Genomic DNA, 56,503 nt, shown 5'->3' on the forward strand with positions numbered 1-56,503 from the left:
CCAAGGCCTTGTCGGAGAAGAATTCGAAGGCGGTCAGGTCCAGCTTGCCCTGGAAGGCGTGCAGCACCGGCATGATCGAGTCGAAATCGGTGGTGCCGAGCACCATCGCGGTGAGGTTTTTCGGCGCACGGTCCAGGCGCATGGTGGCTTCGACCACAAAGCCCAGGGTGCCTTCGGCGCCGATAAACAGTTGGCGCATGTCATAGCCGGTGGCGTTCTTGATCAGGTCGCGGTTCAGCTCCAGCACATCGCCCTTGCCGGTGACGACTTTCATGCCGGCCACCCAGTTGCGAGTCATACCGTAGCGAATGACCTTGATCCCGCCGGCATTGGTGCCGATATTGCCGCCAATCTGGCTGGAACCGGACGACGCGAAGTCCACCGGGTAGTACAGGCCATTTTCTTCGGCGACGTTCTGCAATTGCTTGGTGACCACGCCCGGCTGGCACACGGCGGTGCGGTCGGTGAGGTTCACGTCGAGGATCTGGTTCATATAGTCGAACGAGACGACCACTTCGCCATTGGCCGCCACGGCAGCAGCCGACAGGCCGGTACGACCACCGGATGGCACCAGCGCCACCTTGTGCGCATTGGCCCAACGGACAATGGCCTGCACCTGCTCGGTGGTCTTGGGGAACACGATGGCGGTCGGCGCGGGCGCGAAGTGCTTGGTCCAATCCTTGCCGTAAGCCTCCAGGGAGTCGGCGTCGGTCAGCACTTTGCCGGGCTCAACCAGGGTCTTTAGCTCATCAATCAGGGCAGGATGGGTCATCGACAGAACTCTCGAACAATTCATGGTCATCCTGAGAACGCTTCACGTCGCAGGAATAGGTGTTTAGCGGGGCGCGTATGCTAGCATACCGCCCCCGCAGGACAGAGCCCAAGGGCGTTTCTGCGGTGACGGCTTTCCTGCCGTCCGGGTCAGCTTAAGCGATCCGATTCCCTGCCATTTTTCTCCGGGATACAGGTTTACGCAGATGAGCAAGACTTCTCTCGATAAGAGCAAGATCAAGTTCCTTCTTCTGGAAGGCGTCCACCCATCGGCCGTCGACGTACTGAAGGCCGCCGGGTACTCCAGCATTGAGTACATCACCAGTTCTCTGCCGGAAGCCCAGCTCAAGGAAAAGATCGCCGACGCGCACTTTATCGGCATTCGCTCCCGTACTCAGCTGACCGAAGAGATCTTCGATCACGCCAAGAAACTCGTGGCGGTCGGCTGTTTCTGCATCGGCACCAACCAGGTCGACCTCGACGCAGCGCGCGAGCGCGGCATTGCAGTGTTCAACGCCCCGTACTCCAACACCCGTTCCGTGGCGGAGCTGGTGCTGGCCGAGGCCATCCTGCTGCTGCGCGGTATCCCTGAGAAGAACGCTTCCTGCCACCGTGGCGGCTGGATCAAGAGCGCGGCCAACTCCTTCGAAATCCGGGGCAAGAAGCTGGGTATCGTCGGTTACGGCTCGATCGGCACGCAACTGTCGGTACTGGCCGAAGGCCTCGGCATGCAGGTGTTCTTCTACGACACCCTGACCAAGCTGCCATTGGGCAACGCCACCCAGGTGTCGAGCCTGACCGAGCTGCTGGGCATGTCCGACATCGTCACCCTGCACGTTCCGGAAACCGCCGAGACCCAGTGGATGATCGGCGAGAAGGAAATCCGCGCCATCAAGAAAGGCGGCATCCTGATCAACGCTGCACGGGGCACCGTGGTCGAGCTGGACGCCCTGGCCGACGCGATCAAGGACAAGCACCTGATCGGCGCCGCAATCGACGTGTTCCCGGTGGAGCCACGCTCCAACGACGACATCTTCGAAAGCCCGCTGCGTGGCCTGGACAACGTGATCCTGACCCCGCACATCGGTGGTTCCACTGCCGAAGCCCAAGCCAACATTGGCCTGGAAGTGTCGGAGAAGCTGGTCAAGTACAGCGACAACGGTACCTCGGTCTCGTCCGTCAACTTCCCGGAAGTGGCCCTGCCGGCTCACCCTGGCAAGCACCGCCTGCTGCACATCCACCAGAACATCCCTGGGGTGATGATGGAAATCAACAAGGTCTTCGCGGAAAACGGCATCAACATCTCCGGTCAGTTCCTGCAGACCAACGAGAAGGTCGGCTACGTGGTGATCGACGTCGACGCCGAGTACTCGGACCTGGCGCAAGAGAAGCTGCAACACATCAACGGCACTATCCGTAGCCGCGTGTTGTTCTAACGCTGCAAACGCTGCATAAAAAATGGGAGACCCGCAGGGGCCTCCCATTTTTTTGTCTGAACAAATCTTACTTGACGTTAACCGTGATCACTTTCGAGGCTACAGTGGGCTCGAATTGGCGATGCACGTTGTCGCCTGCGACCAGTTGCAGGGTGTGCTTGCCTGGAGCCAGGGTCAGTTCGGTTTCAGTCTGCGCCTTACCGAAGTGAATCGACGTGGCGGTGGCTGGGATGGCCTCATCAGCCTTCAGCGACTGTACATCCTGGTCTACCAGCAGATGATGGTGGCCGGCGTTTGGTACTTGCTTGTCGATCGGCTCAAGGTCCAGGCCCTTGACGCCGAATTTGACGGTGAAGGTTTTGTCGACGGTCGCGCCATCCTTGGGCGAGACGATAAACACCTCAGCTCCCTTGGGCGCGGGGGTACGCGGAACATCGGCGGCATTCGCCAACATCGAGGCACCCAGCAACAGGCTGGCAATGGTTGCACGGGACAATAGGGCTTTCATTCGCTTCTCCAGTTTTTCCATGAAATCTGTAGGGTTCTGACAACTTCGCGACAAATTGCTGTCCAAGGCACTCACCACCATAGCAAAGCGATGCTGAACGGCGCCTCGCACATTCGAATTCTTTAGGAGTGACCATGCGCTTTTCGCCTGGCCTGTTACTGTTGCTGCCCCTTCTGAGCCCTCTGGCTCATGCCGAACTGATCGACGATGTAAACGATCGCGGCGAACTCCGCATCGCCCTTGAAGCCAACACACCACCGTACAATTTCAAGGAAGGCGACAAACTCACCGGCTTTGAAGTCGAGCTGGGTGAATTGCTGGCAAAGGAAATGGACGTGCGCCCCTCGTTTATCACCACCGATGACGCCGACATGCTGCCGGGGGTCTCAACCGGCAAATACGATGTGGCCATCAACCATGTCGCTATGACTGCCGAGCTTAAGGATCAGTTCGATTTCAGCGAGGCTTATCACGACAAGCCTGAGCTGGCGATCCCGTTCCAGAAGGGCAACCCGGCCTTCAAGACCAGCCTGGACGGTGCGCTGAAGCGGGTGAAGGGCGATGGCCGTTTAAAGGCGCTCTCCCAGAAGTGGTTCGAGGACCAGGCCCCTACAGGCGCGCCAACGCCAGTGCCGCCGCAGGCAACTCCAGCTCACTGAACACCTGCACGCCATGGCGCTTGAGCAGCGCCGCCGTTACGCCTTCGCCACTGACCTTGACACCGGTGAAAGTGCCGTCATAGGTCAGCAGGTTGCCGCAGGACGGACTATTGGCCTTGAGAATGGCGATGCGGATGTGATGGCGCTGCACCAACGCCAAGGCTTGCCGGGCGCCGTCGAGGAAGGCGGCGCTGAAGTCTTCGCCCTCGGCCGTCAGCACCTGGGCGCGGCCTTCCCAGACATCGATGCCCTGCCCACCTGGAATCTCGGCGGAGGGCCTGGGCGTCGGCAGACCGCCCGACACTTCCGGGCAGATCGCAACCACGCGCCCTTCAGCCTGCCACGCCGCCAGTTGATCGAACGGCCCGCTGGCCCCACCGTCGTAGCGCACCTTGTGGCCAAGCAGGCAGCGGCTGATCAGAATCTTTTGCATGGTTAGAACGGCTCGTTACCGCGCCGACGGAACCACCCGGTGAGGGACAGGCGCTCGCGCGTAGCCGGCAAGACTTCGTGGGGCACCTCGCCCGACAGGAACACCACCAGGCATCCACCGCTGGGCACCACGTCGTATTCGACGCCGTCCTTGAGGTACATGCGCAGCTGGCCACCGTGCTCGGGCAACCAGGCGTCGTTCAAGTAGATCACCGCCGAAACCATGCGCCGATCATCGTCGCGGAACCGGTCCAGGTGCCTGAGGTAAAACGCGCCGGGGGGATACATGGCGAAGTGGCTTTCGAAATCCTCAAGGCCGAGGAACAAACCACGGTTCATCGCCAGGCGCAGCGTGTCCATCAACGCCATATAGCTGTCGCAGACCGCCGCGTCGCCCTCCTCCAGCCACTGGATATGGTCACCACGAATGCCCTCGCGAATCTCCTGGGCCGGCCCACGTCCCACGGCCGCCGGGGCCAGTTCACCCTCGGCCGCACGTTTACGGCACTCAGCCGCCAGTTCCAGGGTCAGAGCCTGGGGCAGGAAGCCGTTCTGCTGCGACCAGCCTTTTTCGGCCAGGTCATCGACGATGCGTTGCAGCAGGGGGTGATCGAGGGGTATTTGCATGGCGCGCATAGTATCCATACGCCTGTGAATCCGACAGAGCCGCCGAGCGTCTGAATACACTTTAGTCAGCTGACTGATAGGACTTCTCGACAAATCCTACGCCCGACACGGACAATAGTGGCCGACTGACAGGAGTCCATATGCGTCGTTTGTTTTTTTCCTTGCTGATGTTCTGCGTTTTGCCCGCCTGGGCAGACGGCCATGACCAGTTGTACAAGGTCGCCGGCTGGGCCGAACAACGTGCGCATTTCAATGACGCCCTCAATGCTGCCCAGCAACGCTACCGTAACAGCCTGCCGCCGGCGGTGTACCAGGCGCTGGTGGACAACAGCAACAAGCGCTTTGCCGCCCAGGCCATGGACCAGCGCGCCGAAGCCCAGCTACGCAAGCACCTGGCCGACCCTGCGCCGGCCCTAGCGTTTTTCCAATCGCCCCTGGGCCGCAAGGTCGTTGCGGCCGAGTTACTGGCCACGCGCCGCGACCAGTTGGCAAAAAACGCCCAAGGCCTGCCGCACATCGAGGCTGACGCCACTCGCAGCCTGATCATCGGCCACCTGGCCCAGGCCCTGCCCGCCCGCGAAGCCGGGGCGGAGGTCAGCCTGGCGATCGCCGGCGTGGCCGCCGACAGCTTGAGCCAGATGATCCCCGGCCTGCTGGGTGGCGGCCAGGCCCAAGGCATGTTGAATGGCCAGCGTGAGCGGCTGATGCAACAGATTGGCAATGACCTGAACAACACTCTGCTGTACGTCTATCGGGATCTGTCCGACCCGGAGCTGGAGGAGTTCGCGACGTTTGCGGAGTCACCGGAAGGTAAGGCGTATTACCAGGCAGCGCTGGCGGCGATTCGCGCAGGTCTGGCAGTCGGCCAGAGCACTTCAAGCCTGACACAGTAATAAAATGTGGGAGGGGGCTTGCCCCCGATGGCAGTGGGTCAGCTACAGATAAGCTGACTGATGCACCGCTATCGGGGGCAAGCCCCCTCCCACATTTGGATTGTGTTATTTCAAATGGTCTGTCAAATACCGGAAGTACTCTTCACGAATCTCAGGAATCTCATTCGCCAAGTGATGCCGGCCGCGCGGCAGCATCAACACCTCGGGCTGGTCGAACTTGCTCCGCAGCACCTGCAAGTTGTGCTGCCAATCCACCGTCATGTCTTCCTCACCCTGCACAATCACCGGCCGCCGAGGGCTGCGTGGCGCGGCTTCAATGCGTTTGATCCAGCGCGCCAGGGCGCCTACCCAGGCGGTGGGCAGTTGCCGGGGTTGCAGCGGGTCGGCTTCCAGGAACGGCTTGAACGCCGGGTCGTGAGTGTTATCGCTGAAACGCCGGGCGATGCCTTTGACGAACGGGCGCAGCAGGTAATAGCTGACCTGTGACCATCCCCACGCGCGCGGCCGCACCAGCGGTGATAGCAGGAAGGTCTTGCCCTGGGCGGGGCTGTCGGCCCCCCGGTTGAGCAAGTGATCCACCACCACCGCGCCGCCGGTGCTTTGCCCGAACAAGTGCCAGGGCTGCGGCAATTGCAGCGCTTGGGCCTGGGCGAACAGTGCCTGCACCACATCCTGGTACACGGCAAAATCATCGATGCTGGCGCGCGCGCCGCTGGACAAGCCATGGCCCGGCAAATCGCAGGCGATTACCACAAAGCCCTGGTCCAGGGCCCAGTCCACCACGTGGCGATACAGGCCCATATGGTCGTAGAAGCCGTGGAACATAAACATCGTCGCCACCGGCACGGGCGGCCACCACACCTGGGCGACCACCTCGAACCCAGCCACCTCGAAACGCCCCAGCCGACTCACCGCCGGCACTTTGCGTGCACTCAGGTCCAGCCCATAGAAACGCTGGTAGACCCGCGCTTCGGCTGAAAGCGGTTGCGCATCCACCAGGGGCCGCAGGCTTTCGCGAAGGTGATCAGGGTCAAAGGTCACAGGCATAAAGGGTTCCAGACTTGCGGCGAAGATGAATATCGAGCTGCGATATTCATCTGTCAGGACAAGCATGGCAAGCTACGCGACCTGCGAGGATAGATCCGAATGCGACAGCCTTACCGTAACGCCCTGTTCGCCAGCCTGATCCTGATCATCTGCGCCGGTGTGCTGTGGGCGGCGTATGACTGGTTCCAGGGCCGCTACCTGCGTGCCTTCAGCGAACACACCGCGGTATTCTCCGGCGACCCTCTGCGCCTGCCCGCCGAACTCAGCGGCCCCGGGCCGATCCGCCTGGTGCATTTCTGGGATCCGGCGTGCCCGTGCAACGTCGGCAACCAGCAGCACCTGGGCGAGTTGATCGAGCAATACGCGCCCCAGGGCGTCGAGTTCTATGCCCTGCAAAAAGCCGGCAGCCACGGCCAGTTGCCCGATAACCTGCGCAAGATGAAAACCCTCACCGCCCTGCCCGGCGCCGACCAGGTGCCGGCCAGCCCCGCCGTGGGCATCTGGGACCGCACCGGCAAGCTCGCGTATTTCGGGCCCTACAGCGAAGGGCTGACGTGTAACGCCAGTAACAGTTTTATCGAGCCGATCCTGAAAGCCCTTGAAGCCGGCCGAGACGTGAACGCCACGCACACCCTGGCGGTGGGCTGCTATTGTTCGTGGTCGAAAGATGAGTAGCCCGCCACCCCACTCTTGGTAAGGAATGTTCATGAAGCGCGTCCTGCAGGTTCTTGCGGTTCTGCTGGTGCTGATCGGCCTCGGTGCGGGCTGGTACGTCTACAGCAAGCAACCCACCCGCCAGGGCACGGTTGAACTGGCCAACCTGCAAGGCTCGGTCACCGTGCGCTACGACGACCGTGGCGTGCCGCATATTCGCGCCGAGAACGAGACCGACCTGTACCGCGCCCTGGGCTACGTGCATGCCCAGGACCGCCTGTTCCAGATGGAGATCATGCGCCGCCTGGCCCGTGGCGAACTGGCCGAGGTGCTCGGGCCGAAGCTGCTGGAGACCGACAAGCTGTTCCGCAGCCTGCGCATTCGCGACCGCGCCGCCACCTACGTGGCCCAGCAGGACCATGAGTCGGCGCACTGGAAGGCCCTGCAGGCCTATCTGGACGGGATCAACCAGTATCAGGACAGCCACGCCCGCCCGATGGAGTTCGACGTGCTGGGCATCCCCAGGCGCGCGTTTACCGCCGAGGACACCATCAGCGTCGCCGGGTACATGGCCTACAGCTTTGCCGCTGCATTTCGTACCGAGCCCTTGCTGACTTACGTCCGCGACCAACTGGGCAGCGACTACCTGAACGTCTTCGACCTCGACTGGCAACCCAAGGGCGCCCTCAACCTGGCCGACAGTGACTGGAACACCCTCGGCGCCCTCGCCGCGCTGAGTGAGCAGGCCCTGGCCGACAACGGCTTGCCGCAATTCGAGGGCAGCAACGCCTGGGCCATCAGTGGCAGTCGCACCAAGAGCGGCAAACCGCTGCTGGCGGGTGACCCGCATATTCGCTTCTCGGTGCCGTCGGTGTGGTACGAGGCGCAGCTGTCGGCGCCGGGCTTCGAGCTGTATGGCTATCACAACGCGCTGGTACCCGTAGCGTTCCTGGGGCACAACCTGGATTTCGGCTGGAGCCTGACCATGTTCCAGAACGACGACCTCGACCTGATCGCCGAAAAGGTCAACCCGGACAACCCCAACCAGGTCTGGTACCACGGCCAGTGGGTCGACATGACCCGCAGCGAGCAACAGATCGCCGTCAAAGGCCAGGCACCGGTCAGCCTCACCCTGCGCCAGTCACCCCACGGCCCGATCGTCAATGACGTGCTTGGCGAGAACGGCGGCAAGACGCCGATTGCCATGTGGTGGGCGTTCATCGACACCCAGAACCCGATCCTCGAAGGTTTCTACCAGCTCAACCGCGCCGACACGTTGGCCAAGGCCCGTACGGCGGCGGCAAAGGTGTCCGCACCGGGGCTGAATATCGTGTGGGCCAATGCCAGGGGCGATATCGGCTGGTGGGCGGCGGCACAGTTGCCGATTCGCCCGGCAGGTACCCACCCAGGGTTTATCCTCGACGGCAGCACCGCCGAGGCCGACAAGCTGGGCTTCTACCCCTTCAGCGCCAACCCCCAGGAAGAAAACCCGGCGCGGGGCTATGTGGTGTCGGCCAATGCCCAGCCGGTGTCGCCCACCGGCATGGAAATCCCCGGCTATTACAACCTCGCCGACCGGGGCCAGCAGTTGAACGCGCAGTTGAGCGACAAGAGCGTGAAGTGGGATGTGACCAACAGCCAGGCCCTGCAACTGGGCACCACCACCGCCTTCGGCCCGCGCCTGCTGGCGCCGCTGTTGCCGGTGCTGCGCGAGGCGGTCACGGACCCGGCGCAGTTGAAGCTGGTGGAACAGCTGGCCGGCTGGAAGGGTGACTACCCGCTGGATTCCACCAGCGCCACGCTGTTCAACCAGTTCCTGTTCAACCTCGCCGACGCGGCCTTCCACCCGAAGCTGGGTGACGGGATGTTCAAGACCCTGCTCACCACCCGCGTGATCGACGCCGCCCTGCCCCGCCTGGCTGCCGACCCGGCCTCGCCCTGGTGGGACGGCAAGCGCACCGCCACCGTCAAACGGGCCTGGGACAACAGCCTCGCGCACCTCAAGGCCACCTTCGGCGATGACCCGACGCAATGGCAGTGGGGCAAGGCCCATACCCTGACCCACGGCCATCCGCTGGGCTCGCAGAAACCCTTGGACCTGATCGTCAACGTCGGGCCGTTCCCGGCCCCCGGCACCCATGAAGTGCCGAACAACCAGTCGGCCGTCATCGGCCCCGCGCCCTGGCCGGTGACCTACGGCCCGTCAACCCGCCGCCTGATCGACTTTGCCGACGTGGCCCACGCCCTCACCATCAACCCGGTGGGGCAAAGCGGCGTGCCGTTCGACAAGCACTATGGCGACCAGGCCGAGACCTATATCGAAGGGGGTTACGAGCAGGCGCATTTCAGTGATGAGGAAGTCACGGCCAATACCCGCGGCACGCTGAAACTGCTGCCGGCGCGATAGCCCCTTGGAAATCGGTCAACCTGTGGAAGGGGCTTAGACCGGTGCCGCAAAATTGAGCCGGAACTGTTGCGGCGTCACACCCAGCCGGCGGTTGAACACGCTGCGCATGTGCTGGGCATCGCGAAACCCGCATTGATAGGCCACGGTTTTCAGCGGCGCATGCGTACTTTCGAGCATCACCCGCGCAGCATCCACCCGCGCCCGTTCGACAAACTCCGCTGGCGTAATCCGCGCCTCACGGGCAAACACCCGGGAGAAGTTGCGCGCGCTCATGTTGGCGGCCTTGGCCAGGTCGGCGATGGTCAGGTCGCCGGTCAGGTTCGCCAATACGTATAACTGCACCAGCGCCACCGCCGAGGTGGTTTCGGCGTGGGGCGTGAGAAACGGGCTGAACTGCGACTGCCCGCCCGAGCGCTGGGTGAACACCACCAGGCGCTTGGCCACGCTCAACGCCACTTCCGGGCCGTGGTCCTGGGCCAGCAGGTACAGCGACAGGTCGATGCCTGCCGTGACGCCCGCCGAGGTGTAGAGGTTGCCGTCCTGTACGTAGAGGCGGTCGGCTTCGATCTGGGCCGAGGGGCACAGACGCGCCAGGTCGGCGGCGTCGTTCCAATGAGTGGTGACGGTTTTTCCGTCCAGCAATCCGGCGCGCGCCAGCATGAAGGCCCCGTTGCAGATTGAGCCAAACCGTCGCGCCCGGGCGGTGGCGCCACGCAGCCAATCATCGAACGGAGCGCCGAAGTCCTCGAAGGGTAACTGCGGGCCGCCCGCGACCAGCAGCAGGTCATAGGCCTGCAGGGCTTCGCTGTAATGATTATGGGCCTGGAGTGACAGGCCATTGGAAGCCGCCATCGTGCCGTGGCCTAAACCTATCACTTCCAACTGGTAATGATCTTCAGGCACCAGAAAGCGGTTGGCCTCGTAGAACACGTCCATGGGACCGGTCACATCCAGTGACTGGACGCCGGGGAAGATCAGGATCGCGACGGTCTTGTGCATGCTCACAGACACCTTTTTCTAGCGGAATAAAATGCAAACCCTGTGGGAGGGGGCTTGCTCCCGATGGCGCTGTATCAGTCAGCAGATGCAGTGCCTGGTACTCAGCAATCGGGAGCAAGCCCCCTCCCACACTGGGATTTTCGCAGGCTTCCAGAGTGATATCGCCCGCTACACCCTAGTCGATTTCTGCTTGGCACGATGTGTCGGCACATTGGCCGGGATCGCGCTCTCACCGCGATGGTCGCTGCACCGACCAGCGACCAAACTGACTGCTTTCCAGAGGAGAACCACCATGACCACCACCATCGCCGGTATCAAGATCCCGGACAGCGCCCTGGCCAGGGCCACCACCGAATACATCCGCGACATTGAGTCCGACCTGCTCTACCACCACTCCCGCCGGGTGTTTCTGTTCGGCGCATTGAGCGGTGAGCGCAAGCAACTGGCCTACAACCCGGAACTGCTCTACGTCGGCGCCATGTTCCATGACCTGGGCCTGGTGGCAGGCCATCGCAGTGATGACCAGCGTTTCGAAGTGGACGGCGCCAACGCCGCCGCGGCCTTCCTCAAGCCTTACGGGCTGAGCGACGACGATATCGAACAGGTGTGGCTGTCTATCGCCCTGCACACCACGCCGGGCGTGCCGCAGCACCTGCGCCCGACCGTGGCATTGGTGACCGCCGGTGTGGAAATGGACGTGCTGGGCATGGACTACGCCGCGTTCAGCAGCGTGCAGCGCGAAGCCGTGGTGCATGCGCATCCACGCGGTGAAGGGTTCAAGGAGTGCATCATCTGCGCGTTTGCCGACGGCTTGCGCCATCGCCCGCAGACCACGTTCGGCAACGTGAAGACCGATGTGCTGGTGGATCAGGAACCGGGGTTCAAGCCGATGAATTTTGTCGAGGTGATTCGCACGTCGCCGTGGGCTGCATAGCCAATCTGGAATGCGGTCAAAACTGTGGGAGGGGGCTTGCCCCCGATTGCTGAGTGTCAGTCACTGCATCTATTGACTGACCCACCGCCATCGGGAGCAAGCCCCCTCCCACATTTGGACCGCACAGACCTTTAGACCGGCGCTGGAGCCCGACGCTTGTCCGGCTGCTGCCAGCCATCGGCAGCAGCTTCTTCAATCGCCTGCTGGATCGCTTTCTTGCGCATTTCTTCGGCACGCCGGCTGAAGAACCACACCAGGAAGGTCACCAGCGACACTGCCAGCAGAATCAGGCTGGCCACGGCGTTGATCTCGGGTTTAACCCCCAGGCGTACCGCCGAGAACACTTCCATCGGCAATGTCGTCGAACCCGGCCCCGACACGAAGCTGGCCAGTACCAGGTCATCCAGGGACAGTGCGAACGACATCATGCCGCCCGCCGCCAGCGACGGCGCGATCATCGGGATGGTGATCAGGAAGAACACCTTCCACGGCCGTGCACCCAGGTCCATCGCCGCCTCTTCGATCGACAGGTCCAGCTCACGCAGGCGCGCCGATACCACCACCGCCACATAAGCGGCACAGAACGTGGTGTGGGCGATCCAGATGGTGACGATGCCACGCTCCTGAGGCCAGCCGATCATCTGCGCCATGGCCACGAACAGCAGCAGCAGCGACAGACCGGTGATCACTTCCGGCATCACCAACGGCGCGGTCACCAGGCCGCCGAACAGCGTGCGGCCCTTGAACTGGCTGATGCGCGTCAGCACAAACGCCGCCAACGTACCCAGGGCCACGGCGGCCACCGCCGTGTAGCAGGCGATTTCCAGGGAACGTGCCACCGAGCCCATCAACTGGGTATTGTCCAACAGGCCCACGTACCACTTGATCGACCAACCGCCCCACACCGTCACCAGCTTGGATTCGTTGAACGAGTAGATCACCAGGATCAGCATCGGCAGGTAGATGAACAACAACCCCGCCACCAGCATGAAGCTTGAGAAACTGACGCGCTTCATATCTTGCCCTCCATCTCTTTGGCTTGGCTGCGGTTAAACAGAATGATGGGCACGATCAGGATCGCCAGCATCACTACCGCCAGGGCAGACGCCACCGGCCAGTCACGGTTGTTGAAGAATTCTTGCCACAACACTTTACCGATCATCAGGGTTTCCGGGCCGCCGAGCAGTTCCGGGATCACGAACTCGCCCACCACCGGGATAAACACCAGCATGCAGCCGGCGATGATGCCGTTCTTGGACAGCGGCACGGTGATTTTCCAGAAGCTGTTGAAGGTGCTCGAACCCAGGTCCGATGCGGCTTCCAGCAGGCTCTGGTCATGCTTCACCAGGTTGGCGTACAGCGGCAGGATCATGAACGGCAGGTACGAATACACCACGCCGATATACACCGCGATGTTGGTGTTGAGGATCTGCAGCGGTTCGTTGATCAACCCCATGGACATCAGGAAGCCATTGAGCAGGCCGTTGTTGCTGAGGATGCCCATCCACGCATACACGCGGATCAGGATCGCGGTCCAGGTCGGCATCATGATCAGCAGCACCAGCACGGTCTGCATCTCTTTGCGCGCGGTGGCAATGGCATAGGCCATCGGGTAGCCGATCAGCAGGCACAGCAGCGTGCTGAAGAACGCCATCTTCAGCGAGCCCAGGTACGCCGCGATGTACAGCTCATCACCTGCCAGCAAACTGTAGTTGGCCAGGTTCAGCACCACCTGCAGCTTCTGCTCGACGTAGGTGTAGATCTCGGTGTACGGCGGGATCGCCACGTCGGCTTCGGCGAAGCTGATTTTCAGGACGATGAAAAACGGCAAGGCGAAAAACAGGAACAGCCACAGGAACGGAATCCCGATGACCACCTGCTTGCCGCTGGGGACGATGCGGTGCAAGCGCCGCTTGAGCTTCTTCATGTTCATGTGCGCAGTACCACGCCGCTATCGTCTTCCCACCACACGTAGACCTGGTCACCCCAGGTTGGGCGCTGGCCACGGCGTTCGGCGTTGGCGACGAAGGACTGCACCAGCTTGCCGCTTGGCAGCTCGACGTAGAACACCGAGTGGCCGCCCAGGTAGGCGATGTCGTGCACCTTGCCGCTGGACCAGTTGTGCTCGCAGGTCGGCATTTCGGTGGTGACCAGCAGTTTTTCCGGGCGGATGGCATAGGTCACCGACTTGTCTTCCACCGAGGTGGCGATGCCGTAGCCCACGTAGATGTCGCGGTCCAGGTCCGGGCACTTGAGCACCGCGTGACCTTCGGCGTCATCCACCACTTGGGTGTCGAAGATGTTGACGTTACCGATGAATTCGCACACCAGGCGGCTGGTCGGCGTCTCGTAGATGTCGATCGGGCTGCCGATCTGGGCGATCCAGCCCAGGTGCATGATCGCGATGCGCTCGGCCATGGTCATGGCCTCTTCCTGATCGTGCGTCACCATCACGCAGGTCACGCCGACGCGCTCGATGATCTCCACCAGTTCCAGTTGCATCTGCGAGCGCAGCTTCTTGTCGAGGGCGCCCATGGGCTCATCGAGCAGCAGCAGTTTCGGGCGCTTGGCCAGGGAGCGGGCCAGCGCCACCCGCTGACGCTGGCCACCAGACAACTGGTGCGGCTTGCGCTTGGCGTACTGGCTCATCTGGACCAGCTTGAGCATTTCGGCCACGCGGGCATCGACCTCGGCCTTGGGGATCTTGTCCTGTTGCAGGCCGAACGCAATGTTCTGCGCCACGGTCATGTGGGGGAACAAGGCGTAGGACTGGAACATCATGTTGATCGGCCGCTCGTAGGGCGGCATGTCGGTGATGTCCACGCCGTCGAGGTAAATCCGACCTTCTGTCGGGCGCTCGAAGCCTGCGAGCATGCGCAGCAGGGTGGACTTGCCCGAACCCGAACCGCCGAGCAAGGCGAAGATCTCGCCTTTCTTGATTTCCAGGGACACATCGTCCACGGCAATCGTCTCGTCGAACTTCTTCGTGACCCGGTCGATTTTGACCAGCACCTTTTTCGGTGTCTGGTCGCCCTCGAGGGCTTTCTTATAGGCGCCGGAGGCAACTGCCATTTACGAAACTCCCAAAAAAAAGAGTACAGTTCGCCCGAAGCGGGCGAACCTTGGATAGTTTGAGCCTTACTTGCCCGTCTTGACCTTGGTCCAGCTACGGGTCATTAGACGTTGCACTTTCGGGGGTAGCTCGAAGTTGACGAATGTCCGGTCGAGAACCGCCTGCGGTGGGTAAACCGCTTCGTCGGTGCGTATCGATTGCTCCATCAGTTTGTCCGCCCCTGGGTTAGGGTTGGCGTAACCGACGGTGTCACTGACCTGGGCGATCACCTCAGATTGCAGTAAATAGTTGATGAAGGCGTGGGCTTCCTTGATGTTGGTGGCGTCCTTGGGGATCGCCAGCACGTCAAACCACAGGTTGCCGCCTTCCTTCGGAATTGCGTAGGCGATGTTCACGCCTTTGCCCGCTTCGCTTGCACGAGCCTTGGCCTGGAATACATCGCCGGAGAACCCGGCGGCCACGCAGATGTTGCCGTTGGCCAGGTCGGAGATATATTTGGAAGAATGGAAGTAGGTCACGTAGGGCCGCACTTTGAGCAGCTTTTCCTCGGCCTTCTTGTAGTCTTCAGGGTTGGTGCTGTTAGGGTCCAGGCCCATGTAGTTGAGCACCGCCGGCAGCATTTCATCCGCCGAGTCCATGAACGACACACCGCAGGTGGCCAGTTTCTTCATGTTTTCCGGTTCGAACAGCACGGCCCAGGAGTCGATCTTGTCGACACCCAGCACTTCCTTCACTTTGTCGACGTTGTAACCGATTCCGTTGGTACCCCACAGGTACGGCACGGCGTACTGGTTGCCCGGGTCGTTCTTCTCCAGGCGCTTGAGCAGCACAGGGTCCAGGTTGGCGTAATGAGTCAGCAGCGACTTATCGAGTTTCTGGAACGCCCCGGCCTTGATCTGCTTGCCAAGGAAATGGTTGGACGGCACGACCACGTCATAGCCGGTACGCCCGGCCAGTAACTTGCCTTCCAGGGTTTCGTTGGAATCAAACACGTCATACACGGGCTTGATGCCGGTGGCTTTTTCGAAGTTGGCCAGGGTGTCGGGACCGATGTAATCCGACCAGTTATAAATATGCACGGTCGGTGCGGCCTGCACGCTGACAGCCAGCGTGAGACCTGCACCTACCAGCAAGGCTTGGCGAAACAAAGAAATTGGCAAGTGGAGGTCCTCTTAAATAGTTGGGCCCAAAGTTGTTGCCCGGCAACAAAACCGGCGCGCAACTTACCCTCGATAAACCGATCCGGCAAAACTTTCTGTCATTTATTTGTTTCATTAACCACCGCGGGCTGCGCGGTGGTTAACGAAGGCCGGTTTATTTACCGGATTTGATCTTGGTCCAGCTGCGTGTCATTTCACGCTGGGTCGCAGCCGGCAAGTCCGCAATGGCGTAGAGCTTGGCTTGCACATCCGCTGGCGGGTAGATGCCCGGGTCATTGGTGATGTCTTTGTCGACCAGTGCGGTGGCCTTCTCGTTACCGTTCGGGAAACGCACGCTGTTGGTGATCGAAGCCATGACTTCCGGCTTGAGCAGGTAGTTCATGAACTTATAAGCGGCATCGACGTTTTCGGCATCTTTAGGGATGGCGACCATGTCGAAGAAGCTACCGGCACCTTCTTTCGGAATGTCGTAGGCCACCTTGACCTTGCCACCGGCTTCAGCCGCGCGGGACTTGGCCTGCTGGATGTCACCCGAGTAACCCACGGCTACGCAGATGTTGCCGTTGGCCAGGTCGGAGATGTACTTGGACGAGTGGAAGTAGCCGATCGAAGGACGGATTTTCAGGAACAGGTCTTCGGCTTGCTTGAGGTCGGTCTTCTTCTGGCTGTCGGTTGGCAGGCCCAGGTAATGCAGCGCGATCGGCAGCATTTCGGTCGGCGAATCGAGGAAGCTCACGCCGCAGCTTTTGAGCTTGGCGATGTTTTCCGGCTTGAGCAGCACGTCCCACGAATCGATCTTGTCCACGCCCAGCGCGGCCTTGACCTTGTCCGGGTTGTAGCCGATGCCGATCGAACCCCACATGTACGGGAAAGCGTGCTTGTTGTCCGGGTCGCTGACCGACACGGCTTTAAGCAGGGAGGTGTTCAGGTTGCCATAGTTGGACAGCTTGGACTTGTCCAGCTCCTGGTAGACACCGGCCTTGATCTGCTTGGCGAGGAAGTTGTTCGACGGTACGACGATGTCGTAGCCGGACTTGCCTGCCAGCAACTTGGCTTCGAGTGTCTCGTTGCTGTCAAAAACGTCGTACACCACTTTAATGCCCGACTCTTTTTCAAAGTTGGCGATGGTGTCCGGTGCAATGTAGTCGGACCAGTTGTAGACGTGCAGCACTTTATCGTCGGCCTGGACCGCGCCCGCCATTGCGCCCATCAGGGACAAGGCGAGGAGGGTCTTGCCAGCGTTCTTCAAACCTAATGCCTTCATTTGGTGATGCTCCAATTTTTCTTTTTTGGGCCACGTTCTTTTATGTTCAGCGACCCTTCCAGAGGGCAGCAAAACAGGGCGACAGTCTGGCAAGTTCAGGGGCCGGCTTTCAACCAAAGCCCCTGCATTTATAACTGCCCGGTGCGCTGCGCACTGAGCCTAGCACTTAGCCCTGCAATGCCGCCAAAGTCAGGTCCAGGCACTGACGAGCCTTGGTCACCAGTTCGTCGATTTCAGCCTTGCTGATCACCAGAGGCGGCGAAATGATCATGGTGTCGCCCACGGCGCGCATGATCAGGCCATTCTCGAAGCAGAAGGTTCGGCAGATCATGCCTACGCCCCGGCCCTCGTAACGCTTGCGCGTCGCCTTGTCCTGAACCAGCTCAATTGCACCGAGCATGCCGACACCGCGCACTTCACCCACCAACGGGTGATCCGCCAGCTCCCGCAGACGTTTCTGCAAATACGGTGCCGTTTCGTCGTGGACGCGGTTAACGATTTTTTCATCGCGCATGATGCGGATGTTTTCCAGGGCCACGGCCGCAGCCACCGGGTGACCGGAGTAGGTGAAACCGTGGTTGAAATCACCGCCTTCGTTGAGCACGGCCACCACGTCGTCGCGCACGATCAGGCCGCCCATGGGGATGTAGCCCGAGGTCAGGCCCTTGGCGATGGTCATCATATGGGGCTTGAGGTCGTAGAAATCGCTACCGAACCACTCACCGGTACGGCCGAAACCGCAAATCACTTCGTCGGCCACAAACAGGATGTCGTACTTGGCAAGGATTTCCTTGATGCGCGGCCAGTAGCTGTCCGGCGGCACGATCACGCCACCGGCGCCCTGGATCGGCTCGGCAATAAAAGCACCGACATTGTCCACGCCCAGCTCGAGGATCTTCTCTTCCAGTTGGTTGGCGGCCCAGATCCCGAACTCTTCAGGACTCATGTCGCCGCCTTCGCCGAACCAGTACGGCTGGGCGATATGGACGATGCCCGGGATCGGCAAGTCGCCCTGTTCATGCATATAGGTCATGCCGCCCAGGCTGGCGCCAGCCACAGTGGAGCCGTGGTAGCCATTCTTGCGGCTGATGATGGTTTTCTTGTTCGGCTGGCCCTTGATCGCCCAATAGTGGCGGACCATGCGCAACATGGTGTCGTTGCCTTCGGAGCCGGAACCGGTGAAGAACACATGGTTCATGCCGGCAGGCGCGATGTCGGCAATCGCCTTGGCCAGCTCCAGTACAGGTGGGTGAGCGGTCTGGAAGAACAGGTTGTAGTACGGCAGTTCTTTCATCTGCCTGGCGGCGGCGTCGGCCAGTTCATCGCGACCGTAACCGATCGCCACGCACCAAAGGCCGGCCATGCCGTCGAGGATCTTGTTGCCTTCGCTGTCCCACAGGTAAACGCCGTGGGCTTTGGTGATGATCCGTGGGCCTTTCTCTTTCAATTGCTTGAAGTCGCTGAACGGCGCCAGGTGGTGATCACTGCTCAAGGCTTGCCATTCACGGGTTTGCGGGTTGTTGCTGGACATACCAATCTCCTAGACTTTTCAGTGAAGGGCGCACGGGTTGCCCCGTGCGCCCGGCGCATCAGACGGCGAAGAGCAGGAATTCCCGCTCCCACGAACTGATCACGCGCTTGAAGTTTTCATGCTCGGCCCGCTTGACCGCGACGTAGCCTGTGATGAATTTCTGACCCAGGTATTTCTCGATGGTCTTGCTGTTTTCCATGCGTTCCAGGGCGTCTTCGATGGTCAACGGCAGGCGCAGGTTGCGGCGCTCGTAACCACGCCCCACCACCGGGGCGCTGGGGTTATGGCCTTCGACCATGCCGATGTAGCCACACAGCAGGCTGGCGGCAATCGCCAGGTACGGGTTGGCGTCGGCGCCCGGCAGGCGGTTTTCCACGCGACGGTTCTGCGGGCCGGCATCCGGTACGCGCAGGCCGACGGTGCGGTTTTCTTCGCCCCACTCCACGTTCACCGGCGCCGAGGTGTCGGGCAGGAAGCGGCGGAACGAGTTCACGTTGGGGGCAAACAGCGGCAGCAACTCAGGGATGAACTTCTGCAGGCCGCCAATGTGGTTGAGGAACAGCTGGCTCATGGTCCCGTCTTCATTGGAGAAGACGTTCTTGCCGGTGGCGATGTCGATGATGCTCTGGTGCAGGTGCATGGCGCTGCCCGGCTCGCCGGTCATCGGCTTGGCCATGAAGGTGGCCGCCACGTCGTGCTTGAGCGCGGCTTCACGCATGGTGCGCTTGAACACCAGGATCTGGTCCGCCAGGGACAGGGCATCGCCGTGACGGAAGTTGATTTCCATCTGCGCCGTGCCGTCTTCATGGATCAGGGTGTCGAGGTCCAGCTCCTGCAGCTCGCACCAGTCGTAGACGTCTTCGAACAGCGGGTCGAATTCGTTGGCGGCTTCTATAGAGAAGGACTGGCGGCCGGTCTCCGGGCGCCCGGACCGACCGATCGGCGGTTGCAGCGGGAAGTCCGGGTCTTCGCAGCGTTTGGTCAGGTAGAACTCCATCTCCGGCGCCACGATGGGCTGCCAGCCTTTGTCGGCGTAGAGCTTGAGGACTTTCTTGAGCACGTTGCGCGGCGACAGCTCGATCGGGTTGCCTTGCTTGTCGTAGGTGTCGTGGATCACCTGGGCGGTCGGCTCGATGGCCCAGGGCACCAGGAACACCGCGTTCTGGTCGGGGCGGCAGATCATGTCGATGTCTGCCGGGTCGAGCAATTCGTAATAGATGTCGTCTTCGACATAGTCGCCGGTCACGGTCTGCAACAGAACGCTCTCGGGCAGGCGCATGCCTTTTTCGGCGATGAACTTGTTGGTCGGCGAGATCTTGCCCCGGGTGATACCGGTCAGGTCGCCAATCATGCATTCGACTTCTGTGATCTTGTGGTCTTTCAACCAATCGGTGAGCTGGTCGAGGTTGTTACTCATAAATGCCTCTGGGCTGGGTTTCCTGGCATCCATTAAAGGCCAGGCGTTGGTTGACGCAGCATCCGCGTCGTTTTTTCGTTCAGGGTAGGAGCTTACCTGCCATTTGCTGCAGCGTTGCATTCCTCAAGCCAAAGTCGTGCAGAATCATGAGCGGTCGCGCGGATGGCAGCCGGTCAGTGGCAGTCGAGGAGGCAAAAAAGAGAGCGGATGGGCCGTCAAGAATATTGGCCGGTGCGTGGGCATTCACGCGGGACGAACGGACTGCGGACAAAGCCTGGCTGAAGCAGGCTGAGACGCCGATTGGCGGCAGGCGAGACATGAAGCACCCCGGTATTATTGCTGTTATGGGTTTGAATCGAGCTTAGCCTTGTTCATTTTTTTACACAACACCCCCGTAAAAAATACAACACGGCCCGCTCAAGCCTGCGAGTCCCAAGCCGGTCAAACCGAAAAAACCGCCCCAAAAAGCCCCAAAAGTGCGGTCACGGCGCTTTTTTAGGGCAAAAAAGGCCTCGCTTGACTTCGGCATGCCGTTCAGGTTGACTGAAACCAGAAAAGATCAATGATTGATATTTTTAACAACAAAGGTGTTGCATCATGTCGGTACCCCCGCGTGCCGTTCAGCTTAACGAAGCGAACGCGTTCCTTAAGGATCATCCTGAGGTTCTGTACGTAGACCTTCTAATTGCGGATATGAATGGTGTGGTGCGCGGTAAGCGCATCGAACGCACCAGCCTCCACAAGGTTTACGAGAAGGGCATTAACCTGCCTGCCTCTTTATTTGCCCTGGATATCAATGGCTCGACGGTGGAAAGCACCGGCCTGGGCCTGGACATCGGTGATGCTGACCGAATCTGTTATCCGATCCCTGACACCCTGTGCAATGAACCCTGGCAAAAGCGCCCTACCGCGCAACTGCTGATGACCATGCACGAACTTGAAGGTGAACCTTTCTTCGCCGATCCGCGCGAAGTGCTCCGCCAAGTTGTAAGCAAGTTTGACGACCTCGGTCTGACCATCTGCGCCGCCTTCGAGCTTGAGTTCTACCTGATCGACCAGGAGAACGTGAACGGCCGCCCACAACCGCCCCGCTCGCCGATCTCCGGCAAACGCCCGCACTCGACACAGGTCTACCTGATCGACGACCTCGACGAATACGTCGACTGCCTCCAGGACATCCTGGAAGGTGCCAAAGAGCAAGGCATCCCGGCCGACGCCATCGTCAAGGAAAGTGCCCCGGCGCAGTTCGAAGTGAACCTGCACCACGTGGCCGACCCGATCAAGGCCTGCGACTACGCGGTACTGCTCAAGCGCCTGATCAAGAACATCGCCTACGACCATGAGATGGATACCACCTTCATGGCCAAGCCTTACCCAGGCCAGGCAGGCAACGGTTTGCACGTACACATCTCGATCCTGGACAAGGACGGCAAGAACATCTTTGCCAGCGAGGATCCCGAGCAGAACGCCGCATTGCGTCACGCGATCGGCGGTGTGCTCGAGACCCTACCCGCCCAAATGGCATTCCTGTGCCCTAACGTCAACTCCTACCGTCGTTTCGGCGCACAGTTCTACGTGCCGAACTCGCCGTGCTGGGGCCTGGACAACCGCACCGTGGCGATTCGCGTACCGACCGGCTCGTCCGACGCCGTACGTATCGAACACCGTGTGGCCGGTGCCGACGCCAACCCTTACCTGCTGATGGCTTCGGTCCTTGCAGGCGTGCACCACGGCCTGACCAACAAGATCGAGCCGGGCGCCCCCGTGGAAGGCAACAGCTACGAGCAGAACGAACAGAGCCTGCCGAACAACCTGCGCGATGCCCTGCGCGAGTTGGACGACAGCGAGGTGATGGCCAAGTACATCGATCCTAAATACATCGATATCTTCGTCGCCTGTAAGGAAAGTGAGCTGGAAGAGTTCGAACACTCCATCTCCGACCTTGAGTACAACTGGTACCTGCATACCGTCTAAACGACGGCTGCATTGACTGTGGTGAGCGGGCTTGCCCCGCGCTGGGCTGCGTAGCAGCCCCAAACACAGACGCCGAGTTCTTTCTGAAGGAACTCGGCGTTTTTTATGGGGGCCGCTTCGCAGCCCAGCGCGGGGCAAGCCCGCTCACCCCAACAAGCGGTATGGATCATCCCCAGGCTCTGCGTACAATGCCCGCTGCCTTGTAGGAGACTTCCATGCCCACCCGCCCCGCCGCCCCTCGCAAACCCCGCGCCCGCAGCCAGGCACGGATCGACGCGATTCTCGATGCCGCCCGCACCTTGCTGGCCGCCGAAGGCGTGGCGAGTTTGTCGATCTACAGCGTGGCCGAGCGCGCGCAGATTCCGCCGTCGTCGGTGTATCACTTTTTCGCCAGTGTGCCGGCGCTGCTGGAGGCACTGACCGCCGATATACATGCAGCCTTCCGCTGCGCCATCCAGGCCCCCATCGAGCATGATTCACTCAAGCATTGGCGCGACCTGTCCTACATCGTCGAACAGCGCATGCTGACCATCTACAGCAACGACGCCGCCGCGCGCCAGTTGATCCTGGCCCAGCACGGGCTGACCGAAGTGACCCAGGCGGACCGCCAGCATGATCTGGAGCTGGGGGATTTGATGCTGGAAGTGTTCGACCGCCACTTTGAAGTGCCGAGCTTGCCAACCGATGTGGATGTGTTTGCGCTGGCGTTGGAATTGAGTGATCGCGTGTATGCGCGTTCGGTGCATCAGCATGGGCTGATTACGCCGCGTATGGCTGAGGAAGGGATGCGGGTGTTTGATGCGTATGTGGGGCTGTATTTGCCGGCGTATCTGCCTAAGCGCTGAATCCTGGGTTGGCTGGGCCGGCCTCATCGGGGTGTAGAACCGTAGACATCGTTTACATCTGAAACCGGGGACATCGTTTACACATTTGAGGCCTGGACGCGGGTCATACCTCGTCCAAGCCTCCCCAAGGGATAATCACACAGGTACAAATCCCAAGCATCATCTTCAGCTTCTTTGAGCCCTATCCTTTCCCCGGACAGCGCCTCGCTGATAAATACCAACTTGCCGTTCCACTTGATCGATCCGTCCTGCCTGACGCTTCGAACTTTCATTTCTGCCGGATATTCCACATCGGGCAAGCATCCTGGATAAATTCGGGTGGACGGCACATACAAGTCTCCCGGACTTTTCATGCCGAGCGCTTCGTGAGGGCGTACGTAATTAAACTCATGCCTGAAATGCTCCAGCAAAAGCTGCTGCTCGACTAAGTTTTTCCCTAAGGGCAACTCAAGTTTCAAGCTACGGTGCATTCGTTCATGGCGACCATTCTGGGCGGGTCTTCCCGGCATGGTTCGCTCGGGATAAATACCCAGCCGAATCCACCAAACTGCCAGTGTGGAGATTCTTGCCAGGCCAGGAGAGGCGAACGGTACCCCGTTGTCTGAACGGATAACTTCCGGCATGCCGTACTCCTGAAAAAGCCTCTCAAAGGCCTGTTTTACGGCTGGGTCATGATCTTGGGATGGGCCCTACACGCTAAAATCAGCCGCGTCGCATGGTCTGTGACGGTCAAAGGGAAGCACATCTGAGCATTAAGCATCTTGAACTGCCCTTTGTAGTCAGCACACCACGTCTTGTTAGGTTCGTCGGCCTTTCGCATTTGTGCGTGGGAAATGCTGTGTCGGCGTTTGAAGCGCCGCTTTTTGACGAGCCCAAGTCGGTCAAGCCATTGACCGGCCGTACTTGGAGAGGGCCAGGTGACGGAGGGATCTTCCAGCCGTAATAGCTCGAGAAGCTTTTTCGGCCCCCATTTATCGTGAGCCTCCTTCATCGCGACTACACGGGCCAAAATCTCGTCGTCGGTTTTATTTGGGCTGTTGTGAGGTCGCCGGGACAGTTCGGATAAAGACCTCAAATCGCCGTCGTGCCGGGCAATCCACTTATCGACGGTAGGTCGGCTAACGTCAAAGCGGCGTGCCAACTGGCTTTTAGTGAAGTTGCCAGAAAGCCAATCAGCTACCAGCTTGATTCTTTGATTCATGGGGGACTCTTGGTTCCAGGGCATGATCAGTTACCTCCTGATCATGCGTATTAGCCTGTAAACCATGTCCCCGGTTAGAAATGTAAACGATGTCCCCGGTTTGTACCGGGGCAAGCCCCCTCCCACATTTTGAATGTGCTCACAGATCAATATGTGGGAGGGGGCTACACCCCGATGAGAGCCTCAAGAGCGACGCAAATCACAACTTGGCAATCGACACCTCGGTGGATTTCACAAAGGCAATCACTTCGCTGCCAATCACCAGTTCCAGCTCTTTGACCGAGCGGGTGGTGATCACGGAAGTGACGATACCGGACGCGGTCTGCACGTCGATTTCCGACAGCACGTCGCCGACGACGATTTCCTTGATGGTGCCTTTGAACTGGTTACGCACGTTGATGGCTTTAATAGTCATGGTGGACTTCCTTCGTAGGACAAGTGAGTTATTGAGCCCAACGCAATTGCGTAGGCAGCGGTGAAACAGGTTCGGGTTCCGGCGGTGTGCCGGGCAACGACAGCACACGGTTAAGTACTTGCGCTTCCAGTGCGGCCAGGCGATGTGAGCCTCGGGCCCGTGGGCGCGGCAGATCGACGATCAGGTCGAGGCCGATTTCGCCGTCTTCGATCAGGATCACCCGGTCGGCAATGGCCACGGCTTCGCTGACGTCATGGGTTACCAGCAACACGGTGAAGCCGTGTTTTTGCCAGAGGTTTTCGATCAGTTGCTGCATCTCGATACGGGTCAGGGCGTCCAGGGCGCCCAGCGGTTCGTCGAGCAGCAGCAGGCGCGGCTGGTGGATCAAGGCACGAGCCAGGGCCACACGCTGCTTCTGGCCACCGGACAAGGCCGCCGGCCACTCATTGGCACGCTCGGCCAGGCCTACCGCTTCCAGGGCTTCCAAGGCTTTAGGGCGCCAGTTGCCTTTGAGGCCCAGGCCGACGTTGTCGATGATCTTTTTCCACGGCAGCAGGCGCGCTTCCTGGAACATCAAGCGCGTGTCTTCAATCGCCTCGCTCAGCGGAGCCGAACCGGCCAGCAGCTCGCCGCCGCTGGCTTTGTCCAGGCCGGCCAACAGGCGCAGCAAGGTACTTTTACCGCAGCCACTGCGACCGACCACGGCCACGAACTGGCCCGCCGGAATGTGCAGATCGATTTCCTTGAGTACTTCCCGCGCGCCGAAGGCCTTGCGCAATTTGCGCACCGCCAGGGGAATCCCCTTCAGCAGGCGCGGAGGTTGTTGAGCGGTCATGCCGCACCTCCTTTATTCACTTGGTAAGCCGGGTGCCAGCGCAGCCATACACGCTCCAGACCGCGCGCGGCCAAATCGGCCAGCTTGCCGAGGATGGCGTACATCACGATGGCCAATACCACCACGTCGGTTTGCAGGAATTCGCGGGCGTTCATCGCCAGGTAACCAATGCCGGAGCTGGCAGAGATGGTTTCCGCCACGATCAGCGTCAGCCACATAAAGCCCAGGGCAAAGCGCACGCCCACCAGGATCGACGGCAGCGCACCCGGCAGGATCACTTGCCAGAACAGGCTGAAACCGGACAAGCCGTAGCTGCGCGACATTTCCACCAGCGCCGGGTCGACGTTGCGGATGCCGTGGTAGGTGTTCAGGTAGATTGGAAACAGCGTGCCGAGGGCCACCAGGAAAATCTTCGCGGTCTCGTCGATGCCGAACCACAGGATCACCAGCGGAATCAGCGCCAGGTGCGGCACGTTGCGGATCATCTGCACCGAGCTGTCCAGCAGGCGTTCGCCCCACGTCGACAGGCCGGTGATAAACCCCAGCGCCAGGCCGATGCTGCCACCGATCACAAAGCCCAGGCCGGCACGCCAGCCACTGATAGCCAGGTGCGTCCAGATTTCGCCGCTGCGCACCAGGTTGACCCCAGCCTCAATCACCGCGCTGGGCGCCGGCAGGATGCGTGTCGACAACCAACCCGCCGACACCGACAACTGCCACACCGCCAGCAATAGAATCGGCAGCACCCAGGGCGCCACGCGATGGCTCAATTTTTCCAGGTTCATGGCGCCGCCTCAGCTCTGTGACGCAGCTTTGGGAAGGATGTCGTTGGCGACCATTTCGCCGAACGGGCTTACGTAACCGGCGCTTTTCGGCAGCTCGGGACGTTCGATATCCAGGTGCGGGAACAGCAGCTCGGCGACCCGATACGATTCTTCCAGGTGTGGATAACCGGAGAAGATAAAGGTGTCGATGCCCAGCGCTGCGTACTCCTTGACCCGCTCGGCAACCGTCGGGCCATCGCCCACCAGCGCGGTGCCCGCACCGCCACGCACCAGGCCGACGCCGGCCCACAGGTTGGGGCTGACTTCCAGGTTGTCGCGGTTACCGCCATGCAAGGCCGCCATGCGCTGCTGGCCGACAGAATCGAAGCGCGCCAGGGAAGCCTGGGCACGGGCGATGGTGTCGTCGTCCAGATGGGAGATCAGTTTGTCGGCGGATTTCCAGGCTTCTTCGTTGGTTTCGCGCACGATCACATGCAGACGAATGCCGAAGCGCACGGTGCGCCCGAGTTTCGCCGCCTTGGCCCGCACCTGCTCGATCTTCTCGGCGACGGCGGCCGGTGGCTCGCCCCAGGTCAGCACCATCTCCACTTGTTCGGCGGCGAGGTCCTGGGCCGCTTCGGAGGAACCGCCGAAGTACAGCGGCGGGCGCGGTTGCTGGATCGGCGGGTAGAGCAACTTGGCGCCTTTGACGCTGATGTGCTCGCCGTCGTAATCCACGGTTTCGCCTTCCAGCACGCGGCGCCAGATGCGGGTGAACTCCACCGAAGCCTGGTAGCGCTCTTCGTGACTGAGGAACAAGCCATCGCCGGCCAGCTCTTCCGGGTCACCACCAGTCACCAGGTTGAACAGCGCGCGGCCGCCGGACAGGCGGTCCAGGGTCGCGGCCTGGCGCGCCGCCACCGTCGGGGAAATGATCCCGGGGCGCAGCGCGACAAGGAATTTCAAACGCTGGGTCACCGGGATCAGCGAGGCGGCCACCAGCCACGAGTCTTCGCAGGAGCGACCGGTGGGGATCAGCACCCCGCCGAATCCCAGGCGGTCAGCGGCCTGGGCCACTTGCTGCAGATAACCGTGGTCGACGGCGCGAGCGCCTTCGGCGGTGCCAAGGTAATGGCCGTCGCCGTGGGTAGGCAGGAACCAGAAAATAGTGAGGCTCATGGAGTTGTCTCCTGAAGAAATCGGATTACGGCGCTTTAGCCACGGCAGCCGGTGGCGTCCAGATCACGTCCTTGATGCTCAAGGGCTTGGGGATCAATTTGAGTTGGTAGAAGCTGTCGGCGATTTTCTGCTGGGCCGCCACCACTTCCGGGGTCAGGAACAGCGCGCCGTAGCCCTGGCGTTTCACCGAGGTCAGGGTGATGTCGGCCGGCAGGCCCAGCAGCGGCGCGACTTGCTCGGTCACTTCCTGGGGGTTGGCCTTGGACCACTCGCCCACCGCGCGCACTTCTTCGATCAGCGCCTTGACCACTTCCGGATGCTTTTCGGCGTACGGCTTGGTGGCCAGGTAGAACTGGTGGTTGTCGGCGATGCCGGTGCCGTCACGCAGGGTGCGCGCTTGCAGTTGTTTCTCGGCGGCGGCCTGGTACGGGTCCCAGATCACCCACGCATCCACGCTGCCACGCTCGAAGGCGGCACGGGCATCGGCGGGCGGCAGGAACACGGTCTGCACGTCGGTGTATTTCAGGCCGGCGTCTTCCAGGGCACGCACCAGCAGGTAGTGCACGTTGGAGCCTTTGTTGAGCACGACTTTCTTGCCCTTGAGCTCGGCCACCGATTTGATCGTCGAGTCTTTCGGCACCAGGATCGCTTCACTGGTGGGCGCTGGCGGCTCGTAGGCCACGTAGAGCAGGTCGGCACCGGCAGCCTGGGCGAAGACCGGCGGGGTTTCGCCGGTGACACCGAAGTCGATGGAACCCACGTTCAGGCCTTCGAGCAGTTGCGGACCGCCGGGAAACTCGGTCCATTGCACCTGCACACCTTGGGCGGCCAGGCGTTTTTCCAGGGTGCCCTTGGCCTTGAGCAGCACCAGGGTGCCGTATTTCTGGTAACCGATCCGCAGGGTCTCGGCGGCTTGGGCCTGAACAATGGCGCCGAAGGACACAGCCGCAGCAAACAGTGCGACCAGACCACGACGCAAGATGACAGTGCGCATGGCGCTCTCTCCAAATAGTGCGATGAGGGGGTTGGCTGCACCTGCTTGGCCGTTGGCGGCTGAGTAAGGTGAGTACATCTATATAGCGGTGAGGCTGACTTAAATGCTCCAGCGAGCACTCAACAAACGTTCATTCAACACATGCGGGTCCAACGGTTTCGGACGACGGGCCATGGCGCCGTAAAGCGTCTCCAGGGCCTCGTGCAAACGGTGTTCGAGGACCGGTACCAGTTGTGCCTGGGCACTGCCTTCGCCGTAGGCGATCTGGCTGTCTTCGGCAAAGATGCCGTGGAGCAGCTCCTGGGCTTTGAGGGCCGACAATACCGGCTTCAAGGCGTAATCCACCGCCAGCATGTGAGCGATGCTGCCGCCGGTCGCCATCGGCAACACAACCTTGTGGGCCAGGGCGCGCTCCGGCAGCAGGTCGAGCACGGTTTTCAACGCACCGGAGAACGAAGCCTTGTACACCGGCGTGGCGATCACCAGGCCATCCGCGTTAGCCACCTGTTGCAGCAGGTCGATGACCTTGGGGCTGTCGAAGCGTGCATGCAGCAAGTCTTCAGCCGGGAAGTCCCGTATCTGGTAACTCACCACTTCAACGCCTTTGTCTTGCAACCACTGACGGGTTTTTTCCAGCAAGACCCCGGAGCGGGAACGCTGGCTGGGACTGCCTCCAAGTGTTACGACCAACATGCAGGAATTCCTTGAGCAAGTGCCGGCGGTTCGCTGTGTGGCGATGGCGCCAAGATGGAACAGACCTTATCAGCAGATTCATATATCTATAAATCTTATTTTTTCATTTGTTTATTCTTTAAATGCATATGAGGTTTGTAGGTCGCCAGGCGAAAAAAAAGGCCGTAGAAACGGCCTGAAAACCCCTGCTGTGAGTCAGTTTCAACGATTGGGCTGTGGAGTAAGCCGCAAATACGGCTTCATCGCCCGATAGCCCTTCGGAAAGCGCTTCTTGATCTCTTCCTCATCCTTGAGTGACGGCACGATCACCACCTCATCACCGTCCTGCCAGTTGGCGGGGGTGGCGACTTTGTAGTTGTCGGTCAGTTGCAGCGAGTCGATGACCCGCAGGATTTCGTGGAAGTTACGGCCGGTGCTGGCCGGGTAGGTGATGGTCAGGCGGATCTTCTTGTTCGGGTCGATCACGAACAAGGAACGCACGGTGAGGGTGTCACTGGCATTCGGGTGGATCAGGTCGTAGAGGTCCGAAACCTTGCGGTCGGCGTCAGCCAGGATCGGGAAGTTGACGACGGTGGCCTGGGTTTCGTTGATGTCTTCGATCCACTTGTGGTGCGAATCCACCGGGTCCACCGACAGGGCGATGGCCTTGACGCCGCGCTTGGCGAACTCGTCCTTGAGCTTGGCGGTGAAGCCCAGCTCCGTGGTGCACACCGGGGTGAAGTCCGCCGGGTGGGAAAACAACACACCCCAGCTGTCGCCCAGCCATTCGTGGAAACGAATCTTGCCGGCGCTGGAATCCTGTTCGAAGTCGGGGGCGATATCGCCCAGTCTTAGGCTCATGGTGTGGCTCCTGGTGAGTGCTTATGGAGCCCACTGTGCATGGATTGCGGATTATTTAAAAAGAATAAATATCGATTTATCTAGACGATAAAGGAATATTAAAAATCTGTTCATTGGACGCGGGAAAGGGCGAGGCGCAACATCGTTTCCAAGGTTCGAGAAGGCCTTGAGACGCTGTACAAAGAGGGGTTCAGGAAGGGCTTGCGGGGGTTTAGCCCGACTTGAAAAGCAAGACACCTTGCCCGGCGTGCGCCGGGCAAGGTTTTACGGTCTTACAACAGCTTCACGCGACTAGAACAGTGGCAGCGAGTAGCTGACGATCAGGCGGTTTTCGTCCTGGGAACGGGTGTTCGCCAGGTCGGTGCGCCACATAGCGTTTTTCCAGGCAACGCCAAGGTTTTTCAGCGGGCCTTCTGGAATCACGTAAGCAACGGTGATGTCACGTTCCCACTCGGATTGACCGGTGATTTCAGTACGACCAGCGTTGGTGCCTACGGTGTCGATGTCGCTACCCTTGAGGTAAACGACACCAGCAGTCAGGCCAGGTACGCCAACTTTAGCGAAGTCGTAAGCGTAGCGAGCTTGCCAGGTACGCTCGCCGGCGCGGGCAAACTTCTGGATCTGCATGTCAGTCGTCAGGTAAGCCGACGAACCGTCGCCCTGGTTCAACCAAGGGAAGTCGCTGCTGCCGTTGCTGACCTGGTAACCACCACCGAAAGTGTGGCCGGCAACGGTGTACAGGAACAGGCCGCTGTACAGGTTGTTATCAACCTTACCTTTGCCGCCGCTGAAACCGTTGTAGTTACCGCTGCTGTAGTAAGCAGGGGTGTTGCCGTTTTTACCATCGTCGGAGCTGTTGAAATAACGCAGGTCAGACTTCAAAACGCCCGGGCCGATTGCCCAGTTGTGAGTCAGGCCCAGGAAGTGCTGCTTGTAGAAGTCTTCCAGGTTGCCGTAGTAGTACTGGGCGGTCAGGTCTTTGGTGAGTTTGTAGTCACCACCCGCATAGTAGAACTTGTTAACGAAAGTGCCTGTGTTGTAGTTGGAGCTACCGTTGGCACCACCAATCGACAGGTTTTCGTTGTTGCTGGAGTTACGACCCTTGGCCTTTTCCACCTGACCAGCAACCAAGGTCAAATCCTTGATGTCGTTGGTAGTGATCTGGCCACCTTGGAAGGTCTGCGGCAGCAGACGACCATCGTTGGTCACGATAACCGGCAACTTAGGCTGCAGGGTGCCCAACTTCAGTTCGGTTTGGGAGATCTTGACCTTGCCGGTCACGCCCAGGCTGGCGAAATCGTTAACAGCCGTGTTGCCATCGCTCGGGAACACAGTACCGCCAGATGCGGTGCCGTTGTAGTTACCGTGTTCAGCACGACTCGAATCCAGGCGCACGCCGTACAGGCCGATCGCATCAACGCCGAACTGAACGGTACCTTGGGTGTAACCCGAGATGAAACGCAGGTCGAAGCCTTGGCCCCATTCAGCGTTCTTGCTGCGGGTGTTCGAGGTCGACGATGGGTGGCCATCACGGTTATCGGTGTTGATGTAAAAGTTACGCGCACTCAGTGTGGCGTGGCTGTCTTCGATGAAACCGGCAGCGCCTGCTTGCTGAGCGATTACGCCCAAAGCTACAGACAGTGCCAAGGTGGACTTCTTCATGTACCGCTCCTCTCGTTTCTAATTTTTGTATTTCTTTGGTCTCGGGTCTGACGCCCTCGATCCACAGATGCGCGATTAGCACCGGATAGTGACTGACAAGTCAATCGTAACCTTGTGTGTCTACTACCTTCGTCTAACCACCGTTGATTTGGTCCCTGCAGGGTAATGAGTTTTTCATACACCCAAAAAGAATTATTTCATTCTTTTTCATACGATTCAGGAATAAGACTTTCCGTGACGTGGACAGGCCAGCATAGACCACTCGCCACACAAGCTAATTCCTAAAGGGTATTTGTTAGAGCTTTTTTAGATCGATTAGTGTGGCCGCGCTGTTGCATACGTCACCCACGATCAAAAAGGCGACGCCATCATGGCCAAAGGCACATCCTCCCGTCAATTTGTTACAGTTTTTGTGTCACTAATCGTTTCTTTTGCTGTCAAAGCCGCCCATTCGACGATTCAGGTTTTGCAAGCGCCCACACTCTATCCATAGCCGCCCACCTGTTATCGGCGTCAGATCAAGAATGCTTAAACTTTAGTCGTGCGTGACGGCAGGCTCCTACACGAGCCTGCCCGGTGAATTGGGGGTAGGGTTCTACAAGGCCTTCTCGAAAATCTTCGAGTTACGCTGGTAGTTGTACAGCGAGGCCCGTGCCGAGGGCAGGCGATCCACGCTGCTCGGCACAAAGCCGCGCTCACGGAACCAGTGGGCAGTCCGCGTGGTAAGTACGAACAGCGTCTTCAACCCCTGCGCCCGGGCACGGGTTTCGATACGCTCCAGCAGCTCATCACCCCGCCCGCCATGGCGATACTCCGGGTTCACCGCCAGGCAAGCCAGTTCACCCGCGTCCGAATCGGCGATCTGATACAACGCCGCACACGCGATGATCATGCCTTCGCGCTCAACCACGCTGAACTGCTCGATCTCACGCTCGAGCACTTCCCGCGAACGGCGCACCAGGATGCCCTGTTCTTCCAGGGGGCTGATCAGGTCGAGCAAGCCGCCGACGTCTTCAATCGCCGCCTCGCGCACCCGTTCGAATTGCTCCTGGGCCACCAGCGTGCCGCCGCCATCGCGGGTGAACAGTTCGGTGAGCAAGGCACCGTCTTCGGCGTAGCTGACAATGTGGCTGCGCCCTACCCCGCCCCGGCAAGCCTCGGCCGCTGCATCAAGCAATTCGGACTGGTAGTTGCTGCTGCCCAGGCGTTGCAGGTGTGCCGGTACTTGTTGCGGGCGCAATTCGCGGACCAGGCGGCCATTTTCATCGATCAGGCCGAGATCAGCGCCGAACAGCAGCAGCTTGTCCGCCCCCAGGTCGATGGCGACGCGGGTGGCGACGTCTTCGCAGGCCAGGTTGAAGATCTCCCCCGTAGGCGAATAGCCCAGGGGCGACAGCAGCACAATGGAGCGCTCATCCAGCAGGCGATTGATGCCCTTGCGGTCGACCCGGCGCACTTCGCCGGTGTGGTGGTAATCCACGCCTTCAAGCACGCCGATAGGCCGCGCCGTCACCAGGTTGCCGCTGGCCACCCGCAGGCGCGAGCCCTGCATCGGCGACGAGGCCATGTCCATCGACAAGCGCGCTTCGATGGCGATACGCAGGTGGCCGACCGCGTCGATCACACACTCCAGCGTCGCGGCATCGGTGATGCGCATGCCTTCATGGTAAGTCGGGACCAGGCCACGCGCTTCAAGGCGCGCTTCGATCTGTGGGCGCGAACCGTGCACCAGCACCAGACGCACGCCCAGGCTGTGGAGCAGCACCAGGTCGTGGACGATATTGCCGAAGTTCGGATGATCCACACCGTCGCCGGGCAACATGACCACAAAGGTGCAGTCGCGGTGGGCGTTGATGTAGGGCGAAGCGTGACGAAGCCAATTAACGTAGTCGGGCATGGAACCTGGGCCTGTAATAAAAAGCAGCCGAAAAAGGATGAGTCGTGAAAACGCACAGCGGGCTGATGGTTATCGTCGGAACAGGCTTGGCGACACGCTCGCTCTCCTTATGTACGAATGGACAGGGGTTAATTTACGCAGGTTTCAGGCAGTAATGTTCGATCAGTTCCCGCAATAGACGCACTGTAGGCGTCAAGCGTGACATTTCGAGGTATTCGCCCGGTTGGTGGGCACAGGCGATGTCGCCAGGGCCGAGCACCAGGGTTTCACAACCAAGGCGCTGAAGATAAGGCGCTTCGGTGCCGAACGCTACTGCTTCGGCACGATGCCCGGTCAATCGTTCCGCGACCCGCACCAACTCGGCGTCTTCGACCTGCTCGAACGGCGGCACTGCGGGGAATAACGGCGCGTAGTCGATCTTGACCTTATGGCGCTCGGCCAGGGGTTCGAGCTTTTGCCGGATCGCCGCACGCAGCACTGCGGGGTCCATGCCCGGCAAGGGCCGCAGGTCGAATTCCAGGGAGCATTGGCCACAGATGCGGTTGGGGTTGTCGCCACCATGGATACAGCCGAAGTTCATGGTCGGTTGCGGCACGCTGAATTGTGGATTGCGGTACTCGCGCTGCCAGGCCAGGCGCAGGCCGCGCAGCTCGCCGATGGCGTCATGCATGGCTTCCAGGGCGCTGTGGCCCAGGCTTGGGTCCGACGAATGGCCGCTTTGGCCGAGAATGTCGATGCGCTCCATCATCACGCCTTTGTGCAGGCGGATCGGCTTGAGGCCGGTCGGTTCACCGATCACCGCCGCGCGGCCCAGCGGGCGCCCGGCTTCGGCCAATGCCCGGGCACCGGACATGGAGCTTTCTTCATCGCAGGTGGCGAGGATCAGCAACGGTTGCTTGAACGGTTGGTCCAGCAGCGGCAACACCGCTTCAATCGCCAGCGCGAAAAAACCCTTCATGTCGCAACTGCCCAATCCTACCCAGCGGCCGTCGACTTCCGTCAGCTTGAGCGGATCGGTCTTCCACAACGCAGCGTCATAAGGAACAGTGTCGCTATGGCCGGCCAATACCAGGCCGCCGGGGCCTGTGCCAAAGCTGGCCAGCAGGTTGAATTTGCCGGGGCTGACCGGTTGGATGTCAATGGAGAACCCCAGGTCGCCCAACCAACCGGCGAGCAAATCGATCACCGGTCGGTTGGTCTGGTCGAGAGACGCCTGGGTGCAACTCACCGAAGGCGCGGCAATCAGCGCGGCGAACTGCTCTTTCATGGACGGTAACGGCATACGCGGTCTCCCTACTTCCCGGATGAGCCCCACTATAGAGGCATCTGCACGAGACAATAAACCGTTGCGGCGCGTTGCCGGGCTCAGTCCTGTACACTGCACGACCTTGGCAGCCACTCTTTTCCCCGGCTGCGCTCCCGATCCTGGATTTTCCGGCCATGCAGAAAGAAACCGAAATCAAGCTCCGCGTCAGCCGCGAAACACTCGCCGCGCTGCGTGAGCACCCGCTACTGAAAAAACGCAACAAAAGTGGCTGGGAACGCCGTGAGTTGATGAACCAGTACTTCGACACCCCCGAGCGTGACCTGGCCCAGGCCAAAGTCGCCCTGCGCCTGCGCAAGGACGGTGACGAGATTATCCAGACCCTCAAGACCCGTGGCCAAAGCGTCGCCGGCCTGTCGGAACGCAATGAGTACAACTGGGACCTGCCCAAGGCCAAGCTCGACGTAAAGAAACTCGACGGCGATTGCTGGCCCGAGCAACTGGCCGAGCTGGACAAAAAGACCCTCAAGCCGATCTTCACCACCGACTTCGTGCGCGAGCGCGCCGAAATCGCCTGGGGCCGTGGCAAGGCCAAGGTGGTGATCGAAGCCGCCCTGGACCTGGGCCATGTGGTCGTGGGTAAGCAGAAAGAAGAAATCTGCGAGCTGGAACTGGAACTGCGCGAAGGCGAGCCGGCTGCGCTGCTGGAGTTGGCCGCCGAGCTGGCCGCCACCCTCGCACTGATGCCGTGTGACATCAGCAAGGCCGAGCGCGGCTACCGCCTGTACGACGCCAGCAGCTACTCCCTGAGCCTGCCGGCGCCGCAGATCCACGCCGAAATGCCGCTGGACGACGCCTTCGCCGCAATCATGTGGCACCTGCTCGGCAGCAGCCAGCGCCTCGCCGAGCAATACCGCTTCAATGGCCACTGGCGTCTGCTGCAGGACTGGGTCGACAACCTCGGCGAACTGCGCGCCCTGATCGGCAGCCTCGGCCAGGCCGCGCCGCGTCAATCCACCAGCGAACTGCGCAGCGCACTCGATGCACTGCTGGAAGACTGGCGCCCGCTGGTACAGGCCGGTGACGACGACGAAGACATCCGCAAAGCCGCACCCGAGCAGTTTGCCGAAGAATTGGACGACGTGCGCTGGGGCTTGTTCTCGCTGAACATGTCACGCTGGCTGATGGCCCGCACCTGGACTGCCGACCGCAACGTGCGCGGCAACCGCCAGGGCGCCGCGCAAATCACCAACTGGCTGCCGCGCCTGCTGGCCGACGATGCCGTCGCCCTGCAACTGCCGCGCTACCAGCAGCAACCGGAAGACCTGGCCGAGCAACTGCCGCGCATCGAACGCATCCAGGCCTGGCTGCACCATGCGCGTAACGTGGTGGACATTGCGGAACTGGATCGTTTGTACGGCGAGCTGAACAAGCTGGCGCAACTGGCCAACCAGCCGATCACCGACGAGTCGCTGGATGCGCGCATGCATCAGGCGATTGCGGTGTATCAGAACCGTGCCTGGAAGACCCTGCTGCGCCTTTAATATCGCCATCGGGGGCCTAGCCCCCGATGAGGCCGATCCTGTCAGCGCAATACTGGCAGGCTGGTGGTCGACTTGATCTCGGACAGCGCCACGATCGAGTTGACCTCCTGAATCCCCGGCACCATCGATAACTTCTCGAAGAAAAACCGCTCGTACGCCTCAATGTCCGACGTCACGATGCGTAGTAGAAAGTCCACCGCCCCCATCAGCACATAGCACTCCAGCACTTCCGGAAACCCACGAATCGCGTCGGTGAACTCGGTGAAGTTGGATCGGCCGTGGGCGTTGAGTTTGACCTCGGCAAAGATCTGCGTATTCAGGCCGATCTTCTTGCGATCCAGCAGAGTGACCTGGCCGCGAATCACTCCTTCTTCCTTGAGCCGCTGGATGCGTCGCCAGCACGGCGACTGGGACAGGCCGACCTGTTCGGCGATCTGCGCGCTGGACAGCGAGGCGTCCTCTTGCAGCAGGGCCAGGATGCGGCGGTCGTAGGCGTCCAATTCGCTGTGCATAAAAATACCTTGAAGGCTGTCTTTTCTGAATTGAACGATTCGATTAATCGCAAATCATGCCCATCTTAGATAAGAAATCTCCCGAAGCGAATGTAAAAATTTCTCCATTCGAATCTGGAGAGTCAGCATGCATGCCGTCGAAACCACCCACCCTCTGACCCGCGTCGATGCGTGGGCTGCCAGCAGCACCCATTGCCAGGCGCATTACCGGATCGTCGCCGAGGCGGAGCCCGATGTGTTGTGTCGGGTACTCAACTATTTTGCGTTGCAGTTCCTGACACCGAGCCAGGTCAACGTGAGCCGCCAGGAAGACCTGCTGAACATCGATATCGTGATGGATAGCCTGAGCTGGCATCGCGCCCAAGTGATCGCCGAAAAGATTCGAAACCTGATCAGCGTGTGCACGCTGCATGTATGGCGCGCTGATTCCGTGGGGCCGGTGGCCGTGGCGGCAGCAGCTCGGTAAAGGCCTGCAACATACGCTGGGAGGAAGATATTCGGCGGCTGGCTAGCCTGAAATGTCGTCCGAGGCTACCCAGGAACACCTTCATGTCTGCTGATCACCGATTGGAACTGCATCAGTTGCTCCCGGCGCTGGTCGAGGGAGGGCTGATTGCTCCCGACATCGCGCAGCGCTTATCAGCGCTGCCCGCCGGCAATGCCCAGCACCCGTTGGAGTGCATCGCCGCCCATGGGCCTTCCCTGGAAACCCTGACCCAGTGGCTTGCCCAACATGTGGGGCAACCTTATTGGCGCATCGACCCGCTGAAGATCGATGTTGCAACGGTCGTGCCGCTGATGTCCCACGCATTTGCCCAACGCCACGCCATCCTTGCGGTGGCCGTGGACGCGCAGACCGTCACCGTTGCCAGCGCCCAGCCCCATGTCACCAGTTGGGAATCGGGACTGGCACAAGTGCTCCAGCGCTCGATCAGGCGCGTGGTTGCCAACCCCCAGGACATTCAGCGTTGTATCAGCGAATTCTACCGGCTGGCGAAGTCCGTCAGCGGTGCGGATCAAAAGGTCGCGGGGCCTGGCAACGTCGAGTTGCTCAACCTCGGCGCCAGCGACCAGGAGCCGGACGCCAACGACGCGCATATCGTCAATATCGTCGACTGGCTGTTGCAATACGCGTTCGCCCAGCGGGCCAGTGATATTCATATCGAGCCGTGCCGTGAACAAGGCCGCGTGCGCTTTCGCATTGATGGGCTGCTGCACGACGTCTATCAATTTCCACCCCAGGTGACGATGGCGGTGGTCAGCCGCCTGAAAAGCCTCGGGCGGATGAACGTCGCGGAAAAACGCAAACCCCAGGACGGCCGGGTCAAGACCAAAAGCCCTGCAGGCACAGAAGTCGAGTTGCGGCTGTCGACCCTGCCCACCGCCTTTGGCGAAAAACTGGTGATGCGGATTTTCGACCCGCAGGTGCTGCTCAAGGACTTTGACGAGCTGGGCTTGTCGGCCGAGGACCAGCAGCGATGGCACGACATGACGCGCCACACCAACGGCATCATCCTGGTCACGGGGCCTACCGGTTCAGGCAAGACCAGCACCCTCTACACCACGCTCAAACACTTGGCGACCCGGGAGGTCAATCTTTGCACCGTGGAAGACCCGATCGAGATGGTCGAGCCGGCGTTTAACCAAATGCAGGTACAGCCCAATATCGACCTGACCTTCGCCAGCGGCATCCGAGCCCTGCTTCGCCAGGACCCGGACATCATCATGATCGGCGAGATCCGCGATCGGGAAACCGCCGAGATGGCGATCCAGGCCGCATTGACCGGGCATTTGGTGCTCTCGACGCTGCACACCAACGATGCGCCCAGCGCCATCAGCCGCTTGCAGGAACTGGGCATTGCTCATTATTTGATCAAGGCCACGTTATTGGGCGTAATGGCGCAGCGCTTGGTGCGCTTGCTGTGCCCTCATTGCAAGCGGGTGGCGGGCGATGCTCACGAAGCGGTAGGGTGTGCAGAATGTCGAAACAGCGGCTTTCGCGGGCGCGCCGGGGTCTACGAGATCATGGTGCTGAATGACTCGCTCAAGGCGCTGATCACGCCAGGCGCCGACGCGCAGTCCCTGCGCAGGGAGGCGGTGGCGCAAGGCATGTGCGGCCTGCGCATGGCCGGCGTGGGTAAAGTCAAGGCGGGGCTGACCACAATGGCCGAGGTATTGCGAGTGACGCCTGGGGATTCGGTAACAAATGCGTTGATTACGCCGTGCTGAAACCGTTCTTATCGGTGACAAGACCGTTACAATCCGCCGAACGTCGTTTAACTGACACCATCAGATAGGGAATCGCTATGCAGATCGGAACCGTACTGCTTCTTTTCGTGGGCCTGGCCATCGCCATCCTGTTCATGGGCTTCAAGGTGGTACCCCAGGGCTATCAGTGGACCGTCGAGCGCTTCGGCCGGTACACCAACACCCTCAAGCCGGGCCTGAACATCATCATCCCGGTCATGGACCGCATCGGCCGCAAGATCAACGTGATGGAAAGCGTGCTGGATATCCCGCCCCAGGAAGTCATCACCGCCGACAACGCCACCGTGCAGATCGACGCCGTGTGCTTCTTCCAGGTGGTCAATACCGCCCAGGCCGCCTACGAGGTCAACAACCTCGAACACGCTATCCGCAACCTGCTGCAAACCAATATCCGCACGGTGCTCGGCTCCATGGAGCTGGATGCCATGCTCAGCCAGCGCGACGGCATCAACGAAAAACTGCTGCGCACCGTCGATGAAGCCACGGCGCCGTGGGGCATCAAGATCACCCGGATCGAAATCAAGGACATCAGCCCGCCCGCCGACCTGATGGCCGCCATGTCCGGCCAGATGAAAGCCGAACGGATCAAGCGTGCACAGATCCTGGAAGCCGAAGGCCTGCGGGCATCGGCGATCCTGACGGCCGAAGGCAAGAAACAGGCACAGATTCTTGAAGCCGAAGGTGGGCGCCAGGCCGCATTCCTGGAGTCTGAAGCCCGTGAGCGTCAGGCAGAGGCTGAGGCCCGCGCGACCCAGGTGGTTTCCGAAGCGATTGCCACCGGCAACGTACAGGCCATCAACTACTTCGTCGCGCAGAAATACATCGATGCCCTTGGCAAATTGGCGTCGGCCAATAACAGCAAAGTGATCCTGATGCCGCTGGAAGCCAGCCAGGTGATCGGCGCTGTCGGCGGCATCGGCGAAATCGTCAAGGCAACCTTCGACAACAAGAAAGCCTGAGGCGATCGCCATGTGGGATTTCCTGCAGCATCTTTCGTTCTGGGATTGGCTCGCACTGGGTACAGTGCTATTGATTCTTGAAGTATTCGGCGCCGGTGGCTACCTGCTGTGGATGGGCATAGCTGCGGCAGCCGTGGGCGTGATCAAGTTTCTGGTGCCGCCGCTCGGGCTGGAGTGGCAACTGTTGCTGTTCGCTGTGCTGTCGATATTGACAGCGGTGTACTGGTGGAAACGCCAGCGCAGCAGTGCCAAAGCCAGTGACCAGCCGGGGCTCAACGAGCGTGGCTCGGAGCTGGTCGGCCGCGTGTTCGTGGTGCATCAGGCGATTGTGGAGGGTCGGGGCAAGGTAAAAGTCGGTGACGGCGTCTGGATGGTGACCGGCCCTGACAGCCCTGTAGGCGCTCAAGTGCGTGTGGTGGGCCTGGATGGCGTGATCTTGAAGGTAGAAACTGTTTAGTCAGTGATGGAACTCGGCTGGGCTAACTGCAATCAAACGGTACAGATCACCCACCCGGAGTCACCCATCATGCGTCTTAAATATGCTGTCGCTACCCTCGCTGTGCTTTCCCTTCCTGTCGGTTCAGCCATGGCCGACAGTTTCTGGCGCAATGTCATCTCGTCGGGCGCCACGACCGGCTCGACCTACCTGACCTTCAAGGACCACAAGCTGGTGGTTGCCGCACAAGACGACGCAGGCAGCTTCGTTGCCAGCGACGGCGGTATCCGCGGCCCGTACCTGGAAGCCGCCATGCAGAAAGTCCGCGCCGATAACCCTGGACTGCAGGCCACGGATATGGAACTGGCCAACGCCATCCTGGCGAAAAACGCTATCGCCGCCGAGTAAAACCGCCGGTTAAAACAGCCGCTCCCTGGGAGCGGCTTTTTTGTGCCGCTTTTCTTCCTACAGCAAAGACTGATGAGTTGACGATTGAACAGGAGAAGTCCTCTCGATCACTGCACTCGCCCGACGACAAGCTATCGATTCCACCCTTCCCCTCAGTGAATCGATAACCATGCGAAAACTATCTTCCTTTCTGTTCCTCACTGCTATTGCAGCGCCTTATGCACAGGCAGAGGCCTGGTACGGCTCGGCAAAATTCAACAGTGCACGCCAGAATCTATCCAGCGCACTGTTGACCAGCCCGCGCGTCAACGAACGAGTGGAAGCGCCTGATAGCACTAAAACATTCACCGGATCCTACGCGGTAGGTTATGCCTTCGCCAATGGCTGGCGCGCGGAAGGGGAATACACCCTCTCCGGCAGCTCGACCTTCGACTCCTTCTGGTCGCCCTTCAATGCCAACGTCAACCGTCTTGAAGCGGACAGCCAGCGCTTGATGGTCAACGGCTATAAAAACATACCGCTCACCCATTGGCTCTCGTTCTACGGCATAGCGGGGATGGGCGTCGCGCAAATTGATGCCGAGGGTTTTCAGAGCAATGACACCCGTCGCTTTGCCAGCCACCGCCAATATAATTTTGCCTACAGCGTAGGCTTGGGCCTGGATGCCAAGGTCAACGACCGCATTGCCTTTGGCACAGGTTGGCGCTACGTGGACATGGGCCGTATCGAGACCGGCTACAACACCTTCACCAACCGGATAAACGCTCGTGATGAACAGCTCAAGGGCAAGCTCAAGGAGCAGAGTGTGTTCTTTGAAACCCGTGTGTACTTCTGACCGGCAACAGGACATGCCGCCGTTCAAGCGGCACTTCCGTGTCCGTGGCATGACGATTCATTCACAGGCGACAGGCTATATTCAGTCTAACCGTGCCACCATGCCGGGACTGAACCCTCGCTTACTCATCGCCAATCTGAAACGGATGCCTTCGTCGTCATGAGCCAACAGCCCTTTCTGCCGTTCTCCAAACCTACCATCGATGAAGCCACCATCTCGGCGGTCGGCGATGTACTGCGCTCGGGCTGGATCACCAGCGGACCGAAAGTGCAGGCTTTCGAGGCGCAGCTATCGGAATACTTTGGCGGCCGGCCGGTGCGCACCTTCAACTCGGGCACTTGCACCATGGAGATCGCCTTGCGTATCGCCGGTATCGGGCCCGGCGATGAAGTCATCACCACACCGATCTCCTGGGTCGCAACAGCCAACGTGATCCTGGAAGTAGGCGCCACGCCGGTGTTCGCCGACATCGACCCGGTCACCCGCAATATCGACCTGGCCCAGGTGGAAGCCGCAATCACCCCGCGCACCAAGGCGATCATCCCGGTGTACCTGGCCGGCCTGCCCCTGGACATGCCGATGCTGTACGCACTGGCCAACAAGTACAACCTGCGCATCGTCGAAGACGCCGCCCAGGCCCTGGGCTCCAGTTGGGATGGCGAACGCATCGGTTCCACCGGGGACTTTGTATCGTTCAGCTTCCAGGCCAACAAGAACATCACCTCTTCCGAGGGCGGTTGCCTGGTGTTGAACAATGCCGAAGAAGCCCGCCTGGCGGAAAAATACCGCCTGCAGGGCGTCACCCGCACCGGCTTCGACGGCCTGGACGTGGATGTACTGGGCGGCAAGTTCAACATGACCGACATCGCTGCAGCCATCGGCCTGGGGCAGTTTGCCCACATCGAGAAAATCACCGCCCATCGCCAGCACCTGGCCCGGCACTACTTCAAATGTTTCGGCAGTGATTTCGAAGAAAAGTACGGCGCGCAACTGCCGCCGGCTGACTTCGAAAACAGCAACTGGCACCTGTTCCAGTTGGTGCTGCCGGAGCGCCAAGACGGGCTGCCCGCCCGCGCCACCTTCATGGAGAAAATGCAGGCACAGGGTGTTGGCATTGGCTATCACTACCCGCCGATTCACCTGCTGAGCCTTTATCGGGCACAGGGGTTCAAGGAAGGTATGTTCCCGGTAGCGGAAAAGGTTGGACGTTTGATCGTGTCGTTGCCGATGTTCACGGCGATGACAGAGGCAGATGTGGAGCGGTCGGTGGCGGCGGTAAAGGCGGTCCTGAAGGCGGACTGAACACTCGTGGCCCTGCACGGTTGAATGTGGGAGGGAGCAAGGCCCCTCCCACAGGGGTCTAGCGTTTACTCGCCGATGACCGCCTTGTAGCCAGCCGCATCCAGCAGCTTTTCCAGATCAGCCGGGTTGCTTGGCTTGAGCTTGAAGATCCACGCGCCGTAAGGGTCGGAGTTCAGCAGCTCAGGGCTGCCACCCAGCTCTTCGTTGACGGCAATCACTTCACCGGCAACCGGGGCGTAGATATCCGAAGCAGCCTTCACCGACTCAACCACACCTGCCTGGCCTTCGGCTTCAAACGTAGCGCCGACTTCGGCCAACTCAACAAACACCACATCACCCAAAGCTTCCTGAGCATGATCGGAGATCCCGACGGTCACCGTACCGTCAGCTTCCAGACGGGCCCATTCGTGACTTTCGGCAAAACGCAGGTCGGCAGGGATATCGCTCATAGTCTGTGTCCTCAAGAAGAAATGTCAGCAGCCATTGGCCTGCCGGAAATAGTTAGATCAAGGTTTTGCCATGGCGCACGAAGGTCGGTTTGACCACTCGAACCGGGTACCACTTGCCGCGGATTTCCACTTCGGCCCGATCGGCAGTCGCCGTCGGTACACGCGCCAGGGCAATGGATTTGCTCAGCGTAGGAGAGAAACTACCACTGGTGATCTCCCCTTCGCCAACATTGGCGATGCGAACCACCTGGTGAGCGCGTAAAACCCCACGTTCTTCCAGTACCAGCCCGACCAGTTTGAACTGCACACCGGCGGCCAACTCTGCTTCCAGCGCCGCTCGCCCAATGAAATTGCGCTCGGCAGGTTCCCAGGCAATGCTCCAGGCCATGTTGGCCGCCAGGGGCGAAACGTTCTGATGGATGTCCTGGCCGTACAGGTTCATGCCGGCTTCCAGCCGCAGGGTGTCCCGCGCGCCGAGGCCTATGGGGGAAATCCCCGCACCGACCAGATCGTTGAAAAACCCCGGCGCCTGATCGGCAGGCAGGACAATTTCCAGGCCGTCTTCGCCGGTGTAACCCGTGCGGGCGATAAACCAATCGCCGTCGGCATGCCCTTCAAAGGGCTTGAGCTGGTGGATCAGGGTACCGCGAGACTGGGTGACCAGCTCGGCAATCTTCTGCCGGGCATGGGGACCTTGAATGGCGAGCATGGCCAACTCGGGCCGCTCATGCAGGTGCACCTGATAGCTGCCAAGTTGCGCCTGGATCCAGGCCATGTCCTGGTCTCGGGTGGCGGCGTTGACCACCAGCCGATATCCGGTCTCGGTGCGATAGACAATCATATCGTCCACCACGCCACCCTGCTCATTGAGCATGGCGCTGTACAACGCACGGCCACAGCCATGCAAACGCTCGACATCATTGGCCAGCAGGTGCTGGAGCCATTCCTTGGCCTGGGGGCCGGTGATATCGATCACGGTCATATGAGATACATCGAACACCCCGCAGTCGCGCCGCACCTGATGGTGCTCCTCAACTTGCGAGCCGTAGTGCAAAGGCATATCCCAACCGCCAAAATCGACCATTTTCGCGCCGAGGGCGAGATGCAGGTCATACAGAGGCGTACGCTGTCCCATGGGTTTCTCCTTCCGGGCTTGGCGAAGGTGCGCAGCGCCGTTGCCCGTGCCGGACACCTTGAATGACAAGGCCTGCAGCCACGTACAGCGACTCGATCCGAAGGACGGACCGCACCGAATGCCGCGCATTGTAGCCGCAAGCCGTAGGACTGGCACCTAACCGATTGGTCGGGCGGAGCGTCGGATCAGCCCGATGACCGGCAGCAGCCCCACCAGCACCAGCGTCAAGGCCGGCAGAGAAGCCCGCGCCCACTCGCCTTCGCTGGTCATTTCAAAGATCCGCACCGCCAGGGTGTCCCAGCCGAACGGGCGCATCAGCAGGGTTGCGGGCATTTCCTTGAGCACGTCGACGAACACCAGCAGTGCTGCACTCAGGGTGCCGGGCAGCAACAGCGGCAGATACACTTTGCAAAACAGTCGCGGCCCACTCACGCCCAAACTGCGCGCTGCTTCCGGCAACGAAGGCCGGATGCGCGCCAGGCTGTTTTCCAGCGGCCCGTAGGCCACGGCCAGAAAGCGCACCAGATACGCCAGCACCAGCGCCGACAGACTGCCCAGCAACAATGGCTTGCCCGCCCCGCCGAGCCAGCCGGACAGCGGCACCACCAGCTCACGGTCCAGGTAACTGAACGCCAGCATGATCGACACCGCCAGCACCGAGCCCGGCAAGGCATAGCCGACATTGGCCAGGCTGATACCGGAGCGAATCGCCCGGGTCGGCGCCAGGCGGTTGGCGAAGGCCAGTACCAGCGCCACGCTGACCGTGATCAGCGCCGCGATGCCACCCAGGTAGAGGGTATGGACGATCAGGCCCGAATAGCGCTCATCCAGGTCGAACCGGCCGCGCTGCCAGAACCAGGCGACCAATTGCAGCATCGGGATGACAAAGGCACAGGCAAACACCAATCCACACCAGGCACTGGCAGCCGCCGCCTTGAACCCGCGCAAGTGGTACAGCGCCTTGCCCCGTGGCCGTTCATTGCTGGATCGACTGGCGCCCCGGGCACGCCGTTCGCCATACAGCACCAGCATCACCACCAACAGCAACAGGCTGGCCAGTTGGGCCGCGCTGGACAGGCTGAAAAAGCCGTACCAGGTCTTGTAGATCGCGGTCGTGAACGTATCGAAGTTGAACACAGACACCGCACCGAAATCCGCCAGTGTCTCCATCAGTGCCAACGCCACCCCGGCTCCTATCGCCGGCCGCGCCATGGGCAGGGCCACATGCCAGAATGCCCGCAAGGGCGACTGTCCCAGCACCCGCGCCGCCTCCATCAGGCCCTTGCCCTGGGCGAGGAATGCGCTGCGCGCCAACAGGTACACGTAGGGATAGAACACCAGCACCAGCACGATGATCACACCGCTGGTGGAGCGCACCCGCGGCAGGCGCAAGCCGGTGCCGAACCACTCGCGCAGCAGGGTCTGCACGGGGCCTGAAAAATCCAGCAGGCCCACAAACACGAAGGCCAGCACATAGGCGGGAATGGCAAAGGGCAGCATCAACGCCCAGTCGAGCCAACGCCGGCCGGGGAATTCGCAGAGGCTGGTGAGCCAGGCGAGGCTGACGCCCAACAGGGTTACACCGACGCCGACGCCCAGCACCAGGGTCAGGGTGTTACCCAGCAGGCGGGGCATCTGGGTTTCCCACAGGTGGGACCAGATTTGCGCGTCGATGCTTTGCCAGGACAGCAACAGCACGCTCAGCGGCAGCAGCACCAGGGCGGCGACGCTGAAGACCGGCAGGTACCAGCGGCGTTGGGCGGGGTGGGCCAAGGGTGGGTTCTCAATAATGAAATCTTCAAATCACCACAATCCAATGTGGGAGGGGCTTGCCCCCGATGGCGGTGGATCAGTCAACGATGAGTAGACTGACACTCCGACATCGAGGGCAAGCCCCCCTCCACATTTGGATCTGCGGCGTCCTACAAATTGTACTTAGTTCCAGCCCGCCCGATCCATCAGGCGAATGGCTTCAGCCTGGCGCTTGCCCGCCACTTCCACCGGCAATGTATCCGCCACGAACTTGCCCCAGGTCGCCACTTCAGCCGACGGCGGTACCGCCGGGTTGGCCGGGAATTCCTGGTTCACGTCGGCAAAGATCTTCTGCGCCTCAGGCGTGGTCATCCACTCCACCAATGCCTTGGCGGCTTCCGGGTGTGGCGCGTGTTTGGTCAAGCCGATGCCCGACAGGTTCACATGCACGCCACGGTCGCCCTGGTTCGGCCAGAACAGCTTCACCGCCAGGTCCGGCTTCTGCTTGTGCAGACGGCCGTAGTAGTAGGTATTGACGATACCCACGTCGCATTGCCCGGCGTTGATCGCCTCCAGCACCGCAATGTCATCCGAGAATACGTCGGTAGACAGGTTATTCACCCAGCCCTTGACGATTTCTTCGGTCTTGGCCGCGCCGTGGGTTTCGATCAGGGTGGCCGTCAGCGACTGGTTGTAGACCTTTTTCGCCGTGCGCAGGCACAGGCGGCCTTCCCACTGTTTGTCGGCCAGGGCTTCGTAGGTGGTCAGGTCACCCGGTTTGACCCGGTCGGTGGAGTACGCGATGGTCCGCGCGCGCAGGCTCAAACCGGTCCAGGCATGCGCCGAAGAGCGGTATTGCAGGGGAATGTTCTTGTCGATTACCGGGGAGGTGAACGGTTGCAGAATGCCCATTTGCTCGGCCTGCCAGAGGTTGCCGGCATCCACGGTGAGCAGCAGGTCGGCGGTGGCGTTTTCGCCCTCGGCCTTGATGCGCTGCATCAGCGGCGCTTCCTTGTCGGTGATGAACTTCACCTGGACACCGGTCTTTTGGGTGTAGGCGTCGAACACCGGTTTGATCAGTTCGTCGATACGCGAGGAGTAGACCACCACTTCGTCGGCTGCCTGCACGGAGGTGCTGCCGATCAGGGTGAATGCCAGGGCAGTCAGGAGGCGCTTGGGTGCCAACATGGGTGCGGTCTCTCATTTGCAAAATAAGCGCAAATGATAGGGACTCACATTTGGTAACGCTCGGCGGAGCCGTTACCAAATGTTGCGTAAACCTGTCAGGGCTTGGCCAGGTCCGGCAGATCCCCGCTCAACCCGAGGGCCTGGCGCACAAACACGGCCTTGGCCTCGGGCATCTGGTCGACCATCTTCAACCCGGCATTACGCAACCAGCGCAGCGGCAGTTGATCGGCCTGGAACAGGCGCTCAAAGCCTTCCATCGCCGCCATCAGGGCCAGGTTATGGGGCATTCGTCGGCGCTCGTAACGGCTGAGCACCTTCACATCGGCCAGACGTTCACCGCGTTCGGTGGCCGACAACAACACTTCGGCCAGCACCGCCGCATCGAGGAAACCCAGGTTGACGCCCTGCCCGGCCAATGGATGGATGACATGGGCGGCGTCGCCGATCAATGCCAGGCCCTCGGCCACATAGCGTTTGGCGTGGCGCTGACGCAAGGGTACGCACACACGCGGATCGGCGCTGACCACGCTACCGAGGCACCCTTCAAAGGCGCGCTCCAGTTCACGGCAGAAGCTTTCATCATCCAGCGCCATCAGGCGTTCGGATTCGGCCGGCGTAGTCGACCAGACGATCGAGCACCAATCTTCCTGCCCGTCCCGTTCCAGCGGCAAAAACGCCAGCGGGCCGGTGTCGGTAAAGCGTTGCCAGGCCGTGCGTTGGTGCGGCTGGCTGCTGCGCACGCTGGTAACGATGGCGTTATGCAGGTAGTCCCATTCACGGGTCGCGGTGCCGGTCAGGCGGCGCACGGCGGAGTTGGCGCCATCGGCGGCCACCACCAACGGCGCGCGCAATTTCCGGCCATCGGCCAGGGTCAGCAACCAGCCATCGCCGGAACGGCGCATCTGCTCCAGGCGCGCATTCGCCAGCAGGCCCAGGTCGCAGTCGTGCAGACGTTCGAGCAAGGCATCCTGGACCACGCGGTTCTCGACGATATGCCCAAGCACTTCGGCATGCACACTGGCCGCCGAAAAGTGGATCTGCCCGGTGCCGCTGCCGTCCCACACCTGCATCTCGCCGTACGGGCTGACGCGTCGTTCAACGATGCCATCCCACACACCGAGGCGCTCGAGGATGCGCTGGCTGGCCGCCGACAAGGCACTCACACGGGGTTCGAAGGCCGCCGCGCGGTCGAACGGCTTGACGCTCAGCGGGCTGCCGTCGAGCAGCAGCACTTGCAGGCCGCTGCCTTGCAATGCCAGCGCCAGGGCGCTTCCGACCATTCCGGCCCCGACAATCAGCACATCTGCGCGCATGTCCATGCTTTAAGCCTGTCTCGCTGGCGGCTTGCACCGCACGTAAAAGGATTGATGAGTCTCACGCATCGGGACGCGTCCCCAGGCCCATGGCCTGACGGGCGAACCAACGCTTGGCCGGTGGCAGCAGGTCCAGGCCCAGCAGGCCCATATTGCGGCCCAGGGCGACCAGCGGTTGCGCGCTGCCAAACAGCCGCGTGACCTGGTCGGAGAAACCCACGGTCAACTTCTGATCCATGCGCTGACGCTCGCGATAAGCCTGCAACGTCGCCAGGTCGCCCGGCACCGCCGGCCCGGCCAACAGGGCCTCGGCCAAGGCGTGCGCATCACGCAGGGACAGGTTGAACCCCTGCCCGGCAATCGGGTGCAGGCTGTGGGCGGCATTGCCGAGGATCGCCAGGTGCGAGCGCACTTGCTCTTCGGCTTCCACCAGGGTCAACGGATACAGATGACGGGCGCCGACTTGCTTGAGGGTGCCCAGGCGGTAGCCGAACACGCCCTGCAACTCGCTCAGGAAGCTGCGTTCATCGAGATTTGCCAGGCGCTGTGCGTCCATGCCGATACGGGTCCATACCAGTGCGCAACGGTTGTCCGGCAGCGGCAGCAGGGCCATCGGGCCTTCATCGGTGAAACGCTCGAACGCTTCGCCGTTGTGGGCTTCGCTCGGGGTGATGTTGGCGATCAGTGCGCTCTGGTTGTACGGGCGGGTTCTCACGCCAATGCCCAATTGCTCGCGCAGGCCGGAGCGGCCGCCGTCGGCGAGCACCGCGAGGTCGCATTCCAGCACGGTTTCATCGTTGAGGGTCAGGCGGTAGCCATCGGGCAGCGGCTCCAGGCGTGTGACTTCCGCCGGGCAGCGCCAACTCACCACGTCCTTGTCCAGGCCTTGCCACAGGCATTGGCCGAGCCAGGCGTTTTCCACCACGTAACCGAGGGCCGGCACGCCCTCCTCCATGGCGGACAGTCGCGCGGTGGAGAAGCGTCCGCGGTCCGACACATGGATCTGCTTGATCGGCTCGGCGCGGCGCGAGATCTGCTGCCACAGGCCCAGGCGCTGATAAATCTGCCGGGCGCCGTAGGACAGCGCCGAAGACCGCGCGTCGTAGCTCGGCTGGTAGCTGTCGCCGGGCGCGAAGGGTTCGATCAGCACGATCTTCCAGCCACGCGCCTTGGCACCGGCCTGCAACGCCAGCGCCAGGCTCGCGCCTACCAGGCCGCCACCGATAATCGCCAGGTTGACCCGGCTCATCGGGCGGCCGCCATCAGGGCTTCGATTTCAACGACGCTCTTGGGGGCGCCGCCGGTCAGGATTTCACAGCCTTGCTTGGTCACCACCACGTCGTCCTCGATACGTACACCAATGCCACGCCATTTTTTCGCGACGGTCTGGTTATCCGGCGAGATATAAATGCCCGGTTCCACCGTCAGCGCCATGCCAACTTCCAGCACACGCCATTCGCCGCCCACCTTGTACTCGCCCACATCATGCACATCCATCCCCAGCCAATGGCCGGCGCGGTGCATATAGAAGGGTTTGTAGGCTTCACTGGCGATCAGCTCGTCGACGTCGCCCTTCAGCAACCCCAGCTTCACCAGTCCGGCAGTGATGACCTGCACCGTCGCCTCGTGGGCCTGGTTCCAATGTTTGTTCGGCGCGATCTCGGCAAAGGCGGCTTCCTGGGAAGCCAGCACGATTTCATAGATCGCCTTCTGTTCCGGCGAAAATTTGCCATTGACCGGCCAGGTGCGCGTGATGTCGCTGGCGTAGCAATCGATTTCGCAACCGGCATCGATCAGCACCAGGTCACCGTCCTTGAGCACGGCGTCATTCTGCTGGTAATGCAGGATGCAGCTGTTGCGCCCGGTGGCGACGATGGAGCCATAGGCCGGCATCTTCGCGCCGCCCTTGCGGAATTCGTAATCCAGTTCGGCTTCCAGGCTGAACTCATGCAAGCCGGCGCGGCTGGCCTGCATGGCCTTCACATGGGCCGCGCAGGAAATTCGCGCGGCCTCGCGCATCACCTTCACTTCTGCCGCCGATTTATACAGGCGCATGTCGTGGAGCAGATGATCCAGGGCAACAAACTCGTTCGGTGGCTGGGCGCCAAGGTGCGCTTTGGAGCGGATGACGTTGATCCACTCCATCAGGTGCCGATCGAATTCGGCGTTGCTGCCCATGGCCGAATACACCCGGTCGCGGCCTTCGATCAGGCCGGGCAGGATGTCGTCGATATCGGTGATGGGGAAGGCATCGTCGGCGCCAAAGTCACGGATGGCGCCTTCGGTACCGGCACGCAGGCCGTCCCACAATTCGCGCTCGGCATTGCGTTCGCGGCAGAACAGCACGTACTCGCCATGCTGGCGACCGGGCATCAGCACGATCACCGCTTCCGGCTCGGGGAAGCCGCTCAGGTACTGGAAGTCGCTGTCCTGGCGATAGACGTGCTCCACATCGCGATTGCGGATCGCCACGGCGGCAGCCGGCAGGATCGCGATGCTGTTGGGTTCCATCTGCGCCATGAGCGCCTTGCGACGCCGGGTGTATTCCGCTTTGGGGATATGGATCATGGGCAGATGGGCTTCCTTTTCTTAGTGCAGCGAAGGCTTGGGTGCAGCAGGCTCAGCGGACTTCCTGGTCTCGGTGAACAGCAGCAATGGCGCGACGCGCAGGTATTCCATGACTTCCATGTAGTCGCCTTCGCCGTCTTCGGACTCTTCCAGGGCATCTTGCACCTGGGAGATGGCCGCCAGGTCCTGCAGCACTTCCTTGGCGTCGGTGCTCAGTTCCAGGCCGCCGGCGTTCACGCCGAAACCGTGGAGGAAGCCCTGGCACCATTGGCCCAGTGCGGCGGCGCGTTCGGGGAGCGGTGCATCGTCGGTCGGCAGCAGCAGGACCACGGTGACGTCATCACCGGTCAGTTCGCCCTTGACCATCTCTTGCAGGCCGATCAGCGCGTTGCGCACGTTGTCGGTCGGTTCGGTTTCCAGCAGCTCGGCCACATCGGCCAGCCAGTTGTCGGCATCAAAGCCAACACCGGTGCAACTGCGGCCGAGCAGCACGCCATGCAGCTCGGCGGGCGAGCAAGGATGGCCGCTGGTGCTCAGCAGTTTGGAAAAAGCATCGTACGGGGAGTTCTGAATGGGCATGGTGAGCTAGGCGCCAGACGGCGCAATGTCTAGAATGGAGCGCTGTATCCTAGCACCGGCAGACGTACCAAGACTATCGAGGGCGTCAGATCGTTTATCCTGCAGTTGCCATTCATCAGACAAATCCAGTGGAACCCAATGGAAGACACCGACCTGCAAGCGCTGATGGCCAGACTCGAATTGCTAATTACTCGGGTCGAGCAACTTAAGAGTCAAAACGGACTCCTATTAGCTCAGGAAAAGACCTGGCGCGAGGAACGCGCTCACCTCATTGAAAAAAACGAAATCGCCCGGCGTAAGGTCGAATCGATGATTTCGCGCCTGAAGGCCCTGGAGCAAGACTCATGAGTTCAAGCAATAGCGTCACCGTGCAGATCCTCGACAAAGAATATTCGATCATCTGCCCCCAGGAAGAGCGCAACAACCTGGTGAGCGCCGCCCGCTACCTGGACGGCAAGATGCGTGAAATCCGCAGCAGCGGCAAAGTCATCGGTGCCGACCGCATCGCCGTAATGGCCGCCCTGAACATTACCCACGACCTGCTGCATAAGCAGGAGCGCCCTGACGTACAGGCCAGCGGCTCGACGCGCGAGCAGGTGCGCGACCTGCTCGAACGCGTCGACCTGGTGCTTTCCAGCGACACAGAGCAACCCAAGGGCTGATTGCCGCGACTGTTTAAGGTATACTCGCCCCACTCCCTGGCGTGCTTGCCAGTCGGCGATGTCCCGGAGCCGATTCGCACTACCCTGGAAGTTGCACGTTGGGCTGGTGTGCATGTCCGCTAGACGGAAAGCCTTAAAGCCTACTGCTTCTTCCACCTTGAACTTTCGGGTTCAAGGGCTGAGTCGACAGCGGCTCTGTCGGGGAGCCTGAACTCCAGAACTCAATGCCAGTCCCCGGACTGGCATTGTTTTATGAGCCGAAAAACCATGAACGAACCTGCGCCGCTTTCCCGTCCGCACCTTCGACGCATGTTGCGCAAAGCCCGCCGCGCCCTCACGCCCAGCGAGCAGCGCCAGGCCGCCCATGGCCTGTATCGGCAACTGGCACAGCACCCGCTGTTTCGCCGGGCCAAACATATTTCCCTGTATCTACCGACGGACGGTGAAATCGATCCGCGCCTGCTGCTGCGTGCGGCACAGCGCCGGGGCAAGGCCACTTACCTGCCGGTGCTCAGCGCCTGGCCACGGACCAAGATGGTGTTCCAGCGCGTGAAGCCTGGGGAAACGCTGCTGCCCAATCGCTTTCGCATTCTGGAGCCACGGGTCAATGCCAGGCGCCAGCGCAAGGTATGGGCGCTGGATCTGGTGTTGCTGCCGTTGGTGGGGTTCGATGATACCGGTGGCCGCCTGGGCATGGGCGGCGGTTTCTACGACCGCAGCCTCGCCTATCTGGCACGCCGCAAAAGCTGGCGCAAGCCGGCGCTGCTGGGCCTGGCCCATGAATGTCAGAAGGTCGATCGATTGGCACAGGCCAGCTGGGATGTGCCGTTGGCTGGCACCGTTACCGACAGGCAGTGGTATGTCGCAGAAACGCCGCAGGAAGCTACGGCGCCTTGAAGAAGGGTCAGCGCTTGAAGGGTTGCGGCTGCTGCTGAGTCAGTTCAACTGGCGCATCGGTCTTGTTCGACCATAAGCTTTGCGCATACCCGGTGGTCACGACGCCCAGACCAAACAAAATCACCAATATCCATAGTAAATCCGGTTTACGTTGCATCGATTGCCCCCCTTCAGGCATCTCGTACACGATGACAACAACGTTCCAAAGTAGTCCGTTGCAGCTGCGTCAAGCTTAAAATCCCGGCATTCTGCGATAACGTGAACCAACACGCAAACCTTGACGCCAACCGACTGTCGGTTTGTCATCAAATTGCCTGACAACTTGCCCACTGCTTTTTCAGGAGCGCAAAAATGGCCTACTGGCTGATGAAATCCGAGCCCGACGAACTCTCCATCAACGGCCTGGAAACGCTGGGCGAAGCGCGCTGGGACGGGGTACGCAACTACCAGGCACGCAACTTCCTGCGCGCCATGGCGGTGGGTGACCAATTTTTCTTCTACCACTCCAGTTGCCCCGAGCCCGGCATTGCCGGCATCGGCAAGATCATCGCGGCCGCCTATCCGGACCCTACCGCGCTGGAACCGGACAGCCATTACTTCGACGCCAAGGCCACCCCGGAGAAAAACCCGTGGAGCGCGATCAATGTCGCGCACGTCCAGACCTTTCCCAAGGTGCTGGGCCTGGGCTACCTGAAACAGCAAACCGCCCTCGCCGAATTGCCCCTGGTACAAAAAGGCAGTCGCTTGTCCGTGATGCCGGTCACGGCAGAGCAATGGGCGGCGGTGCTGGCACTGCGCTGACCAGAACCCTGCGGTCACGCTCCCGGCGCATGCATCTGCACCTGAACCGGGTTAGGCTTGCGCTTCATTTGACCGGCATCAACGCCCCTCGGGCTGCCTCGGTCAAACTAGGACGCTAACGCCGCAGGATGCACCCATGTCGATCACGCCCCGCTCCTCCCACCTGTTTGCCGCTTTGTTGATTGCCTTGTTGCTCGCCGCCGGCGGCTTCGGTTACTGGAAGTCCACCCAGGATCGCCTGCCCGAAGGCTTGGGCATGGGCAACGGCCGCCTGGAATCCACCGAAGTGCAGATCGCCGCCAAGATCCCCGGCCGCCTGGCCGAGGTGCGGGTGGATGAAGGTGACAAGGTGCTCAAGGGCCAGTTGCTGGCGCGCATGGACACCCGCACCCTGGAAGCCCAGCGCGCCCAGGCCGAAGCCGAAGTGCTGCGCGCCAGGGAAAACTTCGCCGCCGCCGAGGCCAATGTGCAACTGCGCCAAAGCGAGCAACTGCTGGCCAACCAGGAACTCAAGCGTACCCAGGAACTGTACAAGCGCGGCTTTGCCAGCAGCCAGTTGATCGACCAGCAGCAGGCCCGCCAGAACACCGGCAACGCCGCCGTGATCGCCGCGCAAGCCCAGGTCAATTCGGTCAAGGCCGCCATCGGTGCCGCCCAGGCCCAGGTCGCCCAGTTGACCAGCGAAATCGATGACAGCAGCCTGCGCGCGCCCATCGACGGCATTATCCAACTGCGCCTGGCCGAGCCCGGCGAGGTCCTCGGTGCAGGCGGGCGCGTGCTGTTGTTGATCGACCCCGAGGATCAGTACATGAACCTCTATCTGCCCGCCTCCGTCACCGGGCGCCTGACGGTGGGCAGTGACGCACGCATCCTGCTCGATGCCCTGCCCCAGCAACCGCTGCCGGCGAAAATCAGTTTTGTTGCCGCCAAGTCGCAGTTCACCCCCAAGGAAGTGGAAACCCGCGACGAACGCCAGAAGCTGGTGTTTCGCGTCAAGCTGCGCCTGACCCAGCCCAGCGCCGTGCCCCAGGCCAAACCGGGCATGCCCGGCGCCGGCTACGTGCGCATGGCTGACATCGACTGGCCGGCCAACCTGCAATGACCGGCCTGGCGCTGCACGCCACCGCCATCAACCACCGTTACGGCAAGCAGCAGGCCTTGATCGACATCGCCTTCAGCCTGCCCACCGGCACGCGCTGCGGACTGATCGGCCCGGATGGTGCAGGCAAGTCGAGCCTGTTGGGGTTGATCGCCGGGGTTAAAAAGCTCCAGGACGGCCAACTGGAGGTGCTCGGCGGCTCCATCGCCGACCGCCGCCACCGCAACAGCCTGTACCCGCGCATCGCCTTCATGCCCCAGGGCCTGGGCGGCAACCTGTACCCCGAACTGTCCATCAGCGAAAACATCCGCTTCTTCGCCACGCTGTTCGGCCTGTCCAACGCCGACTGCGACCAGCGCATGCACAACCTGCTGTTGGCCACCGACCTCGCGCGCTTCGCCGAGCGCCCGGCCGGCAAGCTCTCCGGTGGCATGAAGCAGAAGCTCGGCCTGTGCTGCGCGCTGATCCACGATCCGGACCTGTTGATCCTCGACGAACCCACCACCGGTGTCGACCCGCTGTCGCGGCGGCGCTTCTGGGAACTGGTGGAGACCGTCCGCAGCGAGCGCCCGCAACTGACGCTGCTGGTAGCCACCGCCTACATGGAAGAAGCCGAGCAATTCGAACATTGCCTGATGCTCGACCGTGGCCAACTGATCGCCGACGGGCTCAGCAGCGAACTGGCGGCAGCGACCCCCAGCGGCAAACTGGATGAGGCCTTCACCCACTTCCAGGGCGACAGCGCCCACGGCAACCAACCCCTGGTGATCCCGCCAAGGGAAAACGCCAACACCGATATCGCCATCGAAGCCCACGACCTGACCCTGCGCTTCGGCGACTTCACGGCGGTGAACAAGGTCAGCTTTGCCATCGGCCGTGGCGAGATCTTCGGCTTCCTCGGCTCCAACGGCTGTGGCAAGACCACCACGATGAAAGTCCTCACCGGGCTGATGCCGGCCACCGAAGGCAGCGCCACGCTGCTGGGCAACCCGGTGAACGCCAAGGACCTGGCCACCCGCAAGCGCGTAGGGTTCATGTCGCAAAGCTTCTCGCTGTATGGCGAGCTGAGCGTGCGCCAGAACCTGGTGTTGCACGCGCAACTGTTCGATTTGCCCAAGGCCGACAGCGGCCCGCGCATCGATGAGCTGATCCAGCGTTTCGACCTCGGTGAAGTGGCCGAGCAGCCCTCCGGGGAACTGCCCCTCGGCCTGCGCCAACGCTTGTCATTGGCCGTGGCGGTGCTGCATCGCCCGGAAGTATTGATCCTCGATGAGCCCACCTCGGGCGTCGACCCGGCGGCCCGGGATGATTTCTGGCGACTGTTGATCGAGTTGTCCCGCGAACAAGGGGTGACGATCTTCCTGTCTACCCACTTCATGAATGAAGCCCAGCGCTGCGACCGCATCTCCTTGATGCATGCC

Annotated in this window: 55 protein-coding genes, 1 other RNA gene and 1 pseudogene (2 of these 57 cut by a window edge); 23 read left to right on the forward strand and 34 right to left on the reverse strand. The window is 61.0% G+C overall.

What is annotated here, in order from left to right; all coding sequences use genetic code 11:
• Positions 1-772, reverse strand: the 5' portion of a protein-coding gene (locus FX984_RS17740; protein WP_092355745.1) for an FAD-binding oxidoreductase. 623 nt of this gene lie to the left of the window's left edge; 772 of the gene's 1,395 nt are visible here — the first part of the coding sequence; the start codon lies at positions 770-772; the stop codon falls past the left edge of the window.
• Between the two features lie 205 nt (positions 773-977).
• Between FX984_RS17740 and serA the strand changes: the two genes are divergently transcribed.
• A complete protein-coding gene (serA, locus tag FX984_RS17750) occupies positions 978-2,207 on the forward strand; it encodes a phosphoglycerate dehydrogenase (RefSeq protein ID WP_027608416.1) in 1,230 nt (409 codons plus the stop codon).
• A 67-nt stretch (positions 2,208-2,274) separates the two neighbouring features.
• Here serA and FX984_RS17755 read toward each other — a convergent pair whose 3' ends face one another.
• Complete coding sequence (locus tag FX984_RS17755) at positions 2,275-2,715, reverse strand: DUF4399 domain-containing protein (protein ID WP_027608415.1); 441 nt, start codon at positions 2,713-2,715, stop codon at positions 2,275-2,277.
• A 134-nt stretch (positions 2,716-2,849) separates the two neighbouring features.
• Between FX984_RS17755 and FX984_RS17760 the strand changes: the two genes are divergently transcribed.
• Positions 2,850-3,374, forward strand: a complete 525-nt coding sequence (locus FX984_RS17760) for a transporter substrate-binding domain-containing protein (protein ID WP_146478345.1) — start codon at positions 2,850-2,852, stop codon at positions 3,372-3,374.
• On the opposite strand, the gene FX984_RS17765 is transcribed toward FX984_RS17760, so the two are convergent.
• Complete coding sequence (locus tag FX984_RS17765; protein WP_027608414.1) at positions 3,325-3,807, reverse strand: 2-thiouracil desulfurase family protein; 483 nt, start codon at positions 3,805-3,807, stop codon at positions 3,325-3,327. The two genes, FX984_RS17760 and FX984_RS17765, sit on opposite strands and share 50 nt — an antisense overlap.
• 2 nt (positions 3,808-3,809) lie before the next feature.
• Positions 3,810-4,442 (reverse strand): 2OG-Fe(II) oxygenase, encoded by a 633-nt coding sequence (locus tag FX984_RS17770; protein WP_027608413.1) that lies wholly within the window; start codon positions 4,440-4,442, stop codon positions 3,810-3,812.
• Positions 4,443-4,573: 131 nt separating this feature from the next.
• On the opposite strand from FX984_RS17770, the gene FX984_RS17775 reads away from it, so the two are divergent.
• Positions 4,574-5,326 carry a DUF2059 domain-containing protein gene (locus FX984_RS17775; RefSeq protein ID WP_146478346.1) on the forward strand — a complete coding sequence of 251 codons (753 nt, stop codon included), beginning with the start codon at positions 4,574-4,576 and terminating at the stop codon, positions 5,324-5,326.
• 105 nt (positions 5,327-5,431) lie between these two features.
• Here FX984_RS17775 and bipL read toward each other — a convergent pair whose 3' ends face one another.
• Positions 5,432-6,373, reverse strand: coding sequence for a phospholipase BipL (gene bipL / locus FX984_RS17780; protein WP_146478347.1), 942 nt, complete (start codon positions 6,371-6,373; stop codon positions 5,432-5,434).
• A gap of 99 nt (positions 6,374-6,472) precedes the next feature.
• Between bipL and FX984_RS17785 the strand changes: the two genes are divergently transcribed.
• On the forward strand, positions 6,473-7,048 hold the full coding sequence (locus FX984_RS17785; RefSeq protein WP_092355751.1) for a DUF6436 domain-containing protein: 576 nt from the start codon (positions 6,473-6,475) through the stop codon (positions 7,046-7,048).
• Positions 7,049-7,079: 31 nt separating this feature from the next.
• Complete coding sequence (locus FX984_RS17790) at positions 7,080-9,434, forward strand: penicillin acylase family protein (protein WP_146478348.1); 2,355 nt, start codon at positions 7,080-7,082, stop codon at positions 9,432-9,434.
• A gap of 33 nt (positions 9,435-9,467) precedes the next feature.
• On the opposite strand, the gene FX984_RS17795 is transcribed toward FX984_RS17790, so the two are convergent.
• Entirely contained in the window at positions 9,468-10,433 is a 966-nt protein-coding gene (locus tag FX984_RS17795; protein ID WP_065948772.1) for a GlxA family transcriptional regulator, read from the reverse strand.
• Positions 10,434-10,725: 292 nt separating this feature from the next.
• Here FX984_RS17795 and FX984_RS17800 point away from each other — a divergent pair, with 292 nt between their 5' ends.
• On the forward strand, positions 10,726-11,367 hold the full coding sequence (locus FX984_RS17800) for an HD domain-containing protein (RefSeq protein ID WP_146478349.1): 642 nt from the start codon (positions 10,726-10,728) through the stop codon (positions 11,365-11,367).
• Positions 11,368-11,498: 131 nt separating this feature from the next.
• Here FX984_RS17800 and FX984_RS17805 read toward each other — a convergent pair whose 3' ends face one another.
• From FX984_RS17805 to FX984_RS17835, 7 genes are all read right to left on the reverse strand, one after another.
• Complete coding sequence (locus FX984_RS17805; protein WP_015886412.1) at positions 11,499-12,383, reverse strand: ABC transporter permease subunit; 885 nt, start codon at positions 12,381-12,383, stop codon at positions 11,499-11,501.
• Positions 12,380-13,300, reverse strand: coding sequence for an ABC transporter permease subunit (locus tag FX984_RS17810; RefSeq protein ID WP_027608406.1), 921 nt, complete (start codon positions 13,298-13,300; stop codon positions 12,380-12,382). The genes FX984_RS17805 and FX984_RS17810 overlap by 4 nt, the downstream gene beginning before the upstream one ends.
• Entirely contained in the window at positions 13,297-14,439 is a 1,143-nt protein-coding gene (locus tag FX984_RS17815) for an ABC transporter ATP-binding protein (protein WP_027608405.1), read from the reverse strand. The genes FX984_RS17810 and FX984_RS17815 overlap by 4 nt, the downstream gene beginning before the upstream one ends.
• A 66-nt stretch (positions 14,440-14,505) precedes the next feature.
• The gene (locus tag FX984_RS17820; RefSeq protein WP_027608404.1) at positions 14,506-15,600 is read right to left on the reverse strand and encodes a polyamine ABC transporter substrate-binding protein; all 1,095 of its coding nucleotides are present in this window, start codon (positions 15,598-15,600) and stop codon (positions 14,506-14,508) included.
• Positions 15,601-15,754: 154 nt separating this feature from the next.
• Positions 15,755-16,849, reverse strand: a complete 1,095-nt coding sequence (locus FX984_RS17825; RefSeq protein WP_027608403.1) for a polyamine ABC transporter substrate-binding protein — start codon at positions 16,847-16,849, stop codon at positions 15,755-15,757.
• Between the two features lie 181 nt (positions 16,850-17,030).
• The gene (locus tag FX984_RS17830) at positions 17,031-18,395 is read right to left on the reverse strand and encodes an aspartate aminotransferase family protein (protein WP_027608402.1); all 1,365 of its coding nucleotides are present in this window, start codon (positions 18,393-18,395) and stop codon (positions 17,031-17,033) included.
• Between the two features lie 58 nt (positions 18,396-18,453).
• Positions 18,454-19,812 (reverse strand): glutamine synthetase family protein, encoded by a 1,359-nt coding sequence (locus FX984_RS17835; RefSeq protein WP_003176780.1) that lies wholly within the window; start codon positions 19,810-19,812, stop codon positions 18,454-18,456.
• A gap of 597 nt (positions 19,813-20,409) precedes the next feature.
• Between FX984_RS17835 and FX984_RS17845 the strand changes: the two genes are divergently transcribed.
• Both FX984_RS17845 and FX984_RS17850 read left to right on the forward strand, forming a co-directional pair.
• The gene (locus tag FX984_RS17845; protein WP_003213894.1) at positions 20,410-21,786 is read left to right on the forward strand and encodes a glutamine synthetase family protein; all 1,377 of its coding nucleotides are present in this window, start codon (positions 20,410-20,412) and stop codon (positions 21,784-21,786) included.
• 215 nt (positions 21,787-22,001) lie between these two features.
• Positions 22,002-22,631, forward strand: a complete 630-nt coding sequence (locus tag FX984_RS17850) for a TetR/AcrR family transcriptional regulator (protein WP_065924363.1) — start codon at positions 22,002-22,004, stop codon at positions 22,629-22,631.
• 77 nt (positions 22,632-22,708) lie between these two features.
• Here the strand turns inward: FX984_RS17850 and FX984_RS33215 are convergent.
• From FX984_RS33215 to argE, 11 genes and pseudogenes are all read right to left on the reverse strand, one after another.
• A pseudogene (locus FX984_RS33215) lies at positions 22,709-23,856 on the reverse strand (integrase core domain-containing protein).
• A gap of 175 nt (positions 23,857-24,031) precedes the next feature.
• Positions 24,032-24,247, reverse strand: a complete 216-nt coding sequence (locus FX984_RS17860) for a TOBE domain-containing protein (RefSeq protein WP_003176783.1) — start codon at positions 24,245-24,247, stop codon at positions 24,032-24,034.
• A 28-nt stretch (positions 24,248-24,275) separates the two neighbouring features.
• Positions 24,276-25,082, reverse strand: a complete 807-nt coding sequence (gene ssuB, locus FX984_RS17865) for an aliphatic sulfonates ABC transporter ATP-binding protein (protein WP_027608400.1) — start codon at positions 25,080-25,082, stop codon at positions 24,276-24,278.
• Positions 25,079-25,867: an aliphatic sulfonate ABC transporter permease SsuC gene (ssuC, locus tag FX984_RS17870; protein ID WP_027608399.1), complete on the reverse strand. Its 789-nt coding sequence runs from the start codon at positions 25,865-25,867 to the stop codon at positions 25,079-25,081. The genes ssuB and ssuC overlap by 4 nt, the downstream gene beginning before the upstream one ends.
• 9 nt (positions 25,868-25,876) lie before the next feature.
• On the reverse strand, positions 25,877-27,025 hold the full coding sequence (ssuD, locus tag FX984_RS17875) for an FMNH2-dependent alkanesulfonate monooxygenase (protein WP_146477003.1): 1,149 nt from the start codon (positions 27,023-27,025) through the stop codon (positions 25,877-25,879).
• Between the two features lie 25 nt (positions 27,026-27,050).
• On the reverse strand, positions 27,051-28,019 hold the full coding sequence (locus FX984_RS17880; RefSeq protein ID WP_027608397.1) for a sulfonate ABC transporter substrate-binding protein: 969 nt from the start codon (positions 28,017-28,019) through the stop codon (positions 27,051-27,053).
• A 99-nt stretch (positions 28,020-28,118) separates the two neighbouring features.
• Positions 28,119-28,712: an NADPH-dependent FMN reductase gene (gene ssuE / locus FX984_RS17885; protein WP_027608396.1), complete on the reverse strand. Its 594-nt coding sequence runs from the start codon at positions 28,710-28,712 to the stop codon at positions 28,119-28,121.
• A 201-nt stretch (positions 28,713-28,913) separates the two neighbouring features.
• Positions 28,914-29,552 carry a peroxiredoxin gene (locus FX984_RS17890; protein WP_146477001.1) on the reverse strand — a complete coding sequence of 213 codons (639 nt, stop codon included), beginning with the start codon at positions 29,550-29,552 and terminating at the stop codon, positions 28,914-28,916.
• A 291-nt stretch (positions 29,553-29,843) separates the two neighbouring features.
• A complete protein-coding gene (locus FX984_RS17895; RefSeq protein ID WP_092355760.1) occupies positions 29,844-31,214 on the reverse strand; it encodes an OprD family porin in 1,371 nt (456 codons plus the stop codon).
• Between the two features lie 595 nt (positions 31,215-31,809).
• A complete protein-coding gene (gene argA / locus FX984_RS17900; protein ID WP_146476999.1) occupies positions 31,810-33,111 on the reverse strand; it encodes an amino-acid N-acetyltransferase in 1,302 nt (433 codons plus the stop codon).
• Positions 33,112-33,244: 133 nt separating this feature from the next.
• Positions 33,245-34,393 (reverse strand): acetylornithine deacetylase, encoded by a 1,149-nt coding sequence (argE, locus tag FX984_RS17905; protein ID WP_092355762.1) that lies wholly within the window; start codon positions 34,391-34,393, stop codon positions 33,245-33,247.
• 158 nt (positions 34,394-34,551) lie between these two features.
• On the opposite strand from argE, the gene FX984_RS17910 reads away from it, so the two are divergent.
• Complete coding sequence (locus FX984_RS17910; protein ID WP_027608391.1) at positions 34,552-35,919, forward strand: CYTH domain-containing protein; 1,368 nt, start codon at positions 34,552-34,554, stop codon at positions 35,917-35,919.
• A gap of 41 nt (positions 35,920-35,960) precedes the next feature.
• Here the strand turns inward: FX984_RS17910 and FX984_RS17915 are convergent, their stop codons facing one another.
• Positions 35,961-36,431: an Lrp/AsnC family transcriptional regulator gene (locus tag FX984_RS17915; protein WP_010207358.1), complete on the reverse strand. Its 471-nt coding sequence runs from the start codon at positions 36,429-36,431 to the stop codon at positions 35,961-35,963.
• A 127-nt stretch (positions 36,432-36,558) separates the two neighbouring features.
• Between FX984_RS17915 and FX984_RS17920 the strand changes: the two genes are divergently transcribed.
• The 7 genes from FX984_RS17920 to FX984_RS17950 all read left to right on the forward strand — a co-directional run bounded on the left by FX984_RS17920 (position 36,559) and on the right by FX984_RS17950 (position 42,639).
• Positions 36,559-36,897 (forward strand): hypothetical protein, encoded by a 339-nt coding sequence (locus FX984_RS17920; protein WP_092355766.1) that lies wholly within the window; start codon positions 36,559-36,561, stop codon positions 36,895-36,897.
• Positions 36,898-36,980: 83 nt separating this feature from the next.
• The gene (locus FX984_RS17925) at positions 36,981-38,660 is read left to right on the forward strand and encodes a GspE/PulE family protein (RefSeq protein ID WP_092355769.1); all 1,680 of its coding nucleotides are present in this window, start codon (positions 36,981-36,983) and stop codon (positions 38,658-38,660) included.
• 77 nt (positions 38,661-38,737) lie between these two features.
• On the forward strand, positions 38,738-39,658 hold the full coding sequence (locus FX984_RS17930; protein WP_027608388.1) for an SPFH domain-containing protein: 921 nt from the start codon (positions 38,738-38,740) through the stop codon (positions 39,656-39,658).
• A 10-nt stretch (positions 39,659-39,668) separates the two neighbouring features.
• Positions 39,669-40,115, forward strand: coding sequence for an NfeD family protein (locus FX984_RS17935; protein WP_141156262.1), 447 nt, complete (start codon positions 39,669-39,671; stop codon positions 40,113-40,115).
• Positions 40,116-40,184: 69 nt separating this feature from the next.
• Complete coding sequence (locus FX984_RS17940) at positions 40,185-40,502, forward strand: DUF2388 domain-containing protein (RefSeq protein WP_027608386.1); 318 nt, start codon at positions 40,185-40,187, stop codon at positions 40,500-40,502.
• Positions 40,503-40,665: 163 nt separating this feature from the next.
• Positions 40,666-41,337, forward strand: coding sequence for an outer membrane protein (locus FX984_RS17945; protein WP_146476997.1), 672 nt, complete (start codon positions 40,666-40,668; stop codon positions 41,335-41,337).
• A gap of 159 nt (positions 41,338-41,496) precedes the next feature.
• Positions 41,497-42,639: a DegT/DnrJ/EryC1/StrS family aminotransferase gene (locus FX984_RS17950; RefSeq protein ID WP_027608384.1), complete on the forward strand. Its 1,143-nt coding sequence runs from the start codon at positions 41,497-41,499 to the stop codon at positions 42,637-42,639.
• Positions 42,640-42,704: 65 nt separating this feature from the next.
• On the opposite strand, the gene gcvH is transcribed toward FX984_RS17950, so the two are convergent.
• The 8 genes from gcvH to FX984_RS17990 form a co-directional block, all read right to left on the reverse strand.
• Positions 42,705-43,088 carry a glycine cleavage system protein GcvH gene (gene gcvH, locus FX984_RS17955; protein WP_108573418.1) on the reverse strand — a complete coding sequence of 128 codons (384 nt, stop codon included), beginning with the start codon at positions 43,086-43,088 and terminating at the stop codon, positions 42,705-42,707.
• A 52-nt stretch (positions 43,089-43,140) separates the two neighbouring features.
• Positions 43,141-44,223, reverse strand: coding sequence for a glycine cleavage system aminomethyltransferase GcvT (gene gcvT, locus FX984_RS17960; protein WP_146476995.1), 1,083 nt, complete (start codon positions 44,221-44,223; stop codon positions 43,141-43,143).
• 156 nt (positions 44,224-44,379) lie between these two features.
• The gene (locus tag FX984_RS17965) at positions 44,380-45,996 is read right to left on the reverse strand and encodes an ABC transporter permease (protein ID WP_027608381.1); all 1,617 of its coding nucleotides are present in this window, start codon (positions 45,994-45,996) and stop codon (positions 44,380-44,382) included.
• 162 nt (positions 45,997-46,158) lie between these two features.
• The gene (locus FX984_RS17970) at positions 46,159-47,163 is read right to left on the reverse strand and encodes an extracellular solute-binding protein (protein WP_027608380.1); all 1,005 of its coding nucleotides are present in this window, start codon (positions 47,161-47,163) and stop codon (positions 46,159-46,161) included.
• 95 nt (positions 47,164-47,258) lie between these two features.
• Entirely contained in the window at positions 47,259-48,476 is a 1,218-nt protein-coding gene (locus FX984_RS17975; RefSeq protein ID WP_186511889.1) for a 2-octaprenyl-3-methyl-6-methoxy-1,4-benzoquinol hydroxylase, read from the reverse strand.
• A gap of 61 nt (positions 48,477-48,537) precedes the next feature.
• Positions 48,538-49,725, reverse strand: a complete 1,188-nt coding sequence (gene ubiH / locus FX984_RS17980) for a 2-octaprenyl-6-methoxyphenyl hydroxylase (RefSeq protein ID WP_027608378.1) — start codon at positions 49,723-49,725, stop codon at positions 48,538-48,540.
• Positions 49,722-51,044: a Xaa-Pro aminopeptidase gene (gene pepP / locus FX984_RS17985; RefSeq protein ID WP_065938044.1), complete on the reverse strand. Its 1,323-nt coding sequence runs from the start codon at positions 51,042-51,044 to the stop codon at positions 49,722-49,724. The genes ubiH and pepP overlap by 4 nt, the downstream gene beginning before the upstream one ends.
• Before the next feature lie 21 nt (positions 51,045-51,065).
• On the reverse strand, positions 51,066-51,623 hold the full coding sequence (locus tag FX984_RS17990; protein ID WP_065938043.1) for a YecA/YgfB family protein: 558 nt from the start codon (positions 51,621-51,623) through the stop codon (positions 51,066-51,068).
• A gap of 138 nt (positions 51,624-51,761) precedes the next feature.
• On the opposite strand from FX984_RS17990, the gene FX984_RS17995 reads away from it, so the two are divergent.
• From FX984_RS17995 to FX984_RS18010, 4 genes are all read left to right on the forward strand, one after another.
• Positions 51,762-51,971 carry a TIGR02449 family protein gene (locus FX984_RS17995; RefSeq protein ID WP_007982902.1) on the forward strand — a complete coding sequence of 70 codons (210 nt, stop codon included), beginning with the start codon at positions 51,762-51,764 and terminating at the stop codon, positions 51,969-51,971.
• Positions 51,968-52,285 carry a cell division protein ZapA gene (locus FX984_RS18000; RefSeq protein WP_027608375.1) on the forward strand — a complete coding sequence of 106 codons (318 nt, stop codon included), beginning with the start codon at positions 51,968-51,970 and terminating at the stop codon, positions 52,283-52,285. The genes FX984_RS17995 and FX984_RS18000 overlap by 4 nt, the downstream gene beginning before the upstream one ends.
• Positions 52,286-52,315: 30 nt before the next feature.
• Positions 52,316-52,494: non-coding RNA, 6S RNA (gene ssrS, locus FX984_RS18005), on the forward strand.
• A 58-nt stretch (positions 52,495-52,552) separates the two neighbouring features.
• Positions 52,553-53,182, forward strand: coding sequence for a 5-formyltetrahydrofolate cyclo-ligase (locus FX984_RS18010; protein ID WP_027608374.1), 630 nt, complete (start codon positions 52,553-52,555; stop codon positions 53,180-53,182).
• 7 nt (positions 53,183-53,189) lie between these two features.
• Here the strand turns inward: FX984_RS18010 and FX984_RS18015 are convergent, their stop codons facing one another.
• Positions 53,190-53,339, reverse strand: coding sequence for a hypothetical protein (locus tag FX984_RS18015; protein ID WP_092355790.1), 150 nt, complete (start codon positions 53,337-53,339; stop codon positions 53,190-53,192).
• Between the two features lie 194 nt (positions 53,340-53,533).
• On the opposite strand from FX984_RS18015, the gene FX984_RS18020 reads away from it, so the two are divergent.
• From FX984_RS18020 to rbbA, 3 genes are all read left to right on the forward strand, one after another.
• Positions 53,534-53,983 (forward strand): EVE domain-containing protein, encoded by a 450-nt coding sequence (locus FX984_RS18020; RefSeq protein ID WP_027608373.1) that lies wholly within the window; start codon positions 53,534-53,536, stop codon positions 53,981-53,983.
• Positions 53,984-54,119: 136 nt separating this feature from the next.
• The gene (locus FX984_RS18025) at positions 54,120-55,085 is read left to right on the forward strand and encodes an HlyD family secretion protein (RefSeq protein WP_027608372.1); all 966 of its coding nucleotides are present in this window, start codon (positions 54,120-54,122) and stop codon (positions 55,083-55,085) included.
• On the forward strand, positions 55,082-56,503 hold the 5' portion of the coding sequence (gene rbbA / locus FX984_RS18030) for a ribosome-associated ATPase/putative transporter RbbA (protein ID WP_146476991.1). It continues 1,296 nt past the right edge of the window; 1,422 of the gene's 2,718 nt are visible here — the first part of the coding sequence; the start codon lies at positions 55,082-55,084; its stop codon lies beyond the right edge, outside the window. Before FX984_RS18025 ends, rbbA begins: the two co-directional genes overlap by 4 nt.

Origin of the sequence: Pseudomonas marginalis (genome assembly GCF_008692035.1) — a bacterium.
Lineage (GTDB): Bacteria > Pseudomonadota > Gammaproteobacteria > Pseudomonadales > Pseudomonadaceae > Aquipseudomonas > Aquipseudomonas marginalis.

Coding starts and splice junctions, on each gene's coding strand:
- pepP (WP_065938044.1), bottom strand. CDS start 51,044: ATGATCCATATCCCCAAAGCGGAATACACCCGGCGTCGCAAGGCGCTC.
- FX984_RS17990 (WP_065938043.1), bottom strand. CDS start 51,623: ATGCCCATTCAGAACTCCCCGTACGATGCTTTTTCCAAACTGCTGAGC.
- gcvH (WP_108573418.1), bottom strand. CDS start 43,088: ATGAGCGATATCCCTGCCGACCTGCGTTTTGCCGAAAGTCACGAATGG.
- FX984_RS17880 (WP_027608397.1), bottom strand. CDS start 28,019: ATGCGCACTGTCATCTTGCGTCGTGGTCTGGTCGCACTGTTTGCTGCG.
- FX984_RS17835 (WP_003176780.1), bottom strand. CDS start 19,812: ATGAGTAACAACCTCGACCAGCTCACCGATTGGTTGAAAGACCACAAG.
- FX984_RS17805 (WP_015886412.1), bottom strand. CDS start 12,383: ATGAAGCGCGTCAGTTTCTCAAGCTTCATGCTGGTGGCGGGGTTGTTG.
- argE (WP_092355762.1), bottom strand. CDS start 34,393: ATGCCGTTACCGTCCATGAAAGAGCAGTTCGCCGCGCTGATTGCCGCG.
- FX984_RS17925 (WP_092355769.1), top strand. CDS start 36,981: ATGTCTGCTGATCACCGATTGGAACTGCATCAGTTGCTCCCGGCGCTG.
- FX984_RS17940 (WP_027608386.1), top strand. CDS start 40,185: ATGCGTCTTAAATATGCTGTCGCTACCCTCGCTGTGCTTTCCCTTCCT.
- FX984_RS17935 (WP_141156262.1), top strand. CDS start 39,669: ATGTGGGATTTCCTGCAGCATCTTTCGTTCTGGGATTGGCTCGCACTG.
- ubiH (WP_027608378.1), bottom strand. CDS start 49,725: ATGAGCCGGGTCAACCTGGCGATTATCGGTGGCGGCCTGGTAGGCGCG.
- FX984_RS17795 (WP_065948772.1), bottom strand. CDS start 10,433: ATGCACAAGACCGTCGCGATCCTGATCTTCCCCGGCGTCCAGTCACTG.
- FX984_RS17895 (WP_092355760.1), bottom strand. CDS start 31,214: ATGAAGAAGTCCACCTTGGCACTGTCTGTAGCTTTGGGCGTAATCGCT.
- FX984_RS17915 (WP_010207358.1), bottom strand. CDS start 36,431: ATGCACAGCGAATTGGACGCCTACGACCGCCGCATCCTGGCCCTGCTG.
- ssuE (WP_027608396.1), bottom strand. CDS start 28,712: ATGTTGGTCGTAACACTTGGAGGCAGTCCCAGCCAGCGTTCCCGCTCC.
- FX984_RS17770 (WP_027608413.1), bottom strand. CDS start 4,442: ATGCGCGCCATGCAAATACCCCTCGATCACCCCCTGCTGCAACGCATC.
- FX984_RS17785 (WP_092355751.1), top strand. CDS start 6,473: ATGCGACAGCCTTACCGTAACGCCCTGTTCGCCAGCCTGATCCTGATC.
- FX984_RS18025 (WP_027608372.1), top strand. CDS start 54,120: ATGTCGATCACGCCCCGCTCCTCCCACCTGTTTGCCGCTTTGTTGATT.
- FX984_RS18015 (WP_092355790.1), bottom strand. CDS start 53,339: ATGCAACGTAAACCGGATTTACTATGGATATTGGTGATTTTGTTTGGT.
- FX984_RS17765 (WP_027608414.1), bottom strand. CDS start 3,807: ATGCAAAAGATTCTGATCAGCCGCTGCCTGCTTGGCCACAAGGTGCGC.
- ssuB (WP_027608400.1), bottom strand. CDS start 25,082: ATGACCGCTCAACAACCTCCGCGCCTGCTGAAGGGGATTCCCCTGGCG.
- FX984_RS18020 (WP_027608373.1), top strand. CDS start 53,534: ATGGCCTACTGGCTGATGAAATCCGAGCCCGACGAACTCTCCATCAAC.
- FX984_RS17810 (WP_027608406.1), bottom strand. CDS start 13,300: ATGAACATGAAGAAGCTCAAGCGGCGCTTGCACCGCATCGTCCCCAGC.
- FX984_RS17775 (WP_146478346.1), top strand. CDS start 4,574: ATGCGTCGTTTGTTTTTTTCCTTGCTGATGTTCTGCGTTTTGCCCGCC.
- FX984_RS17800 (WP_146478349.1), top strand. CDS start 10,726: ATGACCACCACCATCGCCGGTATCAAGATCCCGGACAGCGCCCTGGCC.
- FX984_RS17970 (WP_027608380.1), bottom strand. CDS start 47,163: ATGTTGGCACCCAAGCGCCTCCTGACTGCCCTGGCATTCACCCTGATC.
- FX984_RS17975 (WP_186511889.1), bottom strand. CDS start 48,476: ATGCGCGCAGATGTGCTGATTGTCGGGGCCGGAATGGTCGGAAGCGCC.
- FX984_RS17890 (WP_146477001.1), bottom strand. CDS start 29,552: ATGAGCCTAAGACTGGGCGATATCGCCCCCGACTTCGAACAGGATTCC.
- ssuC (WP_027608399.1), bottom strand. CDS start 25,867: ATGAACCTGGAAAAATTGAGCCATCGCGTGGCGCCCTGGGTGCTGCCG.
- FX984_RS17830 (WP_027608402.1), bottom strand. CDS start 18,395: ATGTCCAGCAACAACCCGCAAACCCGTGAATGGCAAGCCTTGAGCAGT.
- FX984_RS17920 (WP_092355766.1), top strand. CDS start 36,559: ATGCATGCCGTCGAAACCACCCACCCTCTGACCCGCGTCGATGCGTGG.
- FX984_RS18010 (WP_027608374.1), top strand. CDS start 52,553: ATGAACGAACCTGCGCCGCTTTCCCGTCCGCACCTTCGACGCATGTTG.
- gcvT (WP_146476995.1), bottom strand. CDS start 44,223: ATGGGACAGCGTACGCCTCTGTATGACCTGCATCTCGCCCTCGGCGCG.
- FX984_RS17860 (WP_003176783.1), bottom strand. CDS start 24,247: ATGACTATTAAAGCCATCAACGTGCGTAACCAGTTCAAAGGCACCATC.
- FX984_RS17790 (WP_146478348.1), top strand. CDS start 7,080: ATGAAGCGCGTCCTGCAGGTTCTTGCGGTTCTGCTGGTGCTGATCGGC.
- FX984_RS17910 (WP_027608391.1), top strand. CDS start 34,552: ATGCAGAAAGAAACCGAAATCAAGCTCCGCGTCAGCCGCGAAACACTC.
- ssuD (WP_146477003.1), bottom strand. CDS start 27,025: ATGAGCCTCACTATTTTCTGGTTCCTGCCTACCCACGGCGACGGCCAT.
- FX984_RS17755 (WP_027608415.1), bottom strand. CDS start 2,715: ATGAAAGCCCTATTGTCCCGTGCAACCATTGCCAGCCTGTTGCTGGGT.
- FX984_RS17850 (WP_065924363.1), top strand. CDS start 22,002: ATGCCCACCCGCCCCGCCGCCCCTCGCAAACCCCGCGCCCGCAGCCAG.
- FX984_RS17950 (WP_027608384.1), top strand. CDS start 41,497: ATGAGCCAACAGCCCTTTCTGCCGTTCTCCAAACCTACCATCGATGAA.
- FX984_RS17995 (WP_007982902.1), top strand. CDS start 51,762: ATGGAAGACACCGACCTGCAAGCGCTGATGGCCAGACTCGAATTGCTA.
- FX984_RS17930 (WP_027608388.1), top strand. CDS start 38,738: ATGCAGATCGGAACCGTACTGCTTCTTTTCGTGGGCCTGGCCATCGCC.
- serA (WP_027608416.1), top strand. CDS start 978: ATGAGCAAGACTTCTCTCGATAAGAGCAAGATCAAGTTCCTTCTTCTG.
- FX984_RS18000 (WP_027608375.1), top strand. CDS start 51,968: ATGAGTTCAAGCAATAGCGTCACCGTGCAGATCCTCGACAAAGAATAT.
- bipL (WP_146478347.1), bottom strand. CDS start 6,373: ATGCCTGTGACCTTTGACCCTGATCACCTTCGCGAAAGCCTGCGGCCC.
- FX984_RS17760 (WP_146478345.1), top strand. CDS start 2,850: ATGCGCTTTTCGCCTGGCCTGTTACTGTTGCTGCCCCTTCTGAGCCCT.
- FX984_RS17815 (WP_027608405.1), bottom strand. CDS start 14,439: ATGGCAGTTGCCTCCGGCGCCTATAAGAAAGCCCTCGAGGGCGACCAG.
- argA (WP_146476999.1), bottom strand. CDS start 33,111: ATGCCCGACTACGTTAATTGGCTTCGTCACGCTTCGCCCTACATCAAC.
- FX984_RS17845 (WP_003213894.1), top strand. CDS start 20,410: ATGTCGGTACCCCCGCGTGCCGTTCAGCTTAACGAAGCGAACGCGTTC.